General features: G+C 69.4%; 55 protein-coding genes (2 of these 55 cut by a window edge). 29 read left to right on the top strand and 26 right to left on the bottom strand.

Annotated features, from left to right (window positions below; genetic code table 11):
• Both ACFT7S_RS23480 and ACFT7S_RS23475 read left to right on the top strand, forming a co-directional pair.
• On the top strand, positions 1–1,068 hold the 3' portion of the coding sequence (locus ACFT7S_RS23480) for an ABC transporter permease (protein WP_382734971.1). 390 nt of this gene lie to the left of the window's left edge; the window shows 1,068 of its 1,458 coding nt (coding positions 391–1,458); the start codon falls outside the window, past its left edge; the stop codon is at positions 1,066–1,068.
• A gap of 47 nt (positions 1,069–1,115) precedes the next feature.
• Entirely contained in the window at positions 1,116–1,799 is a 684-nt protein-coding gene (locus tag ACFT7S_RS23475) for an ABC transporter ATP-binding protein (protein ID WP_382734968.1), read from the top strand.
• A 30-nt stretch (positions 1,800–1,829) separates the two neighbouring features.
• On the opposite strand, the gene ACFT7S_RS23470 is transcribed toward ACFT7S_RS23475, so the two are convergent.
• Positions 1,830–2,291, bottom strand: a complete 462-nt coding sequence (locus ACFT7S_RS23470; RefSeq protein ID WP_382734966.1) for an RDD family protein — start codon at positions 2,289–2,291, stop codon at positions 1,830–1,832.
• 169 nt (positions 2,292–2,460) lie between these two features.
• The gene (locus ACFT7S_RS23465; RefSeq protein WP_382734964.1) at positions 2,461–2,949 is read right to left on the bottom strand and encodes a GNAT family N-acetyltransferase; all 489 of its coding nucleotides are present in this window, start codon (positions 2,947–2,949) and stop codon (positions 2,461–2,463) included.
• 172 nt (positions 2,950–3,121) lie between these two features.
• Between ACFT7S_RS23465 and ACFT7S_RS23460 the strand changes: the two genes are divergently transcribed.
• Positions 3,122–3,526: a helix-turn-helix domain-containing protein gene (locus ACFT7S_RS23460; protein WP_382734962.1), complete on the top strand. Its 405-nt coding sequence runs from the start codon at positions 3,122–3,124 to the stop codon at positions 3,524–3,526.
• 7 nt (positions 3,527–3,533) lie between these two features.
• Here ACFT7S_RS23460 and ACFT7S_RS23455 read toward each other — a convergent pair whose 3' ends face one another.
• The 6 genes from ACFT7S_RS23455 to ACFT7S_RS23430 all read right to left on the bottom strand — a co-directional run bounded on the left by ACFT7S_RS23455 (position 3,534) and on the right by ACFT7S_RS23430 (position 9,313).
• Positions 3,534–4,196 carry a hypothetical protein gene (locus tag ACFT7S_RS23455; protein ID WP_382734960.1) on the bottom strand — a complete coding sequence of 221 codons (663 nt, stop codon included), beginning with the start codon at positions 4,194–4,196 and terminating at the stop codon, positions 3,534–3,536.
• A gap of 34 nt (positions 4,197–4,230) precedes the next feature.
• Positions 4,231–6,372 carry a hypothetical protein gene (locus ACFT7S_RS23450; RefSeq protein WP_382734958.1) on the bottom strand — a complete coding sequence of 714 codons (2,142 nt, stop codon included), beginning with the start codon at positions 6,370–6,372 and terminating at the stop codon, positions 4,231–4,233.
• Between the two features lie 8 nt (positions 6,373–6,380).
• On the bottom strand, positions 6,381–6,821 hold the full coding sequence (locus ACFT7S_RS23445) for a hypothetical protein (protein ID WP_382734957.1): 441 nt from the start codon (positions 6,819–6,821) through the stop codon (positions 6,381–6,383).
• Between the two features lie 218 nt (positions 6,822–7,039).
• On the bottom strand, positions 7,040–7,357 hold the full coding sequence (locus tag ACFT7S_RS23440) for an antibiotic biosynthesis monooxygenase family protein (protein WP_382734955.1): 318 nt from the start codon (positions 7,355–7,357) through the stop codon (positions 7,040–7,042).
• Positions 7,358–7,417: 60 nt separating this feature from the next.
• A complete protein-coding gene (msrA, locus tag ACFT7S_RS23435) occupies positions 7,418–8,125 on the bottom strand; it encodes a peptide-methionine (S)-S-oxide reductase MsrA (protein WP_382734953.1) in 708 nt (235 codons plus the stop codon).
• A gap of 84 nt (positions 8,126–8,209) precedes the next feature.
• Positions 8,210–9,313 (bottom strand): hypothetical protein, encoded by a 1,104-nt coding sequence (locus ACFT7S_RS23430; protein ID WP_382734951.1) that lies wholly within the window; start codon positions 9,311–9,313, stop codon positions 8,210–8,212.
• Positions 9,314–9,380: 67 nt separating this feature from the next.
• Here ACFT7S_RS23430 and ACFT7S_RS23425 point away from each other — a divergent pair, with 67 nt between their 5' ends.
• Positions 9,381–10,526 carry a cystathionine gamma-synthase gene (locus ACFT7S_RS23425; RefSeq protein ID WP_382734949.1) on the top strand — a complete coding sequence of 382 codons (1,146 nt, stop codon included), beginning with the start codon at positions 9,381–9,383 and terminating at the stop codon, positions 10,524–10,526.
• A 66-nt stretch (positions 10,527–10,592) separates the two neighbouring features.
• Here ACFT7S_RS23425 and ACFT7S_RS23420 read toward each other — a convergent pair whose 3' ends face one another.
• The 4 genes from ACFT7S_RS23420 to ACFT7S_RS23405 form a co-directional block, all read right to left on the bottom strand.
• Positions 10,593–10,784 (bottom strand): DUF1059 domain-containing protein, encoded by a 192-nt coding sequence (locus tag ACFT7S_RS23420; RefSeq protein WP_382734947.1) that lies wholly within the window; start codon positions 10,782–10,784, stop codon positions 10,593–10,595.
• Positions 10,785–10,859: 75 nt separating this feature from the next.
• A complete protein-coding gene (locus ACFT7S_RS23415) occupies positions 10,860–11,120 on the bottom strand; it encodes a hypothetical protein (RefSeq protein WP_382734945.1) in 261 nt (86 codons plus the stop codon).
• Entirely contained in the window at positions 11,117–11,626 is a 510-nt protein-coding gene (locus tag ACFT7S_RS23410) for a sigma factor-like helix-turn-helix DNA-binding protein (protein ID WP_382734943.1), read from the bottom strand. Before ACFT7S_RS23410 ends, ACFT7S_RS23415 begins: the two co-directional genes overlap by 4 nt.
• A gap of 59 nt (positions 11,627–11,685) precedes the next feature.
• On the bottom strand, positions 11,686–12,216 hold the full coding sequence (locus tag ACFT7S_RS23405; protein WP_382734941.1) for a MarR family winged helix-turn-helix transcriptional regulator: 531 nt from the start codon (positions 12,214–12,216) through the stop codon (positions 11,686–11,688).
• A gap of 155 nt (positions 12,217–12,371) precedes the next feature.
• On the opposite strand from ACFT7S_RS23405, the gene ilvA reads away from it, so the two are divergent.
• The 3 genes from ilvA (at position 12,372) to ACFT7S_RS23390 (ending at position 15,545) form a co-directional block, all read left to right on the top strand.
• Complete coding sequence (gene ilvA, locus ACFT7S_RS23400) at positions 12,372–13,601, top strand: threonine ammonia-lyase (RefSeq protein WP_382734939.1); 1,230 nt, start codon at positions 12,372–12,374, stop codon at positions 13,599–13,601.
• A gap of 115 nt (positions 13,602–13,716) precedes the next feature.
• Positions 13,717–14,697, top strand: a complete 981-nt coding sequence (locus tag ACFT7S_RS23395; RefSeq protein WP_382734937.1) for an ATP-binding cassette domain-containing protein — start codon at positions 13,717–13,719, stop codon at positions 14,695–14,697.
• Entirely contained in the window at positions 14,694–15,545 is an 852-nt protein-coding gene (locus ACFT7S_RS23390) for an ABC transporter permease (protein WP_382734935.1), read from the top strand. The genes ACFT7S_RS23395 and ACFT7S_RS23390 overlap by 4 nt, the downstream gene beginning before the upstream one ends.
• An 83-nt stretch (positions 15,546–15,628) precedes the next feature.
• On the opposite strand, the gene greA is transcribed toward ACFT7S_RS23390, so the two are convergent.
• Complete coding sequence (greA, locus tag ACFT7S_RS23385) at positions 15,629–16,126, bottom strand: transcription elongation factor GreA (protein ID WP_382734933.1); 498 nt, start codon at positions 16,124–16,126, stop codon at positions 15,629–15,631.
• Positions 16,127–16,269: 143 nt separating this feature from the next.
• Positions 16,270–16,686, bottom strand: a complete 417-nt coding sequence (locus tag ACFT7S_RS23380; protein WP_382734931.1) for a DUF4307 domain-containing protein — start codon at positions 16,684–16,686, stop codon at positions 16,270–16,272.
• A 97-nt stretch (positions 16,687–16,783) separates the two neighbouring features.
• Here ACFT7S_RS23380 and mca point away from each other — a divergent pair, with 97 nt between their 5' ends.
• Complete coding sequence (gene mca, locus ACFT7S_RS23375) at positions 16,784–17,665, top strand: mycothiol conjugate amidase Mca (protein ID WP_382734929.1); 882 nt, start codon at positions 16,784–16,786, stop codon at positions 17,663–17,665.
• A gap of 1 nt (position 17,666) precedes the next feature.
• The gene (locus ACFT7S_RS23370; RefSeq protein WP_382734927.1) at positions 17,667–17,906 is read left to right on the top strand and encodes a hypothetical protein; all 240 of its coding nucleotides are present in this window, start codon (positions 17,667–17,669) and stop codon (positions 17,904–17,906) included.
• 462 nt (positions 17,907–18,368) lie between these two features.
• On the opposite strand, the gene ACFT7S_RS23365 is transcribed toward ACFT7S_RS23370, so the two are convergent.
• Entirely contained in the window at positions 18,369–21,590 is a 3,222-nt protein-coding gene (locus tag ACFT7S_RS23365) for a tetratricopeptide repeat protein (RefSeq protein ID WP_382734925.1), read from the bottom strand.
• 216 nt (positions 21,591–21,806) lie between these two features.
• Here ACFT7S_RS23365 and ACFT7S_RS23360 point away from each other — a divergent pair, with 216 nt between their 5' ends.
• Positions 21,807–22,325, top strand: coding sequence for an FBP domain-containing protein (locus ACFT7S_RS23360; RefSeq protein WP_382734923.1), 519 nt, complete (start codon positions 21,807–21,809; stop codon positions 22,323–22,325).
• Between the two features lie 45 nt (positions 22,326–22,370).
• Positions 22,371–24,407, top strand: a complete 2,037-nt coding sequence (locus tag ACFT7S_RS23355; protein ID WP_382734921.1) for a thioredoxin domain-containing protein — start codon at positions 22,371–22,373, stop codon at positions 24,405–24,407.
• A gap of 51 nt (positions 24,408–24,458) precedes the next feature.
• Here the strand turns inward: ACFT7S_RS23355 and ACFT7S_RS23350 are convergent, their stop codons facing one another.
• Complete coding sequence (locus ACFT7S_RS23350; protein ID WP_382734919.1) at positions 24,459–25,148, bottom strand: hemolysin III family protein; 690 nt, start codon at positions 25,146–25,148, stop codon at positions 24,459–24,461.
• Between the two features lie 209 nt (positions 25,149–25,357).
• On the opposite strand from ACFT7S_RS23350, the gene ACFT7S_RS23345 reads away from it, so the two are divergent.
• Positions 25,358–27,184, top strand: coding sequence for a phosphoenolpyruvate carboxykinase (GTP) (locus ACFT7S_RS23345; protein WP_382734917.1), 1,827 nt, complete (start codon positions 25,358–25,360; stop codon positions 27,182–27,184).
• A gap of 445 nt (positions 27,185–27,629) precedes the next feature.
• Here the strand turns inward: ACFT7S_RS23345 and ACFT7S_RS23340 are convergent, their stop codons facing one another.
• The 4 genes from ACFT7S_RS23340 to ACFT7S_RS23325 form a co-directional block, all read right to left on the bottom strand.
• Entirely contained in the window at positions 27,630–28,028 is a 399-nt protein-coding gene (locus ACFT7S_RS23340; RefSeq protein ID WP_382734914.1) for a hypothetical protein, read from the bottom strand.
• Positions 28,029–28,133: 105 nt separating this feature from the next.
• Positions 28,134–29,345 (bottom strand): pyridoxal phosphate-dependent aminotransferase, encoded by a 1,212-nt coding sequence (locus ACFT7S_RS23335; RefSeq protein WP_382734912.1) that lies wholly within the window; start codon positions 29,343–29,345, stop codon positions 28,134–28,136.
• A gap of 230 nt (positions 29,346–29,575) precedes the next feature.
• The gene (locus ACFT7S_RS23330; RefSeq protein ID WP_382734910.1) at positions 29,576–30,388 is read right to left on the bottom strand and encodes an arylamine N-acetyltransferase; all 813 of its coding nucleotides are present in this window, start codon (positions 30,386–30,388) and stop codon (positions 29,576–29,578) included.
• Between the two features lie 84 nt (positions 30,389–30,472).
• Positions 30,473–31,354, bottom strand: coding sequence for an NAD(P)-dependent oxidoreductase (locus ACFT7S_RS23325; protein ID WP_382734908.1), 882 nt, complete (start codon positions 31,352–31,354; stop codon positions 30,473–30,475).
• Between the two features lie 97 nt (positions 31,355–31,451).
• Here ACFT7S_RS23325 and ACFT7S_RS23320 point away from each other — a divergent pair, with 97 nt between their 5' ends.
• Together ACFT7S_RS23320 and ACFT7S_RS23315 are read left to right on the top strand one after the other, a co-directional pair.
• On the top strand, positions 31,452–31,805 hold the full coding sequence (locus tag ACFT7S_RS23320) for a winged helix-turn-helix transcriptional regulator (protein ID WP_382734906.1): 354 nt from the start codon (positions 31,452–31,454) through the stop codon (positions 31,803–31,805).
• 188 nt (positions 31,806–31,993) lie between these two features.
• Positions 31,994–32,887, top strand: a complete 894-nt coding sequence (locus ACFT7S_RS23315; RefSeq protein ID WP_382734904.1) for a serine protease — start codon at positions 31,994–31,996, stop codon at positions 32,885–32,887.
• A gap of 77 nt (positions 32,888–32,964) precedes the next feature.
• Here ACFT7S_RS23315 and ACFT7S_RS23310 read toward each other — a convergent pair whose 3' ends face one another.
• Both ACFT7S_RS23310 and ACFT7S_RS23305 read right to left on the bottom strand, forming a co-directional pair.
• A complete protein-coding gene (locus ACFT7S_RS23310) occupies positions 32,965–34,581 on the bottom strand; it encodes an amidohydrolase family protein (protein WP_382734902.1) in 1,617 nt (538 codons plus the stop codon).
• Between the two features lie 246 nt (positions 34,582–34,827).
• Positions 34,828–36,114, bottom strand: a complete 1,287-nt coding sequence (locus tag ACFT7S_RS23305) for an alanine racemase (protein WP_382734900.1) — start codon at positions 36,112–36,114, stop codon at positions 34,828–34,830.
• Between the two features lie 137 nt (positions 36,115–36,251).
• On the opposite strand from ACFT7S_RS23305, the gene ACFT7S_RS23300 reads away from it, so the two are divergent.
• The 5 genes from ACFT7S_RS23300 to ACFT7S_RS23280 all read left to right on the top strand — a co-directional run bounded on the left by ACFT7S_RS23300 (position 36,252) and on the right by ACFT7S_RS23280 (position 41,551).
• Positions 36,252–37,382 carry a sugar kinase gene (locus tag ACFT7S_RS23300; protein WP_382734898.1) on the top strand — a complete coding sequence of 377 codons (1,131 nt, stop codon included), beginning with the start codon at positions 36,252–36,254 and terminating at the stop codon, positions 37,380–37,382.
• Complete coding sequence (locus tag ACFT7S_RS23295; protein WP_382734896.1) at positions 37,379–38,137, top strand: IclR family transcriptional regulator; 759 nt, start codon at positions 37,379–37,381, stop codon at positions 38,135–38,137. Before ACFT7S_RS23300 ends, ACFT7S_RS23295 begins: the two co-directional genes overlap by 4 nt.
• A 6-nt stretch (positions 38,138–38,143) precedes the next feature.
• Complete coding sequence (locus ACFT7S_RS23290; RefSeq protein WP_328905540.1) at positions 38,144–38,554, top strand: RidA family protein; 411 nt, start codon at positions 38,144–38,146, stop codon at positions 38,552–38,554.
• Between the two features lie 129 nt (positions 38,555–38,683).
• Positions 38,684–40,159: a GntP family permease gene (locus ACFT7S_RS23285; RefSeq protein WP_382735030.1), complete on the top strand. Its 1,476-nt coding sequence runs from the start codon at positions 38,684–38,686 to the stop codon at positions 40,157–40,159.
• A gap of 78 nt (positions 40,160–40,237) precedes the next feature.
• The gene (locus ACFT7S_RS23280) at positions 40,238–41,551 is read left to right on the top strand and encodes an Nramp family divalent metal transporter (protein ID WP_382734893.1); all 1,314 of its coding nucleotides are present in this window, start codon (positions 40,238–40,240) and stop codon (positions 41,549–41,551) included.
• Between the two features lie 129 nt (positions 41,552–41,680).
• Here the strand turns inward: ACFT7S_RS23280 and ACFT7S_RS23275 are convergent, their stop codons facing one another.
• The 4 genes from ACFT7S_RS23275 to ACFT7S_RS23260 form a co-directional block, all read right to left on the bottom strand.
• Positions 41,681–43,405, bottom strand: coding sequence for a chitinase (locus ACFT7S_RS23275; protein WP_382734891.1), 1,725 nt, complete (start codon positions 43,403–43,405; stop codon positions 41,681–41,683).
• Between the two features lie 149 nt (positions 43,406–43,554).
• On the bottom strand, positions 43,555–44,001 hold the full coding sequence (locus ACFT7S_RS23270; RefSeq protein WP_382734889.1) for a hypothetical protein: 447 nt from the start codon (positions 43,999–44,001) through the stop codon (positions 43,555–43,557).
• Between the two features lie 89 nt (positions 44,002–44,090).
• The gene (locus tag ACFT7S_RS23265; protein WP_382734887.1) at positions 44,091–44,663 is read right to left on the bottom strand and encodes a hypothetical protein; all 573 of its coding nucleotides are present in this window, start codon (positions 44,661–44,663) and stop codon (positions 44,091–44,093) included.
• Between the two features lie 25 nt (positions 44,664–44,688).
• Positions 44,689–46,248, bottom strand: a complete 1,560-nt coding sequence (locus tag ACFT7S_RS23260; RefSeq protein WP_382734885.1) for a hypothetical protein — start codon at positions 46,246–46,248, stop codon at positions 44,689–44,691.
• Positions 46,249–46,627: 379 nt separating this feature from the next.
• Here ACFT7S_RS23260 and ACFT7S_RS23255 point away from each other — a divergent pair, with 379 nt between their 5' ends.
• The 10 genes from ACFT7S_RS23255 to ACFT7S_RS23210 form a co-directional block, all read left to right on the top strand.
• Positions 46,628–47,509: a hypothetical protein gene (locus ACFT7S_RS23255; protein WP_382734883.1), complete on the top strand. Its 882-nt coding sequence runs from the start codon at positions 46,628–46,630 to the stop codon at positions 47,507–47,509.
• A gap of 136 nt (positions 47,510–47,645) precedes the next feature.
• The gene (gene cpaB, locus ACFT7S_RS23250) at positions 47,646–48,359 is read left to right on the top strand and encodes a Flp pilus assembly protein CpaB (RefSeq protein WP_382734881.1); all 714 of its coding nucleotides are present in this window, start codon (positions 47,646–47,648) and stop codon (positions 48,357–48,359) included.
• A 7-nt stretch (positions 48,360–48,366) separates the two neighbouring features.
• Positions 48,367–49,614: a CpaE family protein gene (locus ACFT7S_RS23245; protein WP_382734879.1), complete on the top strand. Its 1,248-nt coding sequence runs from the start codon at positions 48,367–48,369 to the stop codon at positions 49,612–49,614.
• 30 nt (positions 49,615–49,644) lie between these two features.
• Positions 49,645–50,208: a TadE family protein gene (locus tag ACFT7S_RS23240; RefSeq protein ID WP_382734877.1), complete on the top strand. Its 564-nt coding sequence runs from the start codon at positions 49,645–49,647 to the stop codon at positions 50,206–50,208.
• Positions 50,202–50,597, top strand: a complete 396-nt coding sequence (locus ACFT7S_RS23235) for a TadE/TadG family type IV pilus assembly protein (RefSeq protein WP_382734875.1) — start codon at positions 50,202–50,204, stop codon at positions 50,595–50,597. The genes ACFT7S_RS23240 and ACFT7S_RS23235 overlap by 7 nt, the downstream gene beginning before the upstream one ends.
• Before the next feature lie 37 nt (positions 50,598–50,634).
• The gene (locus ACFT7S_RS23230) at positions 50,635–51,975 is read left to right on the top strand and encodes a CpaF family protein (RefSeq protein WP_382734872.1); all 1,341 of its coding nucleotides are present in this window, start codon (positions 50,635–50,637) and stop codon (positions 51,973–51,975) included.
• A 58-nt stretch (positions 51,976–52,033) separates the two neighbouring features.
• Positions 52,034–52,972, top strand: a complete 939-nt coding sequence (locus tag ACFT7S_RS23225) for a type II secretion system F family protein (RefSeq protein WP_382734870.1) — start codon at positions 52,034–52,036, stop codon at positions 52,970–52,972.
• Positions 52,973–53,013: 41 nt separating this feature from the next.
• The gene (locus ACFT7S_RS23220) at positions 53,014–53,901 is read left to right on the top strand and encodes a DUF5936 domain-containing protein (RefSeq protein WP_382734869.1); all 888 of its coding nucleotides are present in this window, start codon (positions 53,014–53,016) and stop codon (positions 53,899–53,901) included.
• A 55-nt stretch (positions 53,902–53,956) separates the two neighbouring features.
• Positions 53,957–55,339: a sensor histidine kinase gene (locus ACFT7S_RS23215; protein ID WP_382734867.1), complete on the top strand. Its 1,383-nt coding sequence runs from the start codon at positions 53,957–53,959 to the stop codon at positions 55,337–55,339.
• A 50-nt stretch (positions 55,340–55,389) separates the two neighbouring features.
• Positions 55,390–55,968 carry the 5' portion of a response regulator gene (locus tag ACFT7S_RS23210; RefSeq protein WP_382734865.1) on the top strand. The gene runs 498 nt beyond the window's last position, so the window shows 579 of its 1,077 coding nt (coding positions 1–579); it begins with the start codon at positions 55,390–55,392; the stop codon falls past the right edge of the window.

The following is a 55,968-nucleotide window of genomic DNA, read 5'->3' as shown; positions in this document are numbered from 1 at the left end:
GGCCAGTTCAAGCGCGGTGAGTTCAAGCAGGACGAGAGTGCCGCGCAGGACAGCAGGTCCGGACCCGGGGGCGGCTCGGGCCAGCCGCAGGGCGAGGTACAGGGGGGCGGCGCCTCCTTCGACGTCAACTCCTTCACCGTGTACGGCACGGACGTCACCCAGCAGGACCTGGGTCCGCTGACCTCCTCCGCGATCACCAAGGGCCGTACCTTCAAGGCCGCCGAGACGGACGCGAAGGTCGCGGTCGTCGACGCCTCGTACGCCAAGGAGAAGAAGCTCGCGGTCGACAAGACCGTGACGATCTCCGGCACCAAGTACACGATCATCGGTGTCTCGACGGCGGACAGCGGCGACGCCGCCGCCAACGTCTACGTCCCGCTGAAGCAGGCGCAGACCCTGTCCTCCTCCAAGGACAAGGTCACCACCGTCTATGTGAAGGCCGCCGATTCGCAGCAGATCGACGCCGTGAAGTCCGCCATCCAGAAGAACATCTCCGGCACCACGGTCACCACGTCCGCGGACCTGGCCGACACGGTCTCCGGCTCCCTCTCCACCGCGTCCGACCTGGCCTCCAGCGTCGGCAAGTGGCTCTCGATCGCCGTACTGATCGCCGCGTTCCTGGTCGCCGGCCTGCTCACGTCCTCGGCGGTCAGCCGTCGCGTACGGGAGTTCGGCACCCTCAAGGCGCTCGGCTGGAAGAGCGGCCGCGTCACCCGGCAGGTGGTCGGCGAGGCGCTCGTCAACGGCCTCATGGGCGGCGTCCTCGGTATCGCCGTCGGGCTCGGCGGAGCGTACGCCGTGACCGCCGTCAGCCCCACCCTCACCGCCCAGCTCGGCTCCTCGGGCGGTGGCGGCGGCGCGATGGGCGGCGGCCCCATGGGCGGCGGCGGTGCCGGCCGTCAGACGGCGTCCAAGACCCTCGACATCGCGCTCACCGCACCGGTCTCCCTCTCCATCATCCTGATCGCCGTCGGACTGGCGGTGACGGGCGGACTCGTCGCGGGCGCCTTCGGCGGCTGGCGCGCCTCCCGGCTCCGCCCTGCGGACGCCCTGCGCCGCGTCGAGTAACGCCCGTACCCGAACCCAACGTCCGTACGTACAGCAGGAGTCCATACGTGTACCAGCTCAGAGGCGTCACCAAGCGCTACCGGCGCGGCAAGACCATCGTCAACGCGCTCGACGGGGTCGACCTGACCATCGAGGACGGCGGCAGGCTCGTCATCCAGGGCCCGACCGGCGGCGGCAAGTCCACCCTCCTCCAGATGCTCGGCGGCCTGGACCGGCCGACCGAGGGCTCCGTCGAACTCGACGGTGTCGACCTGGCCAAGCTGCCCGAGGCGCGGCTCACCAAGGTGCGGGCGGAGTCCATCGGCTTCGTCTTCCAGAGCTTCAACCTGATCCCCACGCTCACCGCGCAGGAGAACGTCGAGACCGCACTCGTCCCGCTGGGCCTCGGGGCGAAGACCCGCAGGCAGCGGGCGGCGGAGGCGCTCGAATCGGTGGGCCTCGGTGACCGTCCGACCCATCTGCCGGGCGAGATGTCCGGTGGTCAGCAGCAGCGCGTCGCGATTGCGCGGGCGCTGGTGAAGCGGCCCAAGGTGCTGCTCGCCGACGAGCCCACCGGCAATCTCGACGAGTCCATGCGCGACGAGATCATGGAGGTGCTCGACGGGCTGTGGAAGGAGCACGGGCTGACCTTCATCATGGTCACCCACGACAGTGCCCTGGCCCGCAAGGCGCCCAGGCTGGCCACCATCCGCAAGGGCCGCGTCACGGTGACGGAGAACGCCGCCGCCTGATACCGCGCTCGCTCGCCGGGCGGTCCGGCCTCAGGCCGCCCGCCCGGCGACGGCCGCCCGGTAGGCCAGCAGGTCCACGTGCCGCACCTGACGGAGCCCCGCCACATCCTCGTACGGATCGCCGTCCTCACTGCCGAGGAGCGGGCAGTCGCCGCTGCCCCGGGCGGGGCCGGAGAGCGAGCGCAGCCAGTGCCAGGGCTGCAGCGGCACCCAGCGCAGTCCATGGACCCAGCGCCGTACCAGCCGGCCGAGCCCGGGCCGGCCGACGCCGGGCATCGCCACGACCCGTACCCCCATCACCAGCTTGCCCGCGCTGGCCCGGACCGCCACGGTGAGAAGCACCTGGTTGGCGAACGAGAGCACCAGCGCGAAGGCGAGCAGCAGGGGGAGGGCCCGGCCCGCGTCGGACATCCCCACGTGCGGCCGGGTCAGCAGCCCGGCCGCCAGCAGACAGAGGTAGCAGTCGACGGCGACCGCGAGATACCGCCGCATGTCACCGGCGCCCGAGGGGATGCTCGGCGGAGGACGTAACGGCCCGTACGGCCCAGGGGGCACGGCCCGGCTCACCGGAGGGCTTCCGGGCCGTCGCGTTCCGTACAACGACCGTTGTGCATAAGGCTGTTGACTACTCCTGTGCCCCCGTGGCGCGCTCATTGCGGCATCATGGCCGATCGTCCGCTGCCGCGTCTCCCTTCCACACATAGCGGATGTCCGGCTCCCGCTCCTCGTTGTCCGAACCGTCCGTCCGCTCCGCCGCCGCGAAACCGTGCCGCTCGTAGAAGCGATGTGCGGGGGTGTTGACCTGGAAGGTCCACAACTCCAGTCCCTGCGGGCTGCGTTCCTTGGCGAGCTGTACGAAACGGTCACCGAGGCCGTGTCCACGGCGGTCGGGGGCCAGATAGAGCTGCTCGATCCGGTCCTCCTCCAGCACCATCATTCCGACCACGGTGCCTTCCTCGTCGGCCACCCACGTCTCGTGGTGCACCACGACGACATCGCGGAAGAACGCCCGTACACCGTCGTCGTCGTGGGCGCGGCGCACGGTCGGCAGTGCGGCGTCGAAGGAGCGCAGATAGACCTCCGCCACCGCCGCCCCGTCCTCGGTCCGGGCGCGGCGCAGCGCGGTGCGCTGAGATCCTTGATTGTTCATCCGGCCAATCTCGCACATCTGTCCGGTAGTCGGGGTCACCCGTCCCCTGATGGTGCACCGGCCGCAGGCTCCGGGAGAACTCCGCCAGGCCTGTGTTCCGCGAGGCGGGATTTCGCCGGGGGCGGAACGCTCCCGCCGACGTACCCGGGCCCGGGGCTCCTAGGCTGGGGAGGTGAGCAGCCACGAGTCGAACCACGCCCGCGTCATTCCCCTGCGCCCGGTCACCGGGGCACCGGCCCCCACCGCCAAGGAGCCGCTCCTGCGACACGTCGTCGGCGACGTCCTGCGCCGTGAGCGGCAGGCCCAGGAGCGCACGCTGAAGGACGTGGCGGAGGCGGCGCGGATCTCGATGCCGTACCTCTCCGAGCTGGAACGCGGCCTGAAGGAGCCGTCGTCCGAGGTGCTGGCGGCTGCCGCCCACGCCCTCGGACTCGCCCTCGCCGACCTCCTGGCCCTGTCCCACCGCGAGCTGGTCCGCCTGTCCCGCCCGGACCTGGCCCCGTCACGCCGCATCGGCGCGACTCCCCGCCCGGCGCGGCAGACCTCGCGCCAGGGAGAGGTCCGCCTCGCGGCCTGATTGGGGACTACCGGGGGGCCTTCGCGGCCTCCTCGGGTGTCTCGTACCCCTTCACGACGGGGTCCTTTTTGAGGGGCTCGTTCTCGCAGCCGATGGCGTCGGTGGCGTGCCGCGCCATGAGGTACAGGAAACGGATCTGGCGATCCCGTACTTCCTGCCTCACCGCCGTGCCGACGTACGCCGTATTCGCCACCTCCGCGACCAGGAGGTCCTGCTGCGACAGTTTGTCGAGTTTGCCGGGCAGGGCACATTGCATGCGGAGCCTGGACAGCGTTTCGTCGGACTCTCCGTAGAGCCCGTTGATGTCGTAGTAGGCGTGAGAATCCGCGGGGCGCCCCGAGATTTTGGGGTTTTCCCGGGACGTCCAGTGGAAATCGACGCTCAGAGTGTCGCTGCCGGACCCTCTCGGGTATTCCAGGGAGAACGAGCACATCGGCGTTTGATACTCCGTGCGTCCCGGTTCCTCTCGCGCCTGCAACTCCTCCTTCAGCCCTTCCGCGAGGTCGGCGGTGCTCTTCTCGACCCTGGTCCGGTATTTATCCGTGTCGAGCAACTGCCGGATGAGCTTGCCCTCGCGGGTGCTGGGACCGTACTCGCAGGCGTGGCTGACCGGCGGCTCCGGGTCTTCCGACGTGCAGGCGACCGCCGTCAGGGCGAGTGCGGCGAACACGGCAGATGTCTTCAGCGACAGGCGGACTTTCGGATCACAGGTGCGTGAGGGCAGCGTTTCGCCCGGCGTCGTGGCCGTCGCGCGCGCTGTCCTTCGCCGAGTCGAAGGCTCCCGAATCCGAGATGTCATTGTCCTCGCCCCACTTGTCGATGATCTTGTTGGTGCCGTCCATGCCCACGGCGAAGTTGTCGCTCGCATCCTTCTTGCCCTGGGCCTCTGCCGCGTCGACGACATCCTTGGTCCAGTCGTAGGCGACCGCGTCGATGATCGAACCGCCCACCGTGCCCAGGACCGGGATCTCACCGATCAAGCCGTTTGCCCCGGCGGCCGAGTACGCGGCGGTGTCTTCGGCCCACTCCGCCTTGTCCTTCTCCTTGTCGTCGTACACGTCGGCGCCGATACCGTTGAGCGCGCCCATCGCGCCACCGATCTGACTACCGCGGTGGTCCCAGTCCGCGCTCGAACCATGCCTCGTGTCACCGGTGTACGGGGGAGCCGTGGCCAGCTCGTCGGCGACGTAGGCCCGCTCGGTCTCGTACAGCAGAGCAAAGGATGGCGCGTCTTCCGCGATACCCCGCATGACACGGACAAGGCTTGCCTGCCCCACTGCGAGATGGGATTTGTCGCCCGAGCCGTTGATGGAGTCCTGGCCCGCGATACCGCCGTACGCCGACTCCTGACCGTTCAGGATGATGTGCGTGTCATCCACATAGTCGGTGAGCGCCCTCGCCATCGGCTGGCGGATGTTCTCGAGGTCCTTCGGGAATTCGTCCCCGCCCGCGTCGTCGTCCAGGAACCGGATGGCGTTGTGCATCACGCGTGCCTGGCCCTCGGAGTGCGGACCGGGCTCGCCCGGCTTGCCTCCCGGCTCGTGGCCGGTCGAGGCGGCCTCGATGGCGGCCCCGAGTCCCGCGGCCTTTTCGGGATCTTCCAGTTCCAGGGTCGCCCCGTTGGGCCCGATGATGTCGTCGTACGGCCACTTGCGGTCGGTGAGCAGGTACTTCAGGTGGTCGTTCTTGTTCCCCTCCGCCTGGGGGTCGAGGAAGTACTCCGCCGATTCCGGGTTCTTGCTCATGATGCCGAGCAGGTCGTCCAGCGGGTCGATGGAAAGACCGGGGCGCGTCGCGTCGAAGGCGTGCGCGCGCTGGTCCGGGTCCTCGTTCTTGATGATGTCGTCGCCGACGTCATTGAGGAACTCCTTGCCGTACCCGTCGCCGTGCTTCAGCAGCGTCACGAACGCCTGGTACCCGGAGGTGACCGATACGCCCTTGTCGATCCGGTCCGGGCCCACGCCCTTCAGCCCGTCGATGAAGGGCTTGTAGGCGTAACTGTTCGGGTCCTTCGTGCCGGAGGCGACGGTATTGGCGAGGCTTTCGGAGATCGAGTTGTAGAGCTTCTTGTCGCCCGCCGACACACCCGAATCGCTCGCCGCGAGGTGCATCCGGTCGGCGATCCGCACCGCGTCCTCGGCACCGAGGGCATGCAGATACGCCTCGCTGAAGTGCTTGTCCTTGCTGTTCGCGCTCATGACATCGCGATAGTGCTTCAGTTCCTTGTCCGAAGCCTCGCCGGACTTGACCTTCTCCGACAGGGCGATCGCCTCTACGGCCTCGACGTCCCCGACCGGCTTGGCGTTGAATCCGAAGGGTGCCGTGCCATCGGCACCGGACGCGTTCAGCAGCGCGACCTTGACGTCCTGATCGAATTCGTTGACCGCCTTCACCGCAGCACCGATATTGCTGGTGTAGGACATCTCGACATTCCTGAGATCAGGGTCGTGGCGGATGCTGTTCGCCGTCGCCGCGTCCACCTTGCTGTAGTCGTAACTTGCCACGCCGCTGTCGGAGACCTTCATGCCGGCCTTGACCGCGTCCGCGACAGCGGATTCCACCTTCGCCTTGAGGTCCGTGAACTGCCCATGGGCGTCCCGGAGCAGCGACTCCATGGCGAGGGCTTCCTTCTGCGCCGCGTCGTACTGACCGCGCGTCACCGCGAAGTTGGGGGCGGCGATCGATGCGCTTTCGCCGAGCCATTTGTCGCCCTTGGTGACGCTCTGCACGTCTTCCTCGTACAGGTCCTCAAGCTTTTTGAGCTTACCGGCCATGTCCTTCCAGCCGTCCGCGGCCGAAGTGAGCTCGGAGAGCTTGACGTGCAGGATCTCGTAATAGCTGGGCACTGCTCCCCCTAGATTCCGGACACCTTGGACCGCAGCGGCCCGAAATCCTGTCCGGTGGATATGTCTTGGTTGTTGAACAGCGTCGATGTGTTCCGAAGGCTGGACTTCTCGGAGCTCAGCCGTCCCATCAGCCGCTTCACCTGGGTGTCCCAGTGCGCGTGGGCCTTCTTCAGGCCGGCTCCGGTGTCCCAGTCGCTGAACTCGGTGATGGCCTTCCGGGTGGACTCGTCGGCCGCGTCGGCGGCCTGCTTGGTCCCGGGCTCCAGCTTGGTCTCGATGGTGTTCGCCGCCTTCTTCTTCGCGGCGGGGGCCGTGGCCAGGTCCGGCGTGGAACCTGTGGGGCCTGTTGGGCCGGAGCCATCGGCCGGGAGTTGGTTCAGCCGCATGTGCGATGACTGCTGCTCACTGGCCGCCTGCTTGTGCTGAGCCCATTCCTCGTCGAACGACACGTGCTCCCCCTCGCTGGATTCCTGACTGAGGCCCTGGGCTCCGCAGTGGCGGAGCCCAGGGCCCAGGCAGGTTTCTCTCCCCGTCGACGTACGTCTCCGGAGATCATTTTATCCAGCGAAAAACAGTCTGCAAACTACGGGATTGCACACGCAATGTTCGCATTTTGTCCACAGGTCGGGCTGCGGTGACGACGAGGCTTGCGTCCATGCGGGCACGCTCAGACAGCGCGTACCTGCTCGTAGCCGCCTGCCTGCATGTCCGTGCACAGCGCCCGGCAGTTCCCGAAATGCTCCGCGAACTCGGGCTTCTCCTTCCATGCGCTCATGGCCGCGGGGTCTCGCCAGGCCGCGAAGGATACGAAGTGGTTCGGGTCCTGCAGGTCGCGGATGAGCCGGGCCTGGAGGAAGCCGTCGTTGGCCTCCTGTGTCCAGGTCAGAAACGCCGTCCAGTTGTCGATGAACTGGTCGGCCATCCCATCGGTCACCCGCCAGTTGCCCGAGGCGTAGTACTTCCCCTGCTCCGTCACGGTGAACACCTCTCTCCTCCTCGACGGTCCGTTCCAATACCGCATGAAACAGACACTTTCCGGGTGGCGTTACTCCTCGGTCGGAGCAGGGGCGATGCCCGTCGGGCAGGAGCGGCCCCAGTTCGTCTCCGAGGGGGAGCTCAGCTTCGCGCCCGTACCGCCGATGCCGCAGTAGCCGTCCGGGTTCTTGTCCAGGTACTGCTGGTGATACGCCTCCGCGGGCCAGAACGTACGGCCCTCCGCCGGAAGGATCTCCGTCGTGATCTCGCCGAAGCCCGCGCCGGTGAGGACCTGCTGGTACGCCTCGCGGGAGGCGGTCGCGGCCTCGGCCTGCTCGGGGGAGTGGGGGTAGAGCGCCGAGCGGTACTGGGTGCCCACGTCATTGCCCTGGCGGAAGCCCTGGGTCGGGTTGTGGGACTCCCAGAAGAGCTTCAGGAGCTCGGCGTACGACACGACCTGGGCGTCGAAGACGACGCGGACGGCCTCCGTGTGACCGGTCAGGCCCGAGCAGGCCTCCTCGTAAGACGGGTTCTCCGTGTAGCCGCCCTGGTAACCCACGAGGGTCGTCCAGACACCGTCCGTCTGCCAGAACTTGCGCTCGGCCCCCCAGAAGCAGCCCAGCGCGAAATCGGCGACCTCCAGGCCCTCCGGATACGGGCCCACCAGAGGGTTGCCGAGGACCGTGTGGCGGGAAGGGACCGTGAATTCGGGGGTGGGGCGGCCGCGGAGGGCCTGCTCCGGGGTGGGGAGCTCGGGGGTGCGGTGATTCAGGAACATGCGGGGTCCTCCGGGGCTGGGTATGCAGTGCTTACAACGCGAAAGGGGCGCCGTGGATTCCGGCGCCCCCCACCACACCTGCTCCTACCCGGGCAGCGTCGCCGGGGTGCCGCCGTTCGCCTCGTATCCCGCGACCGCGAGTGCCCGGTAGACGGTGTACGCGGCGGCCGGCTCCGGGGCCTGGGTCCACGGCAGCGCGCCCACGTGGCCGTCGATGTGGACGAGCTGGTTCATCGCCTCCGACCAGCGTTCCATCCGTACCAGGAACAGCACCAGCAGATGACGGACGTGCGCGAGCATCGGATCGTCGGCGCGGGCCGCGTGCACCGCGAACAGGGCGCCCTCGACCGCCTTCGTCACCACGACGCCCCGGTAGAAGCCCTGCACCAGATTGACCTCGGGCAGGTGCTCGTACACCGCGAACAGCGGCAGCGCCGCCAGCAGCGAACCCTGCGGGGCGCGGGCGGCGGCCGTGGTGGCGAACCGTTCGGCCTCCTCGCGCGAACCGTGCCACTTCTCGCACCAGAAGTGCAGCGCCGCGATGTGCGCGCCCATATGGGCAGGGGCCCGGTCGATGATCTTCGCCCAGAGCTGGTCGAACTGCTCGTGGGAGTAACCGAGTCCACGGGCCACGGCCAGCTCGACGATGTACGGGACGGGGTCGCCCGGCGCCAGCAGAGCGGCCTCGCCGCAGACCGTACGGGCCTCCTCCAGGATGATCCGGAAGTCGTCCTCGCCCGCACCGGAGGAACGCCACGCCTGTTGCACCAGGAACTCCGCGTGCACCGCCGCGCCGCCCGCGTCCTTCGGGGACTCCGCCCGCCAGGTGCGCAGCCACGCGCCGCCGACCCCCGGCTGCCCCATCAGCTCCAGCGAGGCCGCGCCGGCGAACGCCTGCACCCGCTGCCACCGCACCTCGCTCTCCTTGGGTGTGCCGGCCAGCAGCTGGGCGGCGGCCCGCCAGTCCTGAGTGGCCTGCACGACGTTCAGGACATCGAGGAGATCCTGGTCGGGCCCGGGCATCCGGACGTCCAGCTCCTCCTCGCGCAGGAATCCGTACGACTCCGGGTCGGCGGCGTCGGGGGAACCGGGCGCGACCTGACGGATACCGCCCCGGCGGCGCAGCAGGAAGGGGCCGACGACGGCGGCGAGCATGCAGAGCGCGATCAGGAACCAGAGAATCTCCATACGACCATTGTCCCCGCACGGCGCAGTGACCCGTGAGCGCCCTCGTGACGAACTACGCTCGGTCCTCATGAGCGACCAGCACAGCTTCGAGACTCTCGCTATCCACGCGGGAAACACCGCCGATCCCCTCACCGGCGCCGTTGTTCCGCCCATTTACCAGGTGTCCACGTACAAGCAGGACGGCGTGGGCGGGCTGCGGGGCGGCTACGAGTACAGCCGCAGCGCCAACCCGACCCGTACCGCTCTGGAGGAGAACCTCGCGGCCCTCGAAGGCGGCCGACGCGGGCTCGCCTTCGCGTCCGGCCTCGCCGCCGAGGACTGCCTGCTCCGTACGCTGCTGACGCCCGGCGACCACGTGGTCATCCCGAACGACGCCTACGGCGGTACGTTCCGGCTGTTCGCGAAGGTCGCCGCGCGTTGGGGCGTGGAGTTCTCCGTCGCCGACACCTCGGACGTAGGTGCGGTCAGGGCGGCGATCACCCCGCGGACCAAGGCGATCTGGGTGGAGACCCCGTCCAACCCGCTCCTCGGCATCACGGACATCGCGGCCGTCGCCGACGTGGCCCGCCAGGCGGGGGCGCGGCTGGTCGTCGACAACACCTTCGCGAGCCCCTACCTCCAGCAGCCCCTGGCCCTCGGCGCGGACGTCGTGGTGCACTCCACCACCAAGTACATGGGCGGCCACTCCGACGTCGTCGGCGGTGCGCTGATCGCCAACGACCCCACGCTGGCCGAGGAGTTGGCGTACCACCAGAACGCGATGGGAGCGGTCGCCGGACCATTCGACGCGTGGCTGGTGCTGCGCGGCATCAAGACCCTCGCGGTCCGCATGGACCGGCACGACGAGAACGCCACCAAGGTCGCCGACCTGCTGACCCGCCACCCCAAGGTGGACAGCGTCCTGTACCCGGGGCTGCCCGAACACCCTGGGCACGAGATCGCGGCCAAGCAGATGAAGGCGTTCGGCGGGATGGTGTCCTTCCGCGTCGCGGGCGGCGAGGCGGCGGCGGTCGAGGTCTGCAACCGCGCCAAGCTGTTCACGCTCGGTGAGTCGCTGGGCGGCGTCGAGTCGCTCATCGAGCACCCGGGCCGGATGACGCACGCGTCGGCCGCGGGCTCTCCGCTGGAGGTTCCGGCCGACCTGGTCCGTCTCTCCGTCGGCATCGAGAACGCCGACGATCTGCTGGCCGACCTGACGCAGGCGCTCGGATAGGTTCCTGTTCGGTGTCCGTCCGGCGGTGGTCAGCGGTACGTCGATCGCCGGACGGGCTCGTCCGTGTCAGGCACCGACTTTCTCGTCCTCCAGCGAGGCCCGGATCTCCGCGCGCAACTCCGGGCTGTCCGTGTGCTCATGGACCGAGATGGAGTGCTCGGTGGCGGCCCGTACGACTTCTTCCTCCTCACCGGAGATGGTGAGTGAGCAGTTCGAGACGCTCGGGTACTTGCGGCAGTCGACGGTCTTCCTGGTCATGACGGCCTCCTCGGCTCGTACTGAATGCCGACTCTCCCAGGATAGATCCGGATGGTATCGGCGCACGCGGGTGCGTCACCATCCCTCCAGTGGCGGTGTCGTCCCGGCCGGCGGGACCTCCCACGGCCGGGTCACTCCCGCCCACACCACGAACGCCACCACCGCCGCGCACATCAGGCACATCGCCACCCGGCGCGCGGCGCGGTGGCGGCGCAGGAGCCGGGCGCCGCGTTCCGCCGACCGCAGGGCCAGATCGGCGGGTACCTGCGGCCGCGGAACCTCCAGCATCCGGCGGACCTCGTCCACCTTCCGGTCAGGACGGTCACGGCCGCTCATCGCGCGCCCCGCAGCAGCCGTGCGGCTGGGCGTCCAGGGCGTCCAGGGCGCTCCGGCGGTTCCGGGGGCGCGTACATCGTGACGATCGCCCGGGTACAGATCGCCCGCACCCGTTCCGCCGGAAGTCCGAGCAGCGCGGCGGCCTGTTCCTCCGCGACTCCTTCGTACAGACGCAGGACGATGACCAGGCGCTCCTGCGGGGTCAGCCGTTCCAGCAGACCGCCGCGCGGCCGGTGATGACGCCAGGCGTCGCGCGCGAACCTGGTGACGAGCTCCTGGCGGGTCCGGTCGTACGGGTCCTCGCCGCGCAGCCGGTCCCACTCCGCGTACGTGTGCGCCAGCGCCGCGGTCAGCAGCCGCAGGGCCCGGAGGTTCGCCCCCGGCGGCTCGGCGGGCTCGGCCGTGAAGAGGGTGGCGGTGTGCAGCAGACGGCCTGCCGCGCCCGCGACGAAGTCCTCGAACTCCTGGGCGCGGCGGCGTTGTTGGTAGGCCTGCCGCTCTCGCATACCCCATCGGAGACCCGGAGGGAGCTCCGGGTCAAGAGGCGTGCGCGACCGGCCGCCGGTCAGTCCTCCGGCTGGGCCTGATGGGCGGCCTGGCGCGCGGCCAGCGCAGCGTTGAACCGGGTGAGCAGCGTGCAGAACGTGTCGCGCTCCTCGATGCTCCAGTCGTCGGTCACCTGGGACATCAGCTCGCGCCGCGAGGAGCGGACCTCGTCGAGACGGGCCTGTCCGCGCGGGGACAGCTGGAGCACGACCGCGCGGCCGTCCTCCGGATGGGAGGTGCGCTTGACCAGACCCGTGTCGACGAGGGGGGCGACCTGGCGGGTCACGGTGGAGGAGTCGATACCCATGCCGGCGGCCAGCGCCTTGACGCCCATCGGGCCTTCCTTGTCCAGCCGGTTCAGGAGCAGATAGGCGGCCCTGTCCATGGAATTGCGGACCTGGCCGACACCCCCGAGACGGGTCTGCTCGGCACGGCGGGCGAAGACGGCCACCTGGTGCTGGAGAGCATCGAGAAGGTGGTCGGTACCCGGGTTGCCGGGGGCGGTGCCCCCGGAAGGAGTCGCAGCAGTCGTCATGTCCTGAGGGGGCATGGCCGGGCTCTCTTCGTGCGGTGTCGGATGAGTGGGGGACAGAGTACGCGGCCTCAGGGCAACGCGTACCAGCGCTGCACAAACCTGTGGACAACGCCGCAGTCCGCCATGAGACGAGTCGGCCGCGACCGGCCCGAGCTGCAAGACTTGTTGTCATGACCTACCGGACGTCCCACCCCTTTCCTCCCGTGATCCTCGACGATGTCCGCGGGGCGCGGAAGATGCTCGCCGGGGTGGCCAGGGTGACCGCGATGGAGGGCAGCCGGTATCTGACCGAGCTGATCGGCGCGCCGGTCCACCTCAAGTGCGAGAACCTCCAGCGCACCGGATCGTTCAAGCTGCGCGGCGCGTACGTACGGATCGCCGGGCTCACCCCGGAGGAGCGGGCCGCCGGAGTGGTCGCGGCGAGTGCCGGAAACCATGCGCAGGGTGTCGCACTCGCCTCCTCGCTGCTCGGCGTACGGTCCACGGTCTTCATGCCCGTCGGCGCACCCCTGCCGAAGGTCTCCGCGACCCGTCAGTACGGCGCCGAGGTCCGGATGCACGGCCATGTCGTCGACGAGACGCTCGCCGCCGCCCAGGAGTACGCGGAGCGGACCGGTGCCGTCTTCATCCACCCCTTCGACCACCCGGACATCATCGCCGGGCAGGGCACCGTGGGCCTGGAGATCCTCGAACAGTGCCCGGAGGTCCGCACCATCGTCGTCGGTATCGGCGGCGGCGGCCTCGCCGCGGGCGTCGCGGTCGCCGTGAAGGCGCTGCGCCCCGACGTCAGGATCGTCGGTGTGCAGGCCGCCGGTGCGGCCGGCTATCCGCCCTCGCTGGCCGCCGGGCACCCCGTGGCGGTCGCCTCGCCCCAGACGATGGCCGACGGGATCAAGGTGGGACGCCCCGGCGACATCCCGTTCCGCCTCGTCCAGGAGCTGGTCGACGAGGTCCGTACGGTCTCCGAGGACGAGCTCTCCAGCGCACTCCTGCTCTGTCTGGAGCGGGCGAAGATGGTCGTCGAACCCGCCGGGGCCAGCCCCGTGGCCGCGCTGCTGAGCGACCCGGAGGCGTTCGCCGGACCCGTTGTCGCGGTGCTGTCCGGCGGCAACGTCGACCCCCTCCTGATGCAGCGCATCCTGACCCACGGCATGGCGGCGGCAGGCCGCTATCTGAGCCTGCGGCTGCGACTGACCGACCGCCCCGGGGCGCTGGCCACCCTCCTCGCCGCGCTCTCCGTGGCCGACGCCAACGTCCTCGACGTGAGCCATGTACGGACCGATCCGCGCCTGGGCCTCACCGAGGCGGAGGTCGAACTGCACCTGGAGACGAAGGGCCCCGCGCACTGCGAGGAGGTCGCGGCGACGCTGCGCGACGCGGGCTACCTGGTGATGAGCTGAGACCGACCGGCACATGGGGGGCGGTCTGAATCCTCGGATTCACCGCGCGCGCCGGGCGGGACGTCCCTAGGATCTGCACAGGAAGTCACCCAAAAGCAACTGGGGGGTATCCCGTATGCCAGGCGCCATATATGCCGAAGGTCTGGTGAAGACCTTCGGCGATGTTCGAGCACTGGACGGGGTGGACCTGGACGTGCCGGAAGGCACGGTCCTCGGCCTCCTCGGGCCCAACGGTGCCGGAAAGACCACTGCGGTACGCGTCCTGACCACGCTTCTCCGGCCGGACAGCGGCACGGCGGTCGTCGCGGGCATCGACGTACTGAAGCATCCCAACGAGGTCCGCCGCTCGATCGGCCTCTCCGGCCAGTTCGCCGCCGTCGACGAGTATCTGACCGGCCGCGAGAACCTCCAGATGGTCGGGCAGCTCTACCAGATGAGCGCCCGCGACGCGAAGACCCGGGCGGGGCAGCTCCTGGAGCGGTTCAACCTCGCCGACGCGGCCGACCGCACAGCCAAGACGTACTCCGGCGGTATGCGCCGCCGCCTCGACCTGGCGGCGGCGCTCGTCGTCTCCCCGCCCGTCATGTTCATGGACGAGCCGACGACCGGACTGGACCCGCGCAACCGGCAGCAGCTCTGGGAGGTCATCCAGGAACTCGTCGCCGGCGGTACGACGCTCCTGCTGACCACGCAGTATCTGGAGGAGGCCGACCACCTCGCCGACGACATCTGCGTCATCGACCACGGCAAGGTCATCGCACGCGGCACCTCCGACGAACTGAAGGCCCGAACCGGCGGCGAGCGCGTCGAAGTCGTCGTCCACCAGCGGGACGAGATCGACCACGCCCGCGACGTGCTCACCGCCCTCGGCGAGGGCGAGGTCACCGTCGCCGCGCACACCCGCAAGCTGACCGTCCCGGTCAGCGGCGGGGCCAAACTGCTCGCCGAGGTCATCCGCGATCTCGACGCCCGAGGCGTCGAGATCGACGACATCGGCCTGCGCCGCCCCACCCTCGACGACGTCTTCATGTCGCTCACCGGCCATGCCGCGGAGCTGGAGACCAACGGCGAGAACGGCAAGGAGGCCGTCGTATGACTGCCGTAACGGACGCGGCCGAGGTACGGGCCCCCAGGCCGCGCGGCGGCCTTGCGCAGTCGGTCACCGACTCGCTCGTCGTCGCCAAACGCAATCTGATTCGAATGGCACGGATTCCAGAGATGATCATCTTTGGTCTCATTCAGCCAATCATGTTCGTCGTGCTGTTCAGCTATGTCTTCGGCGGATCGATGATGATCGGCGGCTCCACCAGTCCCGCCGATTACCGCAACTTCCTGATGGCGGGCATCTTCGCCCAGACCGTCACCTTCGCCACAGCGGGCGCCGGAGCGGGCATCGCCGACGACATGCACAAGGGACTCATCGACCGGTTCCGTTCCCTGCCGATGGCCCGTGGGGCGGTGCTCACCGGACGTACGCTCGCCGACCTCGTACAGACCGCGCTGACCGTCGTCGTCCTCGCGATCGTCGCGCTGCTCGTCGGCTGGCGCATCCACGAGGGCCTCGCCAAGGCACTGGCCGCGTTCGGGCTGCTGCTCTTCCTCGGGTACGCGTTCTCATGGATCGGCGCGCTGATCGGACTGTCCGTACGCACCCCCGAGGCGGCCACCTCCGGCGGACTGATCTGGCTCTTCCCGGTGACGTTCATCTCGAATGCCTTCGTGCCCACCGAGAACATGGCGGGCTGGCTGCAGCCGATCGCCGAGTGGAACCCGTTCAGCGCGACAGTCCAGGCGTGCCGGGAACTCTTCGGCAACCCCGGCGTGTCGACGTCCGACGCCTGGCCGATGCAGCACCCGGTCTGGGCGTCCCTGCTCTGGTCCGCCGTGATCATCCTGGTCTTCCGGACCCTCGCCGTCCGCAAGTACCGCTCGGCGACCGCCTGAGTTCCGCGCCCGGACACACCAGTGGGCCCCGGCCGTGCGCGTGCACGACCGGGGCCCACTGCTGTTCGGAACGGGGCTGCGGCTCAGCCCTCGTACGGCTTCGCCGCGAGAATCTTCACCTTGGCAATCTTGCCGTTCGGCAGCTCGTACTCGGCGTCCTCGCCCATCCGCTTGCCGTTGACGCCCGTGCCGAGCGGGGACTGCGGGGAGTACGTCTCAAGGTCCGAGCTCGCGTACTCGCGCGAGGCGAGCAGGAACTCCAGGGTGTCGTCCGGGTCACCGTCGAAGGCGATCGTCACGATCATGCCGGGCTCGACGACGCCGTCGTCGGCAGGGGCCTCGCCGACCTTGGCGTGCTCCAGGAGCTGCGTCAGCTGGCGCACCCGGAGTTCCATCTTGCCCTGCTCCTCCTTGGCTGCGTGGTACCCGCCGTTCTCCCGGAGGTCACCCTCCTCACGGGCCGCCGCGATCTTTACGGCGATCTCCGTGCGCGCGGGACCAGACAGGTAGTCCAGCTCGGCCTTGAGCTGGTTGTACGCCGCCGGCGTGAGCCAGGTGACGTTATCGCTGGTCTGGGTCACAGGGTGCTCCTCGTCGGTACTGGGAATACAAAGCATCGCCCTACCCAGAAGCATGTGCCTCCACGGGTGGGCGAAACCACGAGCCTAACAATTCCCCAGGAAAAGGGGGAGAAGGTAAACGGCATACGCGTCGGACCGGCAGGTCAGCGCGACGCCCCGCCGTCCGCGGTGCAGCCCATCAGCTCGACCGCGGTCGCCCTGGCCGTCGTCCGCAGGGAGACGACCTCGTCGATCCGGTCGGAGGGCTGGTCGAAGCGGAAGTCCTTGCGGGCGACCTCATTGCCGTCCTCGCTCAGCGAGCGCAGGGTGCAGTAACCGCCGGCGTCCCGGTCCTTACGGATTTCGAGGTGGGCCTCGACCCGGTCGTCCGAGACGACCTTGGACTTGATGACCTCGGCGCTGATCCCCTGGCCACCGACGTAGTCGATGCCGATCCAGACGATCACGCCCAGCAGGGCGGCGCCCAGGACGGCACCGGTGATCTTGAGCTTGCGGTCGGCGCGCTGATCCTCTGACCGGCCGTAGCGCCCGTCGGACACCGCCTCGCGTACCGCAGTCATGATCGTTCCTCCTGTGCCGGGGATCGAGGAATTTTCCGCCCCCCGGTTCGGTCACTATAGAAGCCGCACATCGCGACCAATCACTGAGGATCGAGTCTTGACTGAGCAGCTGCGCCTGATGGCCGTTCACGCCCACCCCGACGACGAGTCGAGCAAGGGCGCCGCCACCATGGCCAAGTATGTGTCCGAGGGGGTGGACGTGCTGGTTGTGACCTGCACCGGGGGCGAACGCGGCTCCATCCTCAATCCGAAGCTCCAGGGGGACGCGTACATCGAGGAGAACATCCACGAGGTGCGCAAGAAGGAGATGGACGAGGCCCGGGAGATCCTGGGTGTCGAGCAGGAGTGGCTCGGCTTCGTCGACTCGGGTCTGCCCGAGGGCGACCCGCTGCCGCCGCTGCCCGAGGGCTGCTTCGCACTGGAGGACGACGAGACGGCGGCGGGGCGTCTTGTCGCGAAGATCCGTGCGTTCCGGCCGCAGGTCGTCACCACGTACGACGAGAACGGCGGGTACCCGCACCCCGACCACATCAAGACCCACACGATCTCGATGATCGCGTTCGACGGGGCCGCGGACACCGAGAGGTTCCCGGAGGCGGAGTTCGGCGCGGCGTGGACGCCGCAGAAGCTCTACTACAACCAGGGCTTCAACCGGCCGCGCACGGTCGCCCTCCACGAGGCGCTGCTCGCCCGCGGGCTGGAGTCCCCGTACGGGGAGTGGCTGGAGCGCTGGAAGGAGTTCGTGCGCGAGGAGCGGACGCTGACCACGTTCGTTCCGTGCGACGAGTTCTTCGAGATCCGCGACAAGGCGCTGGTCGCGCACGCGACGCAGATCGACCCGGACGGCGGCTGGTTCCGGGTTCCGATGGACGTCCAGCGCGAGGTCTGGCCGACCGAGGAGTACGAGCTGGCGAAGTCTCTGGTCGATACCTCCCTCCCCGAGAGCGACCTCTTCGCGGGCATCCGCGACAATGCCTGATATGTACGCGACCCAGGCACTGACCCACCTCGTCCCTCTCGCCAAGGAGGTCGACGACAACAAGGTGACTCCCGGCGTCCTCGGCTTCATCGTGTTCGCGGCACTCGCCGTGGGCGTGTGGCTGCTGATGAAGTCGATGAACCGCCACATGGGCAAGGTCGACTTCGAGGAGGCGCCGGACCCGGACGTGGAACCGGCGACGGTTTCGGGCTCCGCCGGCGCCGGAGCCGGCGGCAAGTAGGCGCACCACCTGACCGGTGGGTGGTTGGGTGGGGCCCCTCCGGAGTGTCTCCTCGGGACGGGCGTGGCACCCGGGTCCGTAGAGCGACCCGGGTCCTACGCCCGCCCCTGCGGGGACCCTCCTGCACGGCCCCACCCACGTCTCGCGGTCACCTGCGACCCGGTGGCACGGGACGCAGACAGGCGGCACGGCCGGCTGACACGTACCCGGCGGCCCCGGGATTCCCCAGGCGGCACGGCCCGCGCTGACGCTCCGGCCGGTCCGGGGCCGTGCAGGAGGGTCCCCGCAGGGTGACGAACGGATACCCGGGTTCGTATCCGGTCCCGCCGAGCGTTCGTTGCCCGAGGAGACACTCCGGAGGGGCCGCGGACCAACCCCGGACGGGCAACACGGGACCGGGGCACCACAACACGGGTCCCCCCCATGCCCTTAAGGCTTTGGGGGAGCTTGAGGACGGAACCCTCACACGCGATCCGGGCCCAGCGAAACCCCCATGACCTCCCGCGCATGCCGGGCCGGCGTCAGGCCCAGGCGCCACGCCTGCCAGCCGTCCTCCAGGTCCACCCCCCGGTTCAGGATCACGGCGAACGACTCCGCGCAGTCCTCCAGCTTCGGGTCCCGGCTCGCATGCCCCGCGGTCAGCAGCTCCACCAGTTCCTGCTGGGCCACCGCCGTCCCCACCTCGCTGCCCCCCGGCGACGCGTACGGCAGCAGCGTGCACCGCAGGAAGCGCGCCCAGTCGCCGCCGCGGTCGTCCCCGTACGAGGCGAACAGCGCGACCGCCTCGTCGCACAGGGCCAGCGCCTGCCCGGCCCGGTTGTTGCCCGCGTCGATCAACGCCAGCTCCAGACACGTCCAGCCCTCCCCGTGGGCGACGCCGATGCGCCGGAAGTCGGCCCGCGCGTCGACCAGGAGCTGACGGGCGAAGCCCGAGTTGCGCAGGTTCCCCGTCCGCGCCGCCTGCTGGTCGCGGGTCACCCGCCCCGAGTGGTGCCGGGCGCACGCCAGCCCGTACACATCGCGCATCCGGGAGAACATCGTGCGCGCCCGCTCCAGCTCACGTACCGCCTCGTCGGTGTCGTCGGTCTCCTCCAGGGCCTGGCCAAGGTAGTACCGCGTCCACGCCTCGCCCCGTGCGTCCTCGTTGTCCCGGTGCCGGGACAGGGCCAGGCGCAGCTGCTCCACCGCGGGCGCCGGGTCGCCGTCGAGTAGCCGGGCCCGGGCCAGCTGGGTCAGGGCCCAGGCCTCACCGCGCTCGTCCCGGGTGCGCCCGTACAGGTCGAGCGCGGTCCGCAGCTCGTCCTCCGCCCGCGCCACCTCGCCCATGCGCAGGCAGACCTGGCCGAGCTGGAAGTGCGACCACGCCTCGCCGTGCAGGGACTCGCCCTCCCGGTGCAGCCTCAGCGCCGTGTCGAGCAGGGTGAGGGCCTCCGCCAGATTGGCCCGGTCGCGCTCGACGGCGGCCAGGGCGTGCAGCGACCAGGCGCGGTCCTCGGCCTGCTCGTCGGAGGCCTGGAGGGCGAGCGCCTCGCGCAGCCGTGCCGACGCCTCCGCGAGATTGCCCTGGTGGTGCAGGGTGATACCGAGCGAGCAGAGGGCCAGCGCCGCGCCCGCGTCGTTCTGCGCCTCGCGGTACAGGCCGACGACGGAGGACAGCGTGGTGCGGGCCTTGTCGAGCTCGCCGAGCTGCCGGGCAGCGATGCCCGTACGCCACTGGACGGACCGTTCCAGGAGCCCCTTGTCGACGGCCTGCGTCAGTTCGCTGATCTCGCCGAGCCGGTAGAGGTCACCGCGCAGCAGGCAGTAGTCGCACAGCGCGCCGAGGAGATGGAGGACGGCGCCCTGGTCGACGTCCTCCGCGTGCCGCAGCGCCGAGGTGATGAAGCTCGATTCGTCGTCCAGCCAGCGCAGTGCGGCGTCCAGCGAGCTGAATCCATGGGCGCCGAACTGTCCGGCACGGGTGGACATCTTGCCGTCGACCATGCGGATCACCGCGTCCGCGAGCTCCGCGTAGCTCTGGATCAGCCGCTCCTGGGCGGCGGTGCGCTCGGCCGGCTCCTCCTCGTCGAGGAGGCGGGCCAGGGCGAAGCCCCGTACGAGATCGTGCAGCCGGTAGCGCGAGCCGCGTACGTGGGAGAGGAGACCGGCCCCGGCCAGTGCCGTCAGCAGACGCTCGGCCTCTTGTTCGTCGGCGGCCAGCAGGGCGGCGGCGGCCGCCGCGCCCAGGCTCGCCCGGCCGGCCAGGGCGAGCCGCCGCAGCAGCCGCCTGGCCTGTTCGGACTGGTCGGTGTAGCGCAGCCACAGGGCGCGCTCGGCCGGTGCGACCGGGCCGTAGGCGCCGAGGTCGGCGGCGAGGGCGCTGCGGGTACGGGCGCCGAGCGCGGAGCCCGCTATGCGCAGGGCCAGCGGCAGGCCGCCGCACAGCTCGACGACGGTGTCCGTGGACGGGTAGTCGTACGGTCCGCCCTCCTCCTCGTCGGCCACCTCGCGCAGCAGCTCCTCGGCGCCCGCCGCGTCCAGGCCGCCCACGGGCAGCTGGTGCACCCAGGCCGGGACGGAGTCGGGCAGGTCGAGCGGTTCGCGGGCGGTGACGAGCACCAGGCTGTCGGAACGCTCCGGCAGGAGCGTGCGGACCTGGGCGGCGTCGGTGGCGTCGTCGAGGACGATCGTGACGGGCGTACCGGTGAGGTGCTGGTGGTAGAGCTCGCTCAGCCGCCGTACCTGCTGCTCGGCGGAGGCCCTCTCCCGGAAGAGCAACTGCTCGCGGGGAGCGCCCAGCCGGTTCAGCAGGTGCAGCAGGGCATCGCGGGTCGGCAGGGGCTTCTCCCCGACCACGTCGCCGCGCAGATCGACCACGCACGCGCCCCGGAACTGGTCCTTGAGGGCGTGCGCCGCCCGTACGGCCAGCGCGGTCCGTCCGGTACCGGGTGCACCGTGCAGCACGACGACCGTCGGCCGGGTCTCCGTGGCCGCGCGCGCTGTACGCACCCACTGGGCTATCTGCGCCAGCTCGGTACGGCGGCCCGCGAACGGGCCGTCGTCGGCGGGCAGTTGAGCGAAGGACTGCTGGAGGAGCGACCGGGTGCGGGCCGCCGCGCTGCGGTCCGTGCCGCGCAGCTGCGGTACGACGGAGGCGGCGGCCTTCTTCGCGGGGCGGGCGGAGGCGCTGAGCATCCGCTGCTGGTCGAGGAACGGGCGGATGCCCCGTACCTCCAGCGCCGCCAGCCACTGGAGCCGCAGCTGTTCGGGCCCGCCCGGCTGGTTCAGGGCGCCCGCCCTGCGGTGGGCGGCGGGCCAGTGGGAGGCGGTCACCTTGGCGACGGTGGCCGCGGCGCCCGCGACGGCGACGACTGCGCCCGCGCCGACGGCCAGACCGGTGGCCGTGCCGAGCGCGAGGTCCGCGCCGAACGCGGCCGCCGAGGCAACACCCGTGACCAGCAGGGGCGTTCCCAGGGTCGCCTTGCTGAACCGCTGAGCCAGCGGCTGCTGTCCCGCCTCTGCCGCGTCGAGCGCCTGCACGTACGCGGCGTACTCCTCGCCCGCGCCGGCCGCCATGCTGTCGAGCGCGCCCCGCGCCCGCGCCATCAGCGCGCCGGAATCGCTCCGTCCGCCGGTCCGTCGCGCCTCTTCCTCCACAGCGCGTACCAACAGCCTTTCGGCTTCGGCCCGATGGCTGTCCCGCATGCGTCCCCCTTGGTCACCCCGAATACACCTGCACCAGCTGTCATCGGCGCCAAGTGTCCTGCGTTCCCCGCGCGGGCGCGAGGCCGGAGCAGTGTGCGCGGGCGAGCGGTTTGCGCAGACTGCTTCCCCGATTCTCCGCCGGCATGCCAACCGGTGCTCCCGGGGTGGCAGAAATCGGGATGCGATGCGTTCACTCGCCACGTAACGTCGACGCCCGTGGAACCGCTCAGTGAAAGAGACATCAGGTCATCCTTCGTGAATTGCACCAAGGGTGAGGCGGCGCGGCTCAAGCTGCCCCTCGACTTCGGTGAACTGCCCTGGGAGGACCTGGACTTCCTCGGCTGGGTCGATCCCGGCGCCCCGCTGAGGGCTCACATCGTGATGCCGCGCGCGAACGGACCGCTGGGATTCTCCCTGCGCGTCCCCTCCGTGCGGCGTACCAGCGCGGTGAAGTCCAGCCTCTGCCAGATCTGCCTGACGGGACACGCCTCCTCCGGAGTGTCCCTGCTCGCCGCCCCCTTGGCGGGCGCGAAGGGCCGCGAGGGCAACACGGTCGGCATCTACATCTGCGCGGACCTCGCCTGCCCGCTGTATGTGCGGGGCAAGCGGCAGCCGAAGCTGCGGACCGGGCGGTACGAGGAGTCGCTCACCGTGGAGGAGCGCGTCGCACGCATGGCGGGAAACCTGGACGCCTTCGCCGCCAAGGTGACCGAGGGGCACGGTTCGGCGCTCTGACGTGGCGTGTGGGCGGGGCTCCGTCGCGTACGCAAGGATTGGGGCATGCCGAACCGACTCGCGCACGCCACGTCCCCGTACCTCCTTCAGCACGCGGACAACCCCGTCGACTGGTGGCAGTGGGAGCCCGCCGCCTTCGAGGAAGCCCGCCGGCGCAACGTGCCGGTGTTCCTGAGCGTCGGATACAGCTCGTGCCACTGGTGCCATGTGCTCGCTCACGAAAGCTTCGAGGACGAGACCACCGCGGCCTATATGAACGAGCACTTCGTCTCGGTGAAGGTGGACCGCGAGGAACGCCCCGACGTGGACGCCGTCTACATGGAAGCGGTGCAGGCGGCGACCGGGCAGGGCGGCTGGCCCATGTCCGTCTTCATGACGCCGGACGGCGAGCCCTTCTACTTCGGTACGTACTTCCCGCCCGCGCCCCGGCACGGCCTGCCCTCCTTCCACCAGGTGCTGGAGGGCGTCCACACCGCGTGGACGAGCCGGCGCGAGGAGGTCGGGGAGGTCGCGGAGAAGATCACCCGTGATCTGGCGGCACGCGAGCTGGTCTCCGGCGCGGGCGACGGGCTCCCCGGCGAGGCGGAGCTCGCGCAGGCGCTGCTCGGGATCAGCCGGGAGTACGACACGGAGAGCGGGTGGCTCGGTGGCGGCGACACCAAGTTCCCGCCGAGCATGCTGATCGAGTTCCTGCTGCGGCACCACACACGGACCGGGTCCGACGGGGCGCTGGAGATGGCCGAGGGCATCTGCGACGCCATGGCGCGCTCCAGCCTCTTCGACCAGCTGGGCGGCGGCTTCCACCGCTACGTGCTCCGCCAGCGGCCCGGCGGAGCCCTCGTACCGCACTTCGAGAAGATGCTGTACGACAACGCGCTGCTCTGCCGCGTGTACGCCCACGTGTGGCGGGCCACCGGCTCCGAGCAGGCCCGCAGGATCGCGCTGGAGACCGCCGACTTCATGGTGCGCGAACTGCGTACGACGGAGGGCGGCTACGCCTCGGCGCTGGACGCCGACAGCGAGGCCGAGGACGGCAGCCACGTCGAGGGCGCCTGCTACGTGTGGACGGCCGGGCAGCTGCGCGAGGTCCTGGGGGAGGAGGACGGCGCGTTCGCCGCGGAGTACTTCGGGGTCACCGAGGAGGGAACCTTCGAGGAAGGGTCCTCCGTCCTCCAGCTTCCGCGGACGGCCCAGGAGGCGGACCCGGCGCGGGTCGCCGGTGTGCGGGCGCGTCTGCTGGCGGCACGCGGGCAGAGGGTGCGGCCGGGGCGCGACGACAAGATCGTCGCCGCGTGGAACGGCCTGGTGATCGCCGCGCTCGCCGAGACGGGGGCGTACTTCGAGCGGCCCGATCTGATCGAGCGGGCCACGGAGGCGGCGGATCTGCTCGTCCGTGTCCACATGGGCGAGGTGGCCCGGCTGTCACGCACGTCCAGGGACGGGCGCGTGGGCGGGCACGCCGGGGTGCTGGAGGACTACGGCGATGTGGCGGAGGGCTTCCTCGCGCTGGCCTCGGTCACCGGCGAGGGCGTCTGGCTGGAGTTCGCGGGCTTCCTGCTCGACATCGTGCTGGAGCGCTTCACCGGTGAGGGCGGTCAGCTGTACGACACGGCCGACGACGCGGAGCAGCTGATCCGCAGGCCGCAGGACCCCACGGACAGCGCCACCCCGGCCGGCTGGACGGCGGCGGCGGGCGCCCTGCTCTCGTACGCGGCCCACACCGGATCGGAGGCGCACCGCACCGCCGCCGAAGGCGCGCTCGGTGTCGTGAAGGCGCTCGGGCCGCGTGCACCCCGCTTCATCGGCTGGGGTCTCGCGGTCGCCGAAGCACTGCTGGACGGGCCGCGCGAGATCGCGGTCGCCGGGCCGGTCGGCGGAGAACTGCACCTGACCGCGCTGCTGGGCCGGGCGCCGGGCGCGGTGGTCGCGGCGGGCGAGGGAGAGGCGGCCGGTACGGAGTTCCCGCTGCTCGTGGACCGGCCGATGGTGGGCGGCGCGCCGACCGCGTACGTCTGCCGGCACTTCGTCTGTGACGCGCCGACCACGGACGCGCAGGAGCTGGCGCGCACGCTCGGCGGCTGACTCCGGTCTCCGTACGGGCCCGGCGGCCGGGTCCGTACGGGACGGGTGTGATCACCCGTGCTGGTAGGCCACCAGGGAGATGCCGACGTAGTGCGCGACGAAGGCCGCGAGGGTCAGGGAGTGGAAGACCTCGTGGAAGCCGAACCAGCGCGGTGACGGGTTGGGGCGCTTGATCCCGTAGATGACGCCGCCCGCGCTGTAGAGCACCCCTCCGACGATGACGAGCACGAGGACGGCGATGCCGCCGGTGCGCATGAAGTCCGGGAGGAAGAAGACCGCGGCCCAGCCCATCGCGATGTAGCACGGGGTGTAGAGCCAGCGGGGGGCGCCCACCCAGAACACCCGGAAGGCGATTCCCGCGACCGCTGCCACCCATACCGCCCACAGAAGGGGCCTCCCGGTGGAATCGGGGAGGAGGAGCAGGGTCAGCGGGGTATAGGTGCCCGCGATGATCAGAAAGATATTGGCGTGGTCGAGCCGGCGGAGTACGGCTTCGCCGCGCGGTCCCCAGGTGCCGCGGTGGTAGATCGCGCTGATGCCGAACAGCAGGCAGGCGCTCAGCACGAAGACGGCGCAGGCGACCCGGGCCCGGGTGCTGTCGGTCAGTGCGATCAGGACGATTCCGGCGATCAGGACCGCCGGGAACATACCTGCGTGCAGCCAGCCACGGAGCCGTGGTTTGACCTGCAAGGAGTCGGGCTCGGCGATCACGGGCACGTCGGCGGCGTCGGCGGCAGTCATAACGGCATGTTACCTACGCTCCCGTAGGTAACAGGCAGGAGTGGCGATGCTCACGTGTGCGGCCCCCTGGACATATGGGCGCAAGAGTCGGATGATCAAATGAGTGCGGTCGGCACCGGATGAGCGCCATGGGAATTTGAAGGGTTCGAAGCATCCGGGTCGCAGCCCCCACGGGGCCTTCCAGCAGACACCCTCGACAAGGAGCGATCGTGGCGCGCGACATCGCGGCTCCCCTCACTGTTCCCACCAACCACCAGGAGCTCATTTCCTGGGTCGACGAGATCGCAGCGATCACCGAGCCGGACCAGGTGGTCTGGTGCGACGGTTCCGAGGCGGAGTACGAGCGCCTGTGCGACGAGCTCGTGGCCAGGGGAACCTTCACCAAGCTGAACGAGGCCAAGCGTCCGAACTCGTACTACGCCGCGTCCGACCCGAGCGATGTCGCCCGTGTCGAGGACCGCACGTACATCTGCTCCGAGAAGGAGGAGGACGCGGGCCCGACCAACCACTGGAAGGCCCCCGCCGAGATGCGGGCCGTCTTCACCGGTGAGAACGGCGTCTTCCGCGGCTCGATGCGCGGCCGCACGATGTACGTCGTCCCGTTCTGCATGGGCCCCGTCGGCTCCCCGCTCTCCGCGATCGGTGTCGAGATCACCGACTCCGCGTACGTCGCCGTCTCCATGCGCACCATGACCCGCATGGGACAGGCCGTCCTGAACGAGCTCGGTGACGACGGTTTCTTCGTCAAGGCCGTCCACACGCTCGGTGCGCCGCTCGCCGAGGGCGAGGCCGACGTCCCGTGGCCGTGCAACACCACCAAGTACATCTCGCACTTCCCCGAGGACCGCGAGATCTGGTCCTACGGCTCCGGCTACGGCGGCAACGCCCTGCTCGGCAAGAAGTGCTACGCGCTGCGCATCGCCTCCGTCATGGCGCGTGACGAGGGCTGGCTCGCCGAGCACATGCTGATCCTGAAGCTGACGCCGCCGCAGGGCGAGCCGAAGTACGTCACGGCCGCCTTCCCCTCGGCCTGTGGCAAGACGAACCTCGCCATGCTGGAGCCGACGATCGACGGCTGGACCGTCGAGACCATCGGTGACGACATCGCCTGGATGCGGTTCGGCGAGGACGGCCAGCTGTACGCGATCAACCCGGAGGCCGGCTTCTTCGGTGTCGCGCCGGGCACGGGTGAGCACACCAACTCCAACGCCATGAAGACGATGTACGGAAACTCCGTCTTCACGAACGTCGCGCTGACGGACGACGGCGACGTGTGGTGGGAGGGCATGACCGAGGAGGCCCCCGCGCACCTCACGGACTGGAAGGGCAACGACTGGACCCCCGAGTCCGGCGTCCCCGCCGCCCACCCCAACTCCCGCTTCACCGTGCCGGCCGGGCAGTGCCCGATCATCGCGCCCGAGTGGGAGGACCCGAAGGGTGTGCCGATCTCGGCGATCCTCTTCGGAGGCCGCCGCGCCTCGGCCGTGCCGCTGGTCACCGAGTCCTTCAACTGGCAGCACGGTGTCTTCCTCGGAGCCAATGTCGCCTCCGAGAAGACCGCCGCCGCCGAGGGCAAGGTCGGCGAGCTGCGCCGCGACCCGTTCGCCATGCTGCCGTTCTGCGGCTACAACATGGGCGACTACATGGCCCACTGGATCAAGGTCGGCGCGGACAAGCCCGACCAGTCCAAGCTCCCGAAGATCTACTACGTGAACTGGTTCCGCAAGAACGACGCGGGCAAGTTCGTTTGGCCCGGCTTCGGTGAGAACAGCCGCGTCCTGAAGTGGATCGTCGAGCGCCTCAACGGCCAGGCGGAGGGCGTCGAGACCCCGATCGGCATCCTGCCGGCCAAGGGTGCCCTCGACACCAAGGGCCTGGACCTCTCCGAGTCGGAGCTGGACTTCCTGCTCAACGTCGACAAGGAGGTCTGGCGCGAGGAGGCCGCACTGGTCCCCGAGCACCTCAACACCTTCGGCGACCACGCTCCCAAGGAACTGTGGGACGAGTACCGCGCGCTGGTTCAGCGCCTCGGCTGATGCCCCACCGGGGCGGCGCCTTCGGGTGCCGCCCCGTGCACGACCCCGCGGCCGGGCCATCCGGACATCCGCCCTGACCTGTGGGGCCGACGGCCCGCCGCGGCACGGCCCCCGGAAGCCCTCACCGCTTCCGGGGGCCACCCCTTTCGCGGAGAATGCCCGAGCATTGCCGCCGACTTGCGCGTGCGCCGGTATTCAGCTCCGGGGGTATGCCAGGCATGCCCGGACGGGCGGCACATTCAAGCCCGTCCGGGACCTGCTGAGATCTACGGACAGGCAGCAAAATCAAGCCCGTCGAGGGGGTCCCCCCATGCCCTTGAGGCTTTGGGGGAGATTGAGGACAAAGCGGCAACCGGGCGAACCCGGTCACCCCCGTACCCCACCCCCGGTCGATCAATTGGTGGCACCCGGTCCGCGCGCCTCGAAGGCCCGTGGACCGGGGCCGTCAGTGGGCGCCGACGAGGCGCGAGGGGGTGGCGGCCGCATCGGCCGCCGCGGCATGCGCGTCCATGCGCTCGGCCGCCAGAATCGCCGCCGCCGTGTCCGCGCGGGACGCGGCCACCACCAGCGCACGGCCCGCAAGCGCGTGCGCGCGCCGGTGGAGCGCGGCCGGAGCTGCTTCGGTCAGGCCCGCATGCCGCGCGGGCGGCGCCCCACGCAGCCGGGCCACCTGCTCGGCGATACGGTCACCGGCGGGGCCGAGGCCCAGCTCGTCGGTCACGGCGAGCAGCGCGGCCAGGTGCCCGGCGAGCTGGATGTCCAGCTCTTCCTCCCGCGTGCGGTGCGGAAAATCGGCGGCGTCGGCCGTTGTGTGGACCGATTTGGTGCGGATCGGCTCGTACATGGGATGGCCTCCTGGCGTTGCAGTACACCCATCCTAGCTTGGATTCAGTCTAAAGTTGTGCCGGATCCGGTAACGCTTGCTCCGTGAGGCTTCCTCCGGCGGGCCCTACGGCTGGCTGTAGCCGTCCAGGAAGTTCCCGATCCGGGTCACGGCGGCCACCAGATCCTTGGCCGGCGGCAGCGTCACGATCCGGAAGTGATCGGGCTCGGGCCAGTTGAACCCCGTACCGTGCACCACCATGATCTTCTCGGCCCGCAGCAGATCGAGCACCATCTGCCGGTCGTCCTTGATCTTGTAGACCTTCGGGTCCAGCCGGGGGAAGAGATACAGCGCCCCCTTCGGCTTCACGCATGTCACCCCGGGGATCTGCGTCAGCAGGTCGTACGCCACGTCACGCTGCTCCAGGATGCGCCCGCCTGGCAGCACCAGATCGTTGATCGACTGGCGTCCGCCGAGCGCCGTGGCCACCGCGTGCTGCGAGGGCATGTTGGCGCACAGCCGCATATTGGCGAGGATCGTCAGCCCCTCGATGTACGACGAGGCGTGCGCCTTCGGGCCGCAGACCGCCAGCCAGCCGGAGCGGAAACCGGCGACCCGGTAGTTCTTGGACAGGCCGTTGAAGGTCAGGACCATCAGATCGGGGGCGATCGTGGCGGTCGGCGTGTGCGTCGCGCCGTCGTACAGGATGCGGTCGTAGATCTCGTCGGAGCAGATGACCAGCTGGTGGCGCCGCGCGATCTCCGTCAGCCCGCGCAGCATCTCGTCGTCGTACACCGCGCCGGTCGGGTTGTTCGGGTTGATGATCACCAGGGCCTTGGTGCGGTCGGTGATCTTCCGCTCGATGTCGGCGAGGTCGGGCATCCAGTCGGCCTGCTCGTCGCACCTGTAGTGCACGGCCGTACCGCCGGCCAGGGAGACGGAAGCGGTCCACAGCGGATAGTCCGGAGCCGGTACGAGCACCTCGTCGCCGTCGTCGAGCAGCGCCTGCATCGACATCTGGATCAGCTCGGAGACGCCGTTGCCGAGGTAGATGTCCTCGACATCGAGGTCGATCGCCTTGGTCTGGTAGTGCTGCATCACCGCACGCCGCGCGGACAGCAGGCCCTTCGCATCGCCGTAGCCGTGCGCCCCGGAGAGGTTGCGCAGTATGTCTTCGAGGATCTCGGGCGGGCACTCGAATCCGAACGCGGCGGGGTTGCCGGTGTTGAGCTTGAGGATGCGGTGACCTGCTGCTTCCAGCCGCATCGCTTCCTCGAGCACCGGACCCCGGATTTCGTAACAGACGCCGGAGAGCTTTGTGGACTGGATGACCTGCATGTCTGCGAGCTTACGACCGTGTTTCGCCGGGTGCGCGGAGATTCCCCGCCCGTTCCTCCCATTGGGGCGCCCTCCCGGTGCGGTCCGTCTTCCATCGGCAGACCGCCCGCCGCCCCGGACCGTCGGAAGGACCGGTCGGGGCGGCGTCGCGGCTTGGAATGCGGGCATGACGGGCCCCGCGGGCGGGCCCGGGTGAGATGCGCCACGCGGGGGTCGTCACTCGGGGGTTCTCACTCGGGGAGGCGGGTGTCCTCCGGAAGCCGGATCGCGAAGTCGTCCGCCAGTACGCGCAGCACCTCGGCGGAATCCGCCAGTTGCCGTTCCTTGACCGTGCCGTCGGCGGCCGTCTCGACGAGGTCGAGGCCCGAGAGTGCCAGATGGGCCCGGGGTGTGGTCCGCTGCGCGTACACGGCCCGGCTGAACGGGGAGCGCGGGTTGGTCGCGATGTGCCAGTTGATGACCTCGTAGTCCGGCGCCTCGAACGGCTCCCGGGTGAACTCGTACTGCGGCTCCCAGACCCCGCTCTTCTCCGTCTGCAGCTCCCACAGCTCCAGCGGTCCCACGTGCGGGGCGTGTACGAGCCGGTGGTGGCGCGGGGTGTCGTACAGCTCGACGTCCGTCACCAGCGGGAGCGGCTCCAGCAGCGCACCACTGGACCCGAAACCGACATCGGCGAGATACGGGGTGGGCTCGTCTTCCACCTCCACCTCCATCAGCATGTGCGTACGCGGCCGGATGTCACCGGGCGCGGCCCCCAGCACCACCCGCGCGGCGAGCAGCGTCACTCCGAAACCCAGCTGGGTCAGGGCGGCGGCGAAGAGGGTGTTGTGTTCGTAGCAGTACCCGCCGCGGCCACCGCGGACGAGCTTCGCCTCCAGGTCTTGCAGGGCGAGCGAGGGTGCGGAACCGAGGACGGGCTCCAGGTTCTCGAACGGAATCCCGAGCATGTGGGCCCGGTGCACGGACCGCAGCACTTCCAGGGTGGGCCGGCGCTCCCCGGTCCAGCCGATGCGGGCGAAATAGGCGTCGAGGTCGAGTGTCATACCTCGACGGTACGCAGCCGAGGGCGGGGAGTGCCTCCGGCCGGAGAACGATCCGGCTCGTCCTTCGGACCCAGGGCCTCGTGATCAGCGGCTGAGCAGCTCGATCAGTCCGGTGGTGCTCTCGTCGCCGTGTCCGTCCTTCAGACGGCGCTCCATCAGGTCCATGAAGGGCAGGAGCAGTTCGCTGCTGACTCCCTGTTCCTCGGCCGTGCGCAGCAGGGTGGTGTTGCCCGCGACCATCATGGCGAGGTTCGACGCGACGCCCGTGGTGTAGTCGTCGCTCGTCAGCTGCTCGGCCGTCGTGTGCGTGGCCGGGGCCATGGCGGTGAGCCAGTCGACGAGCAGCGGGGCGAACTCCTTGAGATCGATGTTCTCCTTGCGGACCAGCGCGAAGGCGTGCGAGAGCCCCGCGAACATGCCCGTCATCGCGCTCAGCAGGGCGACGTCCTGGAGCGCGGCGAAGCCGGCGTCCTCGCCGACGTACCTGGCGCCGGTGGGCACGGCCAGCACCTGCTCGTGCGTCTCGAACAGCGGACGCGAGCCGCTGTAGAAGACATAGCCCCCCGACTCCGGCACGCCGATCATCGGCGGGATCGCCATGATGCCGCCGTCCAGGAACCGGGCACCGCGCTCCTGAGCCCACGCGGCGCGGGCGCGGGCCTGCCCGGGGGTGCTGGTGGTGAGGTTGACCAGGTCCTTGCCGTTCAGGTCGGCGCCTTGCAGCGCCTCCTCGACCGAGGCGTCGTCGAGCAGACAGAGCACGACGAGGTCGCTCGCGGCGACCGCTTCGGCGGCGGTCGCGGTGATCCGGGCGCCGTGGGCTGCGAGAGGTTCGGATCGGGCGGCGGTGCGGTTCCAGACAGTCAGGGGGTGCCCGGCGGTGAGCCAGGTGTGGGCGAGTGCGGTGCCCATGGCGCCGAGGCCGAGCAGGGTGAGCGGGTTCCTCTGCGGGGTGTTGTCAGTCATGCCGACTAGGCTTCCCGTGGGCCCTGGAACGATCAAGTACCCACTTGGAAGTGGGTGGTTACCCCAGGGTGAGTGACCAGGTGGGAAGGGTTGAGCCATGGGGGCCGTACGAAGGCCGGGAGCGTACGTCTGTGGGATCGACGCCGCGATGGATGTGGTCGGCGGCAAGTGGAAGGGGCTGATCCTGTGGGCGCTCAACGAACAGGCATACCGCTTCGGTGAGTTGCGCAGGCAGGTGCCTGGCATCACCGAGAAGGTACTGACGTCGCATCTGCGGGAGCTGGAGGTGGACGGCATCGTGCACCGCGAGGTGCACGCCGAGGTGCCGCCCCGCGTCGAGTACTCACTGACCCCGCTGGGCATCAAGCTCAACGAGGCGCTGGAGCCGCTCGGCGTGTGGGGGCGGGAGAACATCCTTCAGGAGACGGCTGCGCGCACACAGTCCGGCTGACCCCGGACGAGTCCGCACGCCGTCGAGCGGGTCCGGTGTGCCCGGCCGTCCGATAGCCGGACGGATTCGGCGTGCGCCGCCCGCGGCTTGATTCAGTCCCTTGTGGGGACCTCGCACATGCGCCACCATGCGCATGTCAAAAAACCGGAGGAACTCCGGTCACAGAGGTCACTTGAGGGGACCCCCACATGAAAAAGCCTCTCGTCGGCGCATTCTTTGCTGTCCTGCTCCTCGGGGCAGGTATCGCACCCGCGACCGCGGCCACCAGCCATGAAGCGGCAGCGCCCGGCACAGCGACTGTCGCGGCGGCTTCGAGCCAGGCGACGGCCGCGGCGAAAGCCCGGCCCAAGGCGGTCAACTTCGCCGGGACGGTCGCGCTCAGCAACTGTTCCGGTTCCGTCGTCCGTACGCCGAGCTCCCAGTCCACCGACCCCGCACTCGTGCTCTCCAACGGGCACTGCATGGAGTCCGGTTTCCCCGGCCCGGGCGAGGTCGTGCTCGACCAGCCGTCCACGCGCAGCTTCACCCTGCTGAACGCCGCGGGCACCGGCGTCGGCACGCTGCGCGCGAGCAAGATCGCGTACGGGACGATGACCGACACCGATGTCTCGCTGTACGAGCTCACCAGCACCTACGCCCAGATCGAGAGCAGCTACGGCATCAAGGCGCTGGAACTCAACGCCGCCCACCCGGTGCAGGGCACCGCGATCACGGTCGTTTCCGGGTACTGGAAGCGGACGTACAGCTGCAGCATCGACGGCTTCGCCCACCGCCTCAAGGAGGGGCTGTGGACCTGGAAGGACTCGGTCCGCTACACCTCCGCCTGCAAGACGATCGGTGGTACGTCCGGCTCCCCGGTGATCGACAACGCGACCGGCAAGGTCGTCGCCGTGAACAACACGGGCAACGAGGACGGGCAGGAGTGCACGGACAACAATCCGTGTGAGGTCGACGAGTCCGGCAACGTGACCGTTCGCCAGGGCATCAACTACGCCCAGCAGACCTACGGCATCGTGCCGTGCGTCGGCATCGGCAACAAGATCGACCTGGGCCGGGAGGGGTGCGCACTGCCCAAGCCGTAGCGCCGGCGGCAGCCGAACCCTGCTCGGCAACCGGCTGGGCCCGCAGCACATGCATCGCACGGGTTCGGCCGGGTCCGTCAGGCGCGTCCCCTGCCCCGGACCGCCTTCCCCGCGAGGATCTGGGTCCGCTTGCCGTCCTCGATGACGGGGCGGCCGTCGATCAGGACGTGCGGGATGCCCACGGGCAGGGTGCGCGGCTTGTCGAACGTCGAGCCGGCCGCCACCGTCTGCGGGTCGAAGAGGACCAGGTCGGCGCGGTAGCCCTCACGGACCAGCCCGCGGTCGGGCAGCCTCAGCCGGGCCGCCGGGCGCGAGGTCAGGTGCGCCACGCACTCCTCCAGGGTGAGGATGCCCAACTCCCGCATGTACTGGCCGAGATACTGCGGGAACGTGCCGTACGCGCGGGGGTGCGGCTTGTCGCCCTGGAGGATGCCGTCGCTGCCGCCCGTGTGGACGCGGTGGCGCATGATCTGCTGCACGTTCTCCTCGTGGCCCACGTGCTGGAGGATCGTGGAGCCGAGCCGGTCCTCGATGAGCAGACGGCGGGCGGTGACCCACGGGGCCTCGCCGCGCAGCCGCGCGGACTCGGCGACCGTACGGCCGACATGGCCGGCGAGGGACGGCACGCTGACGCCCGAGATCTCGATGGTGTCCCACTCGATCGGCACCCCGTGGCAGCCGTCCGAGCCGAGCACCTCCAGGTGGTGGCGGATGCGCTCGGCTGTCGAGTCGTCCGCGAGCCGGGTGAGGACCGACTCGGGCCCGCCCTCGCTCGCCCAGCTCGGCAGCATCGCGACGAGAGTGGTGCAGCCGGGGGTGTACGGGTAGGTGTCGAGGGAGATGTCGGCGCCGGCGTCGAGGGCGCTGTCGAGGAGGGTGAGGAGCTCCGGCGCCTTGCCCTTGTTCACACCGAAGTTCATGGTGGCGTGCGCGAGATGGAGGGCGCAGCCCGCGGTCCGGGTGAGCTCGACCATCTCCTCGTACGCGGCGAGGGCGCCCGCGCCGTAGGAGCGGTGGTGCGGGCAGTAGTAGCCGCCGTGCTCGGCCACCACCCGGCAGAGTTCGGTGAGTTCGGCGTCGTTCGCGTACATGCCGGGGGTGTACGTCAGGCCGGAGGACATGCCCACCGCGCCCTCGGTCATGCCCTGGGCGACGAGTTCCTTCATACGGTTCAGTTCGGTCGCGGTGGCGGGGCGGTCGTCCCAGCCGACCGCGTACATCCGGACCGTGCCCTGCGGGATGAGGTAGGCGGCGTTGACCGCGATGCCCTGGCCGCCGAAGTTGCGGTCGAGGCGGTCCAGGTACTCACCGACCGTGCGCCAGTCGAAGTCGATGTCCGAACCGTCGCCGTTCCAGCCGGTGATGGCCTTGCGCACCTCGGTGAGCGTGCGGTCGTCGACCGGTGCGTACGAGAGGCCGTCCTGGCCGAGGACTTCGAGGGTGACGCCCTGGGCGGCCTTCGCGCTGTGGTCCGGGTCGCGGAGCAGCGCGAGGTCGCTGTGCGCGTGCATGTCGATGAACCCGGGCGAGAGGGCGAGGCCGTCGGCGTCCAGGGTGCGGCGGGCGGTGGGGCGTCGGCCGTCGCCTTCGCGGTGGATCGCGGCGATCCGGCCGTTGTCGAGGGCGACGTCCGCGCGGTAGGAGGGGACGGCGGAGCCGTCGATGACGGTCGCGTCGCGGATGACCAGGTCCATGGGGGTGCCTTTCAGGGGGCCCTTCTTTTTCCCCACCCCGCCCCTTCCCGTAACTGGGGCTCGGCCCCAGACCCCGCACGCCCTGCGGGCGTTGTCCTCAATCGCCGGACGGGCTTGATTGGCTGCCGGCTGCTCGTGACGTGCCGGGTGACATCTCAAGCCTCTCCGGCGATTGAGGAGCGGGGGTCCGGGGGCAGAGCCCCCGGTACGGGAAGGGGCGGGGTGGGGAAACGAACCCCGTAGGGGTCAGAAGAACGTGCGGATGTAGTCCGTCACCGTGCCGTCCGCCTCGACCAGCGGAATCAACTGCCACTTGTCGAAGCTCGTGCACGGATGCGACAGACCCATCCCGACCCAGTCGCCCACCTCCAGCTCCGCCCCCGCCTCGGTCCGCAGCCACGTGTGCTGGTCCGACAGACCCGTGACCGTCACCCCCGTCGCCGCGCGCACCGAACCGTCGCGCGCCGAGCGCACGACCTGCGCCTGCGGGAGGTCGAGGTCGTACGCCGCGTCCCGCTTGCCCGCGTTGAGGAACGCCTGCTCGCCGGAGGGACGCGAGACCACCTGGGCCCACAGCCGGAACGCGGGCTGCAGCGCGCCCTCCTCAGGGACCCGGTTGAACGGGGTGATGCGCAGGTAATGGCCGTCGTCGTGCGAGACGTACGCACCCGAGCGCAGCAACTTGCATACGGGCAACGAGAGTTCGGGGATCTCCGCGAAGACCTCGGCCACGGTGTCGAACCACGCGCTGCCGCCCGCACTGATCAGGATCTCGTCCGCACCAGTGAACGCGCCCGCCCGGTCGAAGTCCGCCGCGACCGCGACGAGCCGGCGCAGCCAGTCGCGTACCCGCTCGGGGGAGGCGTCCGGCACCTCGCCCTCGTAACCGGCGACGCCGGTCAGCCGGAGCGTGGGCACGGCGGTCACCGCGTCCGCGACCGCCGCGCAGTCGGCGTCGGTACGGGCCCCGGTGCGGGCGCCCTCGCCCGCGCCCAGCTCCACCACGACGTCGACCGGACGCGTGGCGCCCGCCGCGCGCAGGGCCTCGTCCATCAGCTCGACGCCGCGTACGGAGTCGACGTAACAGACGAAGCGGAAGTCCGGGTCCGCCTCCAGTTCGCGGGCCACCCAGCGCAGCGCGACCGCGTCGACGACCTCGTTGGCGAGGAAGATCCGCTGGATGCCGTAGGCCCGGTAGACCCTGGCCTGGTGCGGGACGGCGGCGGTGATGCCCCAGGCGCCGCGCTCCAGCTGGTCCGCGAAGAGCTGCGGGGCCATGGAGGTCTTGCCGTGCGGGGCGAACGCGAGGCCGTGGCGGTCCGCGTACGTTTCCAGGAGGGCGAGGTTGTGCTCCACCGACTCCGCGGACAGGGCCAGCACCGGGGTGGTGAATCCGCCCGTGAAGAGGTTGCGGCGCTCGGCGGCCAGGTCGCCGACGGTCAGACCCTCCGCGTCGGGCGGGAGTGCTTTGAAGCGGTGGTCGACCCGTTCGTCGGCGATGCCGGCCAGGGTGACCGGGTGGTCGGCGGCCAAGGGAGCCTCCTAAAGAGTTGTCGTTGCAGCATATGCAACACCCATTGCGCATATCGCTTAACGCTGTCTAACATCCGAGCCGACGCCGGGTCAATGGTGAGAACCGGCGCTGAACGCTGATCAGCGAGGAGCCCAGAGTGCCCGGACCGGTAGCAGGGACGGCCGCCCGTGCCGACACGACCACCGATGTCGTCTGCCTCGGTGAGTCCATGGTGACGTTCCTGCCCTCGCGGCCCGGCCGCCTCGCCGACGTACCCGCATTCAAGCGCGGTATCGGTGGCGCCGAGTCCAATGTCGCCTGTGCGCTGGCCGCGGCCGGGCACCGGGCGACGTGGGTCAGCCGGGTCGGCACGGACGGCTTCGGCGACCACCTCGTGGAGACGGTCGCGGGGTACGGGGTCGACACCGGCGCCGTCCGGCGCGACCCGGACCGGCCCACCGGCATCTACTTCCGCACGGCGACCGACCGGGCGACGGACGTCCACGAGGTGGCGTACTACCGCGCCGGGTCGGCTGCCTCCGCGATGTCCGTACGGAACGTGCCGTACGAGGACGTGTTCTCGGGCCGTGTCCTGCACCTGTCCGGGATCACGGCCGCCCTGTCCGCGGAGTGCCTGGAGCTGCTCCACGATCTGACCGCGCCGCGGGAGGGTCGTCCGCTGGTCTCGTTCGACGTGAACTACCGGCCGGGGCTGTGGCGTGGGCGGGACGGCGACGCGGGTCCGGATGTCCTGCTCGACCTCGCGCGCCGGTCCGACCTCGCCTTCGTCGGGGAGGACGAGGCGGAGGAGGCGTGGGGTGTGCGGGGCGCTGACGCGATCCGGGAGGTGTTGCCGGAGCCGGGCGTGCTGGTCGTGAAGCGGGGGGCGGACGGGGTGACCGTCTTTTCGGGGCCCTGCCCCGGCCCCCGCTCCTCAGTCGCCGGAGGGGCTGAGAATGGCCCCGGCCCCCGCTCCTCAATCGCCGGAGGGGCTGAAGATGCCACCACCGTCCCCGCCCTCCGCGTCGACGTCGTCGCCCCCGTCGGTGCCGGCGACGCGTTCGCCGCCGGGTTTCTCTCCGCCACCCTGCGCGGACTCCCCGTACGCGAGCGCGCCCGGCACGGTCACCTGATGGCCGCCGCCGTCCTCACCGTCCCCGGTGACCTCACCGACCCCCCGGCCCGGGCCCACGCCGACCGCCTTGCCGGTCTCGACGACCACGCCTGGGGGAGACTTCGTCTCGGCCCCGGGTGGACGGGGGACGACCAGGAGGTACGTACGACATGAGTCAGACCGTCGACCGGGCGCTGAGCATTCTTCCGCTGCTCGCCCAGGGGCCCGCCGACCTCGGACAGGTCGCCGAGCGGCTCGGCGTCCACAAGTCCACGGCGCTGCGTCTGCTCCGTACGCTCCACGAGCACGGACTCGTCTACCGCCAGAGTGACCAGCGCTACCGCCTGGGCGCCCGCCTCTTCGCGCTCGCGCAGGAAGCCGTCGAGAACCTCGACGTACGGGAGATCGCCCACCCGCACCTCGTCGAACTGAACGAGCAGTGCGGGCACACGGTGCACCTCGCGGTGTACGAGGAGAACGAGGTCCTCTACATCGACAAGGTCGAGAGCCGCTACCCGGTCCGGATGTACTCGCGGATCGGCAAACCCGTCGCGATCACCGTCGCCGCGGTCGCCAAGCTGCTGCTCGCCGACCTCTCCGAGCCGGAACGGCGCGTGGTCGCCGAGAAGCTCGACTACCCCATGTACACGTCCCGTTCGACCCCGAACGCCGGGGCGTTCCTCAAGGAGCTCTCCGTCGTACGCGAACAGGGCTGGGCCACCGACCTCGGTGGCCACGAGGAGTCCATCAACTGTGTCGGCGCCCCCATCCGCGGTGCGGACGGCCGGGTCGTCGCCGCCATGTCGGTGTCCGCGCCCAACGTCGTCGTCACACGCGAGGAACTCCTCACGCTGCTTCCGCTGGTGCGTCGCACCGCCGACACCATCAGCCGGGAGTACTCCGGCAACGCCCCCACGAAGAAAGCCTGAACTGCCATGACCGAGAAGACCGCTCTCACCCCGAGCACCCACACCGCCCCGCCCGCGAAGTTCTCGCACGGCGTGAAGAAGGGGAACATCCTCCAGGTCGCCGGCCAGGTCGGCTTCCTGCCCGCCGTCGAGGGCCAGGCGCCCACGCCCGCGGGTCCGACGCTGCGCGAGCAGACCCTCCAGACCTTCGCGAACGTCAAGGCCATCCTGGAGGAGGGCGGCGCGAGCTGGGACGACGTGATGATGATGCGCGTCTACCTCACCGACGTGGACCACTTCGCGGAGATGAACGAGATCTACAACACCTACTTCGGCGAGCAGAACCTCAAGGAGGCCCCTGCCGCCCGTACGACGGTCTACGTCGGCCTCCCCAAGGGCCTGCTCATCGAGATCGACGCGCTCGCGGTCCTCAGCTGATCCTGCCGACCCCGTTGCTTCACCGCATCACCCCACCACCACGCCGCAACGGCACGGCGCCCCGCAGCACGGGGGCGCCGTGCCGCGCTCCACCCTGCCCAAGTGCCCTCTCCGAAACCGGAGTTACCCATGCTGCTCGCCGCCACCCCGCCGCCGGTCGAGACGCCACCCCACACCGGTGGACTCCTCCTGCTGATCGACGGCACCGCAGGCCTGCTGACCGTCGCCGCCCTCGGTATCGCCCTCCTCCTCTTCCTGATCATCAAGGCCAGGCTCCAGCCGTTCGTCGCGCTGCTCGCGGTCTCCATAGCCGTCGGCCTGGGCGCGGGCCTCTCCGTCACCGAACTCTTCGGTACGGTGCAGAAGTCCGCCGCCGTCTCCGTCATCGAATCGGGCATGGGCGGCATCCTCGGCCATGTCGCGATCATCATCGGCCTCGGCACGATGCTCGGCGCGATCCTCGAAGTCTCCGGCGGGGCCGAGGTGTTGAGCACCCGCCTGCTGAACCTCTTCGGCGAGAAGCGCGCCCCGCTCGCCATGGGCCTCACCGGCCTGATCTTCGGTATCCCGGTCTTCTTCGACGTCGGCATCTTCGTCCTCGCGCCGATCGTGTACGCCGCCGCGAAGCGCTCCGGCAAGTCGATCCTGCTGTACGCGATGCCGCTGCTGGCCGGTCTCTCGATGACGCACGCGTTCCTGCCGCCGCACCCCGGCCCCGTCGCCGCCGCCGGACTGTTCAACGTCTCGCTCGGCTGGGTCATCCTGATGGGCGCCGTCGTCGGTATCCCGTCCGTCCTCGCCGCCTGGGTCTACGCCGCCTGGATCGGCAAGCGGATCTTCGTCGACGTACCGCAGGACATGGTCGAGGCCGCCGAGGAGGCCAAGGCCGCCGTCGCCGCCGAGCAGCGGGCCGCCGGGGTCACCCCGCGCGAGGACCCGGTCGGGCTCGGGACCGTACTCGCGATCATCGGCACCCCGCTCGTGCTGATCCTCGCCGCGACGTTCTCCTCCATCGCGCTGGACCCCTCCACCCTGCGCTCGGTCATCGAGTTCTTCGGCAGCCCGTTCGTCGCCCTGACGATCGCGCTGCTCCTCGCGTACTACGTACTCGGCATCCGGCGCGGCTGGTCCCGCAAGTCCCTCGAATCGGTCTCCACGTCCTCGCTCAAGCCGGTCGGCAACATCCTGCTCGTCGTCGGCGCGGGCGGCATCTTCGGTGCCGTGCTCAAGGGCAGCGGCATCGCCAACGCGCTCGCCGACACCTTCAACGACGTCGGCCTCCCGGTCATCCTGCTGGCCTGGCTGATCTCCGTGGTACTGCGCGTCGCGCAGGGCTCGGCGACGGTCGCGATCGTGACCACGGCCGGAATCGTCGTACCCCTGGTCGAGGGCCAGGACATGTCGCAGGCGCACCTCGCGCTGATCATCATGGCGATCTCGGCGGGCTCGATCTTCGCCTCGCACGTCAACGACGGCGGTTTCTGGATGGTCGCCAAGTACTTCGGCATCTCGGAGCGCGACACCCTGAAGTCGTGGACGGTCCTGGAAACGGTCCTGTCGGTCGCGGGCTTCGTGGTCGCCGCACTGCTCAGTCTGGTGATCTAGCACGGACTCTCTGGAGATCCGGCACGGCCCGCGCACACCCCCTTGTGCGATCGATCTCTTTGCGCTTCTTTGATCGACATGGCGGAGATCAGCGGAACCACAGGGACAGGGGAGATCGACTCCCGACCGCGCAAGTCGAGTTGGAAGTACATCGGACCGGGCATCGTCGTCGCCGCAACCGGCGTCGGAGCCGGGGATCTGGTCGCGACGCTGATCGCGGGCAGCAAGTTCGGATACACCCTCATGTGGGCGGCCGTGATCGGCTGCCTCGTCAAGATCTCGCTTGCCGAAGCGGCCGGCCGGTGGCACCTGGCCACCGGCCGGACCCTCTTCGAGGGCTGGCGCACCCTCGGATCGTGGACCACCGTCTACTTCGCGGTGTACGTCGTCATCTGGGGGTTCGTGTACGGCGCGACGGCCATGTCGTCCAGCGCCCTGCCCATCGTGGCGCTCTTCCCGGACGGCCCGGGGCTGAAGACCTGGGCGATCATCACGGGTCTGATCGGCCTGGTCTTCGTCTGGTTCAACCAGTACGCCGTCTTCGAGAAGGTCATGACGGTCCTGGTCGGCGTGATGTTCGTGGTCGTCGTCTACGTCGCCCTGCGGGTGGGACCGGACGTCGGCGCGTCCATCGCCGGGCTCGCCCCCGTACTCCCCGACGGCTCGCTGATCTACACGCTCGGGCTGATCGGCGGGGTCGGCGGCACGATCACCATGGCCGCGTACGGGTACTGGGTGAACGCCAAGGGCTGGAACAACTCCTCCTGGATGAAGGTGATGCGCCTGGACAACCGGGTCGCCTACATCACCACCGGGATCTTCGTCGTCGCCATGCTGATCGTCGGCGCCGAACTGCTGCACTCCTCCCAGCTGGCGCTGACCAAGGGCGACCGCGGTCTGATCGACCTCGGGGTCATCCTGGAGGACCGTTTCGGCGCGGTCACCGCGAAGCTGTTCCTGGTCGGCTTCTTCGCCACGTCGTTCTCGTCGCTCATCGGGGTGTGGCACGGCGTGAGCCTGATGTTCGCCGACTTCGTCGAGCGCATCCGCGCCGACCGGGCCGCGGGCGGTGCCGGTGCGGCGGACGAGCCGGGAGGCCCGCAGATCGCCCGACAGGAGAGGTCGGTGCCCTTCCGCGCGTATGTCCTCTGGCTGACCTTCCCGCCGATGACGCTGCTGTGGCTGGACGAGCCGTTCGGCCTGGTCATTTTCTACGGGGTGCTCGGTGCCTTCTTCATGCCGTTCCTCGCCCTGACGCTGATCTGGCTGCTCAACTCCTCGCGTACGCCGCTGGAATGGCGCAACGGGTGGCTCAGCAACGGAATGCTGGCGACGGCCGGACTGCTGTTCCTCGTGCTGTGCGTACAGCAGGTGCGCGACCTGCCGTGGTGAGCTGAGCGAACGACCGCAGCAGCGCCGCCGGGGGAGCGGCGGCGCTGCTGGGGGGCATATCGAGCTCAAGCCCGTCCGGCGATTGAGGACAAAGGCGGGGCCGCAGGCCGCGCAACCCGTCTCAACCGGTTACGGCAGGCCGTGCACGTGCGGGCCCACCGCGTTCGACCAGGCGTTGCCCGCCGTGGCGTCCCAGTTCGTGGACCAGGTCATCGCGCCGCGCAGCGTCGGGTAGGTCTTCGACGGCTTGAACGAGCCGCAGTTGGTGCCCTTTGCCAGGCAGTCCAGCGCGGCGTTCACGATGGACGGTGATACGTAGCCGCTGCCCGCGCCCCGGGTGGAGGCCGGGACTCCGAGGCCGACCTGTGAGGGGTCGAGGCCGCCCTCAAGCTGGATGCAGGCGAGCGCGGTGAGGAAGTCCACCGAGCCCTGCGAGTAGACCTTGCCGTCGCAGCCGAGCATCGAACCGCTGTTGTAGTACTGCATGTTGACGACGGTCAGGATGTCCTTGATGTTGAGCGCCGTCTTGAAGTACTCACCGGACGTCGACTGCATGTCGATGGTCTGCGGTGCCATCGTGATGACGAGGCCGGAGCCCGCCTTCGACGACAGGGCGCGCAGGGCCTTCGTCATGTACGTGGAGTTGAGGCCGTTCTCCAGGTCGATGTCGACCCCGTTGAAGCCGTACTCCTGCATGAGCGCGTAGACGGAGTTCGCGAAGGCCGTCGCGGAGGCGTCGCTGTTGACGGCGACGGCGCCCTTCTCGCCGCCGACCGAGATGATGACGTTCTTCCCGGCCGCCTGCTTGGCCTTGATGTCGGCCTTGAACTGGTCGACGGTATAGCCGTTCAGGCCCGCCGTGTCGAGGTTGAACGTGACGGCGCCCGGTGTCGTCGTGGCGTCGGCGAAGGAGACCGCGATGATGTCGTAGTTCGCGGGGACGTCGCTGAGCTTCTGGACGGTCGCGCCGTTGTTGAAGTTCTGCCAGTACCCGGTCACCGCGTGCTTGGGTACGGAGGTCACCGGGCCGGGGTCACCCGTCTTCGCCGTACGGGCGCTGATCGTCGCGGACTTGACGGACTCACCGGCGGCGTTGGTGGCGCTCACCGCGAACTGGTACGCCGTGTCGGCGGCCAGACCGGTGATCGTCGCCGAGGTCCCGGTGGAGGTGGTGGCCTTCGTGCCGTCCCGGTAGACGGTGTAGCCGGTCGCGCCGGAGACCGCGTTCCAGGTCAGGGGTACGGAGGAGGTCGTCGTCGTACCGGCGGCGAGTCCGGCGGGCGCGGCGGGGATCTGCGGGGCGGGGTCGGTGCCGCCTCCGCCGTCGGGCCCGGTCACGGAGACGTCGTCGGCGAAGTAGGCGGCCTGGCCGTACCAGCCGTGGGTGTAGACGGTGACAGAGGTGGTGCTCGGGCCGGTACGGAAGCTGGTCGTCAGCTGCTTCCAGCTGCCGGAGTCCGGCGTCCAGGTGGAGACGTCCGTGGTGCCGGTTCCCGTGGCGCCGAGGTACGCGTACCCGCCCTGCACCCAGGCGCTGAGCGTGTACGTCGAGTCAGGCTTCACGGCGACGGTCTGCGTGCACTTGGCGTTGTCCTGGCCGGCCGGGGAGGCCTTGAGGGCGGAGGTACCGCCGTGCACGGGGGAGGAGACCGTGGTGCCGCTGCCGGCCGAACAGGTCCAGTTGGCGAGCCCGGATTCGAAGCCGGCGTTCTTGGCGACGTTGACGTCGGCCGCTTCCGCGGTGCTGACGAGGCCGGTGACTGTCAGGGCCCCGGCCGCGAGGACAGCCGTGACGGTGCCGAGGACGGGCCGGCTGTGACGCCTGCGGCGTCTGCTGCCTGCGGAGCGTTCCACTGGTGCCTCCGTGGGGAGTTGGGGGGTGCTGGCGGAGTGTGCGGTGGCCACCGTTGGCCCATAAACTGGTCCAGACCAATTGAGTTGTCAAGACCTCTGACGGTGACTCGTACGGTTCCGCCTCCGAACGGCAGGCCCCTGGGAGGCTGTCAGGCGTCGTCCTGCAACCGGTCCGCCGCGTACCCCGCCACACACGCCACCGCCGCCACCACGTTCGACATGAACAGCCCCTCGGCCGCCATCTCCTCCCACTGCACCGCCATGTTGAGCAGCTGCGCCACGATCGGCACACAGATCGCCGCGGCCAGATGCTGCGGCAGCGAGTGGCGGAACGGCTCACGGTGCAGCCGGGCGGCCGCCCACGTCGCGAGGGCCAGGCAGACCACGTTGGGTATGTGGATCAGTAGCATGCGCCCGCCGAACGTCTCCATGCGTCCCGGCGTCGCCACATGCTCGTACACGACACTGGCCTGCACGTACTCGGTGACGATCAGCACGATGATGCCGGCGGCCCAGGCGCGGGCCAGGGCGAAGATCACCGCCCCGCGCCCGTCGTCCCGGCGGGTGGGGGCCCCGGGGTAGATGTACCGCGTCATGCTCTTCCGCCTCCGTGTCGGCGTATCACGGGCCAGGGGCCTCTCGTTCGGATCATGCCGGGCTCGCGGGGTGATCCGAACGAGAGGCCCTACTTCACCGTGATGCTTTCGATGATCCGGTCCAGGTCGGACGCGGACAGACTGCCCTTGGCCGCGTCGATCCGGACCGCGTAGCTCTTCTTCTCCGAGTCGAGGCCGGTGATGATCACACCCTTGACCTCGGTGCCCTTCTCCGGGGTCCCGGCCTCCCCGCCGGAGGTGAACGCGAAGTCGACACGCTTGGCGTTCCGCACCTCCTCGGGGCCGTGGACCTCGACGTCCGACTGCTCCTTCAGCCTGGCGCCGAGCGCGACCCCGGCCTCCGCGCCGATCGCCGCCTCCTCCGCCGTGTCGGCATTGGTGAAGTCCAGCTGCACGGTGATCGTGCCGACCGTCCTGCCGCCCTCGGTGATCCGTGCGGCGGCCGCGTTGTGCTTGCCGCGCTCGGCGCCGCTCTGTTCCTTGAAGGCGGGGGGACGGGCGACCGAGACGGCCGGGGTGGTCAGCTTGTCCCAGCCCTCGGGCACCGCGCCGGTGGCGGAGTCGTCCCCGCATCCCGTGGTCAGCAGGCCCAGGGCGAGGACGGCGGTCCCGGAGATCAGACGGTTCGTAAGGGTGTTCATGGCTGGCTTGCTCCTGTCGCCGTGATCAGTTCGCACAGTAGCTGTACGGGACATAGCTTCGGCTGCCTCCGTTGGGCGCCCCGAGGAACTCCGCGTTGTTCAGCGTTTCCTCCTTCTTCTCGGTGGACACCGAGAAGCCGAGGCTCAGCCCCAGGTTCAGCTCGAAGCCGTACTCAGCCGCATCGGTCTGGCCGGTGTACGTCGTCCTGCTGGACAGCCCGGAGTCGAAGAGCAGCTGCCCGAACCTGTCGTCGTCCCCGGGCCGCTTCGTCGGCGCGTGGTCGTCGAACATGTAGCTGAACGGCTGGCCGTACTGCCCGTTCCCGTTGAGCCAGTCCTGTGCGATCTTCCGGTCGGCGTCCCCTTCGGATCCCGGCTTCAGGACGACGGAATTGGTGACGACCTCGATCCCGGTGTCCTCGCCGCCGCCCTTGACGCCGCCGCTGCCGCCCCGCTTGTCGTCGCCGGACTTCCCGTTGTCGCCGCCGACCTTGGCGCCGTCCTTGGTCGTGCCCTTCTCGACCGTGCGGGTCATGTCGATCCGCAGCAGCTCGCCGGTCTTCTTGTCGTGCGTGACGGTGATGGACCCGGTCTGGGTGGTGGACGCCGAGGCGTCACCGCTGATCGGCCCGGCTTCGTAACTCGCCTTGGCGCCGTACTCGATCGCCGCGGAGTACGTGTACGCCTTGGTGCCCTTGAAGTCGTTGTCCGTCCACGTCGCTTCGGGGGAGAACTTGAAGTTGCCGCCGAGCGCCGCGCTCAGCTTCTTGTCGTCCCCGGCGCCGATCTTGATACCGGCGGACGCGCTGGTCTCCAGGCCGACCTTGCCGTAGCTGATGTGCCGGTTGCCGAGCTTCTCGTCGATGCTCTTGCGGAGCTTCTCCTCCTCGGCCATGGGGCCCTTGCCGAACATGTACAGAATGCTGTTGCCGAGCCCCGCGCCCTGCGCGTTGGCGTGCCGGTTGGAGAGCTCGTACGTCTTGAGCATCTCGATGTCGTCGCGGAAGGACTTGGCCTCCTCCTCGCTCTTGAACACCCAGGTGTCACCGTTGGTGACCTTGATGCCCGCGCCCAGCTCCACCTTGTCCGCGCCGAACGAACCGACCTTCAGACCCGGTTTGAAGTCCTTCTTGGCAGCGATCGAAGCGGCGTCCGTGAACGTCATGGTGACCTGCTGGTCGTTCCCGTCGACCTTGCCGTCGCCGTTCATGTCGGTCTTCGACTGGAACGTCTGCTGCTGGAAGCCGTACTCCTCGCCCCACTCGATGAACAGGACCTTCGCCTTGGCGCCGGCCTTGTCGGAGATCGAGGACAGCTGACAGAGCGGCGGCTCGAAGTCCGCGTCCGTCTTGGGTGCGGCCTCGTTCCCGCCACCGCATTCCCCGAAGGACACCGCGCACTTGAAGCGTTCCGCGATGCGCCCGCCGAGACCCGTGGCCGTCAGCGCGCCGACGATCGAGGTCACGACCACCACCATGCCGACGTACTCCGTGGCGGTGGCGCCCCGGTCGTCGAGCGGCAGGCCGTACCAACTCCTGCCGCTCCCGCGTCTGCTGACCGACGGTATTCGCCCGATCTGATCCATTCCAGGAGCCCCCTTCGCCTCCGGCTGCGACGGCCGGCAGGATCCGGAGATTACGGAAGCGAACGGTCCGTGGGCGTGGGTCCTGGGACCCCAATCCGGGCCCATGTTGCTGCTCTGGGCCCGTAAACCCGAAAAGGATCAGGCATTCTCCTGGAGCGACATGGTTGAAGGCCTATCTGGTACGGAATTTAACTACCAACCAGTTGGGCCGATTTGGGATGTGAACACCCTGTGCGTACGGGCAGTGTCTTGCGTTACTGGCCACTGAAAGGTGTTCTCTGCCTGCGCCTACGTCGTTAAAGTGCTGAGGCAGGAGCACGGAGCAGGAGAGCGATTGCGGCCGGCGGTACGCGGCGGCCGGAGCCGAACGGGGAAATACGTGCCGACCGCAATAGCAGTAACCAGTGCTGACCTGGTGCTTCCGCCCACGGACCAGCAGACGCCCACCGCGGCGCTTCTGCATGCTCCGGACGCGCAGCCCCTGGAACTGGCGCTGAACGATATGAACATGCTCCTTGAGCAGCACGGCTACGTCATCGCCGTCTATCCGGCCAACATCGCGCCCGCCCACGAGCGGCGGCTGCACATGATCCGGTCGATGCTGGAGAGCGACCGCATCGCGCTCCTCAAGGTGGACCTCCCACCGCTGGGCGTCGCCGTGCTGGTGCGCCAGTTACGGCAGTTGTCCATCTGCGACTTCAGCGCCGGGGTCGTCGCCTCGGCGGCCCGGCTGCTCTCCCACTACATCCACGCCGGTGCGCTCCTCAGCACGGTCACCAAGCTCGACCGGGTGCCCGTGAGCCTCAAGGCGCACGCCAAGTCGTGGGTGCCCGGCTCGCAGTTCGGCGTACTGGCCAACCCGAATCCCCAGCTGATCAAGATCGGTTCGGGGGAGGAGCTGGCCGGCCCCGAGTTCGGGACCCATCTGCTGGTCGCGAAGGGACAGCTCCAGTCGGACTGGGTGACGGAGACGATCGCGCCGGCCTGGCAGGTCCAGGCCGTGCACGAGGCTCCACTGCCCACGGATTCCCCGGGCTGGTGGGGCACCTCGAAGATGATCGAATTCGCCGCCTTCCTGCCCGATATCTCGGTCGTCTACCAACTGGTCTCCTCCGTCCGCAGGGAGATCTGCGCCTGGTGCGGCAATGAACTCATCGGCGACCGCTGCGGGTTGTGCTCGGCTCCGCTGAGAGCCCAGCAGAACCAAACCAACGGTTCCGGTGTCCTCACCCAAGGAACATCCATGCACCACGGGGCGTGATTCCGCGTGCCGTACTCCTCAGCGGCCCGACGCGGGGCCCTGTGCGGCACCTTCGATCGATACGACCCGGCTCCTCTCTGTCCGACTCTCTCTGTCCGACCATCGGCCCACGTCTCCCAACGAGGTTGCTCCCCTCATGAATTCACGGCAACGCCGCGGCGTCATCCTTCTGCTCCTCTCGGTCCTCTGCGCCTTCGGCGCCTTCGCCGGTGTGCTCTCGGTGATCAGCGATGTGAATTCGAAGGTCGGACCGGAAGTGACCGCGTACCAGGTCAAGTCGAACATCGCGCCCTACACGTCCCTGGAACCCGGGCAGTTCGAGAAGATAGAGATGCCCAAGCGGTGGCTGTCCGACAACGCGATCACCGACCTCGCGGTCGTCAACGGCAAGATCGCCGTCACCGAACTGCGCGCGGGCTCCCTGCTCCAGGACGACATGATCGTCAAGCGCCCCGTCCTGCAGAGCGGTGAGCAGGAGATCGCCATCATGATCGACGCCGCGACCGGAGTCGCGGGCAAGATCAACCCCGGCAACCTCGTCAACATCTTCGCGACCTTCGCCGGTGAGAACGAGGGCGACAAGTCCACCTCACGCGTCATCGTGGCCAACGCCAAGGTGCTCGACGTGGGCGAGCTGACCCCCCTCGACCCGAAGCGCGACGACCGCGGCGCCGGCCCGACCGAGGCAGTGCCGATCACCTTCGCCCTCAACACGACCGACGCCCAGCGCGTCGCCTACGCCGAGTCCTTCGCCGAGCACGTACGGCTGGCCCTGCTGCCCGACAACAGTCCGACCACGCTCCGTCCGGGTGAGGGCAGCTACAACCTCGACGAAGACAAGAACAAGTGAGGGCCGGATGAGCACAAGAATCCTCCCGGCTGTCGGCGATGCCGACGCCGCCCGATCCATCACCACACTGCTCAGCCAGCTCCCCGACGCGGAGCCGGCCGGGCCACTGGGTGACTCGACCTCGCTGCTCGACACCCTGGCCCGGCTCGCCGCCGAGTCGCTGGACGAGCTGCCCGAGGTCGTGCTCGTGCACGAGCGGATCGGTCCGGTTCCGGCCCTGGAGCTGATCCGGGAGGTGGCCCTGCGCTTTCCGGCGGTCGGGGTCGTGCTGGTCACCACCGATGCGAGCCCCGGGCTCTACTCGGCGGCCATGGACTCCGGCGCCCGTGGCCTGGTCGGCCTCCCCCTCTCGTACGAGGAGCTGGCCCAGCGCGTTCAGGCCGCGGCGGGCTGGTCCGTCGGAGTACGGCGCCACCTGGGCGCGGGCGCGGACGTCTTCACCGGCCCCAGCGGCACCGTCGTCACCGTCAGCGGAGCGAAGGGCGGAGTCGGCACCACCGTCACCGCCGTGCAGCTGGCGCTGGCCGCGAGGGCGTCGGGGCACACGGTCGCCCTCGCCGACCTGGACCTCCAGTCCGGGGACGTCGCCTCGTACCTCGATGTGCAGTTCCGCAGGTCGATCGTCGACCTGTCGACCATCCAGGACATCTCGCCCCGGGTCCTCCAGGACGCACTGTTCAACCACGACACCGGCATCGGGCTGCTGCTCGCGCCGAGCGAGGGGGAACGGGCCGAGGAGGTCAGCGACCGGGTCGTACGCCAGACGATCAGCGCCCTGCGCCACCGCTTCGAGATCGTGATCATCGACTGCGGTACGCATATGAACACGGCCAACGCGGCGGCGATCGAGATGGCGGACCGCACGCTCCTGGTGACCACCCCGGACGTGGTGACGGTCCGCGCGGCCAAGCGCATGGTCCGGCTCTGGGACCGGCTGCAGATCCGCAAGGCGGAGGAGACGATCACGGTCGTCAACCGCTACACCCGCAACACGGAGATCCAGCCGCCACTGATCGAACGGATCACGGCGACGAAGGTCGCCCGGATCGTGATCCCCGCCAACTTCAAGGAACTCCAGGCGGTGGTCGACGCGGGCCGCATGCAGGACCTGGAGGCCAAGTCCTCGGTGAAGCAGGCCCTTTGGAGCCTCGCCGGTGACCTGGGCCTTGTGAAGCAGACGGAAGGCGCCGACAAGCAGGGCAAGTTCAAGGGCGACCGTGGCTCGATCGGCGGCCGACGGGGCCGCACGAAGTGACGACCGAATCGATACCACTGAGGGGGACCGGTGAGACCACATCCAGCCCGTCCGGCGATTGAGGACATAGCGTCCACTCGTACCGGGCCAACTCATGTCCGTACGGGGCCACACCAAGCCCGTCCGGCGATTGAGGACAAGACGTCCACCCGTCTCGGGTTAACTCAGGGCCGACGGGGCCAAAATCAAGCCCGTCCGGCGCTTGAGGACAAAGCCGCTCGCCGGTTCAGGGGCGACCGAGGCCAGGCGGCAATCGAGTTCACCGGCACACTCCCGCTGATCCTGATAACCCTGGCCCTCCTCTGGCAGGCAGCCATGGTCGGCTACACCTTCATGCTCGCGGGCAACGCGGCCGACAAGGCGGTCACCGCCGCCACGACGGTCAACGGCAGCGCGCTGCTGGCTTGCGAACAAGCCGGCCGGGAAGACCTGCCGAGCGCCTGGGACGCGAACTTCAACTGCCACGCCTCGGGCGACCTGATGACGGCCCGGGTGGACGTCCAGGTGCCGCTGCTCTTCCCCGGAGCCTTCAACACGCCGATGACCCTGACCGGCGAGGCGTCGGCCAACCTGGAGAGGAGCTGGGGATGGTGACCCACGCACTGCACCCCGGCCCGCGCGCAAGCCGCGCCCGCAAAGCCCGCCAGAAGGGCCAGGCCGCCATCGAGTACGTAGGCGTCCTCACCCTCCTCCTCGTCGTAGCCATGGCCGTCGTCCAGCTCGGCATCGCGGTGTACGCGGCCCAGCAGGCCGGCACCGCCTCCCGCTCGGGCGCCCGCGTCGAGTCGTACGACCGCGCCTCCATGGACGGGCGATCGGCGGCGTACGCCTCCATGAGCGGCTGGCTGGCCGACGACGCCGACGTCCGGGTGCAGCACGGCTTCGACGAGGTGACCGTGACCGTGGAGATCGACATCCCCGCCGTGATCCCGATGTTCGACTTCGGGAACGTCACCAAGCGCGCCACCATGCCGCGCGGCTGACCTCCGTACCACCGCACCACCACAGGGAGTTGAGGACATGAGCCTGCGGGCGCGCATCACGAGCCCCGAGCCGACCAACGGGCTGAGCGAAGAGAGCCGGCTCGTCGGGGTCTACCGCGCCAAGCTTCTGGAGGAGATCGACCTCGCCGAGATGTCCGCCCTCGCGGCGGCCGAGCGCAGGGCGCGCCTGGAGCGCGTACTGGGCCACATCATCAGCCGCGAGGGCCCCGTCCTCTCCTCCATGGAGCGCTCACAGCTCATCCGCCGGGTCGTCGACGAGGCCCTCGGACTCGGCATCCTCGAACCGCTCCTCGAAGACGCGTCCATCAGCGAAATCATGGTCAACGGACCGGACCAGGTGTACGTGGAGCGAGGCGGCCGCCTCGAACTCCTCCCCATGCGCTTCTCGTCCAACGAACAGCTGATGCAGACCATCGAGCGCATCGTCTCCACGGTCAACCGCCGTGTGGACGAGGCCAATCCGATGGTCGACGCCCGCCTGCCCTCCGGTGAGCGTGTCAACGTGATCATCCCGCCGCTCTCGCTCAAGGGCCCGATCCTCACCATCCGCCGGTTCCCCCGGGCCTTCACGCTCCAGGAGATGATCGGCCTCGGTTCGCTCGACGAACACATGCTGATGCTGCTCGCGGGCCTGGTCCGCGCCAAGTTCAACGTGATCGTCTCCGGCGCCACCGGCACAGGGAAGACCACCCTGCTCAACGCGCTGTCCGGCCTCATCCCGAACGGCGAGCGCATCGTCACCATCGAGGACTCCGCCGAGCTCCAGCTCCAGCAGTCCCACGTGATCACGCTGGAGTGCCGTCCGTCGAACGTCGAGGGCAAGGGCGAGGTCACCATCCGCGACCTCGTCCGCAACTCCCTGCGTATGCGCCCCGACCGCATCATCGTCGGTGAGGTCCGTGGCGGCGAGACCCTCGACATGCTCCAGGCCATGTCCACCGGCCACGACGGCTCGCTCGCCACCGTCCACGCGAACAACGCCGAGGACGCCCTGATGCGTCTGCAGACGCTGAGCTCCATGTCCGAGGTCGAGATCCCATTCGTGGCCATCCACGACCAGATCAACAGCGCCGTCGACGTGATCGTGCAGCTCACTCGTCACGCCGACGGTTCCCGCCGCATCACCGAGATCGCCGTCGTCGACTCGCACGGCCGCGAGGACTACCGCATCGTCTCCGTCTGCCGCTTCAAGTCCCATCCGGTCGCCGCCGACGGACGCGTCTACGGCAACTTCGAGTACTACCCGCTGCCCCGCCGGGTCGCCGAACGCCTCTACATGACGAGTGAGGCGATCCCCGCTGCCTTCGGCGTGGCCCAGTCGGAGGACCAGCTGATCATGCGCAGATCCGCCGCCTGAGAACCGACCACCGCTCGCTGTCCCCTGTCCGCCGCCACCGAGAAGGTCCCCGCCCGCCATGGATAATCTCCCGCTCCTGACGATCGGCGTCACGCTGCTCGCCGGCCTGTTCGCCGTCCTCGGCGTGCACATCTACTCATCGGGCAAGGCACAGCGGCAGGTCCTGTTCGACCGCATGTCCCAGACGGGACAGATCACCATCGGCGGGCGCAACCGGCGATTCCGCGGGATCGACCGACGGCTGCGCAGGACGGGCCTCGGCAAGAAGATCGAGCGCAAGATCTCGGCGACGGGCCTGGACCTCACACCCGGCGAGTACGCCGTCTATGTCGTGGCCGCACTGCTCGGCCTCTACTTCGTCATCGGTTCGATCTTCGCCCCGTTCTTCGGTCTGCTCGCCGCTTTCATCGGGCTCTGGGGCGGCAACGCCTTCCTCAACTACCAGCGGGCCAAGCGCACCGAGGCGTTCATCAACCAGCTGCCGGAGCTCACCCGCGTCCTCGCCAACGCCACCCAGGCGGGCCTGGCCCTGCGTACGGCGATCGCTATGGCCGTCGAGGAGCTGGACGACCCGGCCCAGGAGGAGCTGCGCCGCGTCGCCGACCGGCTGGCCGTCGGCCACTCCCTCGACGACGCGCTCAACGAACTCGTCGAGCGGCTGCCCTCGCGCGAACTGACCGTGCTGGTCTCCACCCTCATCCTCTCCAACCGGGCGGGCGGCACGATCGTCTCCTCGCTGCGCAACCTCACGGAGACGCTGGAGGAACGCAAGGAGACGCGGCGAGAAGTGACGACACTGCTGTCCCAGGTGAAGGTGACGGCCGTCGCCGTCCCGATCCTCGGTATGGGCTTCCTGCTGATCATCAACGGCATGCGCGCCGGAGCACTCGACGACATGACGGCCGCCACCACGGGCCGGATCGCCGTCGTGATCGCGGCGGGCCTCTACGGCCTGGGCTTCTTCCTGATCAGCCGGCTCACCCGCGTACGCATCTGAATCCGACGGCCCTTCATGAATGAGGAGAGAGAGGACACACCATGGACCTTCTGATCGCGGCCGTCTTCGGACTCGCCGTATACGGAGCCTTCCAGGGCATCCGCATGTACCGCGCCGACGCCAAACTCCCCGGCGACCTGGCCATCGCCCTGGAGGTCGGCGCCACCCGCACCACGGTCGCCGGTTCCGCGGTCGACCGCATGGGTATGCGGTACGCGCCCCGGGTGCTGCGCATGATGGGCCCCAAGCGGGTCGACAAGGTCCGCCGCAAGCTGGACATGGCGGGTAACCCGGGTGGTATGACCGTCGACCGGTACGCGGCGCGGCGGGCGGTCTACGGCGGGTTGGGGGGCCTTGCGGCCCTGGCCATGCTGATGAACGGGCAGGTCGTACTTGCGACGTTGATGGCCGTCTACGGCTACTTCTGGACCGACGTGATCATCGTGTCCGCCATCAGGCGGCGCAAGGACGACATCGACCGGACTCTCCCGGACTTCCTCGATGTCCTCGCCGTCGTCGTCTCGGCCGGACTCGGCTTCCGGCAGGCATTGGAACGCGTGGCGGAGAAGTACGCCGGTCCCTGGGCCGACGAACTGCGCATCACACTTCGCCAGATGGACATGGGTGTCAGCCGCCGCGATGCCTTCGACCAGCTCCGTAAGCGCAATGAGTCCGAGCAGGTCTCGATGTTCGTCTCGGCCCTCCAGCAGGGCGAGGAGCTCGGCGCCCCGATCGTCGACACGCTGATCCAGATCGCCAACGACATGCGGCGCACCGACGCCCAGAACGCCCGCCGCAAGGCGTCGAAGGCTGTCCCCAAGGCGACGCTGATCATCACCAGCTTCATGCTCCCCGGAACGATGATCCTGATCGCCGTCGGCTTCTACTACGCGGCCGACGTCAACGTCGGAGACGTTTTCGGGACGTGAGCGAGACGGAGCACGGAGCGCACCCACCTGACAGTGACGAGGAGGTGAAAGGCCCATGAGCCCCCGACAGACCGGTCCGGCACTCACCGGCGGACCCGACGCGACCACGGCCGAGAGCACGCCCGGCCACGTTCCGGCGCTGCCCATCCAGGTGAACGCGCTCCAGGCCCTCTGCCGCCAGCTGTTCGGCTTCCGCCTCGCGATGACCGCCCTCGCCGCGCCCTTCGCACTCGACGGCGTCGACGACAGGCTGGGCAGCTGGCTGGTGGGAGCGGCCGTACTCGTCACCGTCATGGTGTCGTACGCGCTGATGCGGGACTGGGAACGCTTCGGCCCGATCCTCCTGCGCCACCCCTCCCTGCTCGCTGCAGACATGCTGTTCGGTGCGCTCCTGCTCTTCGCAGCCACCCCCGGCTCCACTCTCACGTATGTCACGGTCTGTACTCCCCTGCTTGCGGGCCTGGTCTACGGCTGGCGCGGCAGCGCGATCTTCGCTGTCCTGCAGACGCTCCTGCTGGCAGCCGCATACGGGATCAGCAACAAGGTGGAAGCAGACTCGTCAGCGCTCCTTCTCGTCGGGCTCTGCATCATGGCCGGGGCGGTTGGCAGTACGTTGCGGGGTCTACTCCTCCGCTTCGGTGCCGCATCCCAGGCGCTGACGGACACCCGGGCCCGCCTTGCGGTGAACGGCGCGGTGGAGGAGGAGCGGGCCCGCCTGGCCCGCGAGATGCACGACTCCGTGGCCAAGACCCTGCACGGTCTCGCGCTCGCGGCCGACGGACTGGCCGGGACGGCCGACCGGATGGACCCGCTCACCGTCAAGCACCAGGCGGAGCTGGTGGCACGCGCCGCCCGTCGTGCCGCTGCCGAGTCCCGCGAACTCCTCTCCGACCTGCGCCGGGAATCCGGCCTGGACGGTGGCGTGGACGTCATGGACGAACTCCGAGCGCGGACAGCCGACTTCGAGCGGCGCCACGGCGTGAAGGCGGTCTTCCACCAACTCGGCGACGGTCCCGTCCCGCCCATCCCGCACGCTGTGGCCCGGCACGCACTCACCATCGCGACCGAGGCCATGGAGAACGCCCAGCGGCACGCCCACCCCACCTATGTGGACGTCTCCGCGGGCCTGGTCCGCGACACCGTGCGGATCAGCGTGTACGACGACGGGGACGGCCTGCCCCCGGGCACTTCGCTGGCCGACCTCCGCAAGGCAGGCCACTTCGGCCTCGTCGGCATGGTCGAGCGCGCCGCGTCCATCGGCGCCCGCATCCGTATCGGCCGGGGCCATGCCGCACGAGGCACCGAGGTCCGGCTCGACCTGTCGCTGGCAGCGATGGACCTGGCACCTCCGACACCGACTGTTCCCACCCCACCACCCGGGTATCCGCCATCGCTCCCGCAGATACCCACTCAACGCACGCGTCCTGACAACAACTGACCCATCCGCCGTTCCACCACAGTCCCCACCCTGAGAGAGGAGGCCGCACCATGCCGGACGAGATCTCCCGCAGTTCCGGAGAGCAGTGGGCACAGCACCCGCATGTCTCGCAGCACACGTCCTCGCGTCCCAGCCCGCTCAGCTCCCCACCCACCTCCGGTCCCCCCACCCCGACGGCATCCACCGAGTTCCCGGCCTTCCCCGGCCCGCACGCCATGCCGGCGCCGCTGCCTCTGAGAGTTGTCGTCGCCGACGACAACCCGGTCGTACGCGCCGGGCTGACGGTCCTGCTCCACGGCCGCGACGACATCGACGTGGTCGCGGAGGCGAACGACGGCCGACAGGCGTACGAGATGGCGGTCCAGCACCGCCCCGATGTCGTCCTGCTGGACGTCCGCATGCCTGGGGTCGACGGAATCTCGGCCCTGCCGCACCTGGTGCGTCTGGCTCCGGTCCTGATGATGACGTACAGCCGCGAGAGCGAGATCGTCCACGAGGCGCTGCGACTGGGCGCCGGGGGCTATCTGGTGCACGGAGAGTTCACCGCCGACCAGCTGGTGGCAGCCGTGCGGGACACGAAGGAGGGCCGGGCGCACTTCACGTACTCCGCCTCCAGCGCCCTGCGTGAG

Source organism: Streptomyces sp. NPDC057136 (assembly GCF_042670885.1).
GTDB lineage: Bacteria > Actinomycetota > Actinomycetes > Streptomycetales > Streptomycetaceae > Streptomyces.
Note: the sequence above shows the minus strand (reverse complement) of the source record. Positions and strands in the feature narration are given on the sequence as shown.

Coding starts and splice junctions, on each gene's coding strand:
- ACFT7S_RS23470 (WP_382734966.1), bottom strand. CDS start 2,291: ATGCGGCGGTATCTCGCGGTCGCCGTCGACTGCTACCTCTGTCTGCTG.
- ACFT7S_RS23465 (WP_382734964.1), bottom strand. CDS start 2,949: ATGAACAATCAAGGATCTCAGCGCACCGCGCTGCGCCGCGCCCGGACC.
- msrA (WP_382734953.1), bottom strand. CDS start 8,125: ATGTTCCTGAATCACCGCACCCCCGAGCTCCCCACCCCGGAGCAGGCC.
- ACFT7S_RS23430 (WP_382734951.1), bottom strand. CDS start 9,313: ATGGAGATTCTCTGGTTCCTGATCGCGCTCTGCATGCTCGCCGCCGTC.
- ACFT7S_RS23425 (WP_382734949.1), top strand. CDS start 9,381: ATGAGCGACCAGCACAGCTTCGAGACTCTCGCTATCCACGCGGGAAAC.
- ACFT7S_RS23420 (WP_382734947.1), bottom strand. CDS start 10,784: ATGACCAGGAAGACCGTCGACTGCCGCAAGTACCCGAGCGTCTCGAAC.
- ACFT7S_RS23415 (WP_382734945.1), bottom strand. CDS start 11,120: ATGAGCGGCCGTGACCGTCCTGACCGGAAGGTGGACGAGGTCCGCCGG.
- ACFT7S_RS23410 (WP_382734943.1), bottom strand. CDS start 11,626: ATGCGAGAGCGGCAGGCCTACCAACAACGCCGCCGCGCCCAGGAGTTC.
- ACFT7S_RS23405 (WP_382734941.1), bottom strand. CDS start 12,216: ATGCCCCCTCAGGACATGACGACTGCTGCGACTCCTTCCGGGGGCACC.
- ilvA (WP_382734939.1), top strand. CDS start 12,372: ATGACCTACCGGACGTCCCACCCCTTTCCTCCCGTGATCCTCGACGAT.
- ACFT7S_RS23395 (WP_382734937.1), top strand. CDS start 13,717: ATGCCAGGCGCCATATATGCCGAAGGTCTGGTGAAGACCTTCGGCGAT.
- ACFT7S_RS23390 (WP_382734935.1), top strand. CDS start 14,694: ATGACTGCCGTAACGGACGCGGCCGAGGTACGGGCCCCCAGGCCGCGC.
- ACFT7S_RS23380 (WP_382734931.1), bottom strand. CDS start 16,686: ATGACTGCGGTACGCGAGGCGGTGTCCGACGGGCGCTACGGCCGGTCA.
- ACFT7S_RS23370 (WP_382734927.1), top strand. CDS start 17,667: ATGTACGCGACCCAGGCACTGACCCACCTCGTCCCTCTCGCCAAGGAG.
- ACFT7S_RS23365 (WP_382734925.1), bottom strand. CDS start 21,590: ATGCGGGACAGCCATCGGGCCGAAGCCGAAAGGCTGTTGGTACGCGCT.
- ACFT7S_RS23355 (WP_382734921.1), top strand. CDS start 22,371: ATGCCGAACCGACTCGCGCACGCCACGTCCCCGTACCTCCTTCAGCAC.
- ACFT7S_RS23350 (WP_382734919.1), bottom strand. CDS start 25,148: ATGACTGCCGCCGACGCCGCCGACGTGCCCGTGATCGCCGAGCCCGAC.
- ACFT7S_RS23340 (WP_382734914.1), bottom strand. CDS start 28,028: ATGTACGAGCCGATCCGCACCAAATCGGTCCACACAACGGCCGACGCC.
- ACFT7S_RS23335 (WP_382734912.1), bottom strand. CDS start 29,345: ATGCAGGTCATCCAGTCCACAAAGCTCTCCGGCGTCTGTTACGAAATC.
- ACFT7S_RS23330 (WP_382734910.1), bottom strand. CDS start 30,388: ATGACACTCGACCTCGACGCCTATTTCGCCCGCATCGGCTGGACCGGG.
- ACFT7S_RS23325 (WP_382734908.1), bottom strand. CDS start 31,354: ATGACTGACAACACCCCGCAGAGGAACCCGCTCACCCTGCTCGGCCTC.
- ACFT7S_RS23320 (WP_382734906.1), top strand. CDS start 31,452: ATGGGGGCCGTACGAAGGCCGGGAGCGTACGTCTGTGGGATCGACGCC.
- ACFT7S_RS23315 (WP_382734904.1), top strand. CDS start 31,994: ATGAAAAAGCCTCTCGTCGGCGCATTCTTTGCTGTCCTGCTCCTCGGG.
- ACFT7S_RS23310 (WP_382734902.1), bottom strand. CDS start 34,581: ATGGACCTGGTCATCCGCGACGCGACCGTCATCGACGGCTCCGCCGTC.
- ACFT7S_RS23295 (WP_382734896.1), top strand. CDS start 37,379: ATGAGTCAGACCGTCGACCGGGCGCTGAGCATTCTTCCGCTGCTCGCC.
- ACFT7S_RS23290 (WP_328905540.1), top strand. CDS start 38,144: ATGACCGAGAAGACCGCTCTCACCCCGAGCACCCACACCGCCCCGCCC.
- ACFT7S_RS23285 (WP_382735030.1), top strand. CDS start 38,684: ATGCTGCTCGCCGCCACCCCGCCGCCGGTCGAGACGCCACCCCACACC.
- ACFT7S_RS23280 (WP_382734893.1), top strand. CDS start 40,238: ATGGCGGAGATCAGCGGAACCACAGGGACAGGGGAGATCGACTCCCGA.
- ACFT7S_RS23270 (WP_382734889.1), bottom strand. CDS start 44,001: ATGACGCGGTACATCTACCCCGGGGCCCCCACCCGCCGGGACGACGGG.
- ACFT7S_RS23265 (WP_382734887.1), bottom strand. CDS start 44,663: ATGAACACCCTTACGAACCGTCTGATCTCCGGGACCGCCGTCCTCGCC.
- ACFT7S_RS23260 (WP_382734885.1), bottom strand. CDS start 46,248: ATGGATCAGATCGGGCGAATACCGTCGGTCAGCAGACGCGGGAGCGGC.
- cpaB (WP_382734881.1), top strand. CDS start 47,646: ATGAATTCACGGCAACGCCGCGGCGTCATCCTTCTGCTCCTCTCGGTC.
- ACFT7S_RS23245 (WP_382734879.1), top strand. CDS start 48,367: ATGAGCACAAGAATCCTCCCGGCTGTCGGCGATGCCGACGCCGCCCGA.
- ACFT7S_RS23235 (WP_382734875.1), top strand. CDS start 50,202: ATGGTGACCCACGCACTGCACCCCGGCCCGCGCGCAAGCCGCGCCCGC.
- ACFT7S_RS23230 (WP_382734872.1), top strand. CDS start 50,635: ATGAGCCTGCGGGCGCGCATCACGAGCCCCGAGCCGACCAACGGGCTG.
- ACFT7S_RS23225 (WP_382734870.1), top strand. CDS start 52,034: ATGGATAATCTCCCGCTCCTGACGATCGGCGTCACGCTGCTCGCCGGC.
- ACFT7S_RS23220 (WP_382734869.1), top strand. CDS start 53,014: ATGGACCTTCTGATCGCGGCCGTCTTCGGACTCGCCGTATACGGAGCC.
- ACFT7S_RS23215 (WP_382734867.1), top strand. CDS start 53,957: ATGAGCCCCCGACAGACCGGTCCGGCACTCACCGGCGGACCCGACGCG.